Annotated in this window: 57 protein-coding genes and 1 riboswitch (2 of these 58 cut by a window edge); of the genes, 32 read left to right on the top strand and 25 right to left on the bottom strand. The window is 44.0% G+C overall.

Features of this window, described 5'->3' with window-relative positions; translation table 11 throughout:
• On the top strand, positions 1–755 hold the 3' portion of the coding sequence (locus tag FIU99_RS18650; protein ID WP_152472449.1) for a helix-turn-helix domain-containing protein. Its footprint begins 58 nt before the window's first position; 755 of the gene's 813 nt are visible here — the last part of the coding sequence; its start codon lies off the left edge, out of view; its stop codon occupies positions 753–755.
• Here FIU99_RS18650 and FIU99_RS18645 read toward each other — a convergent pair.
• Positions 745–2,352 carry a response regulator gene (locus FIU99_RS18645; protein WP_152472448.1) on the bottom strand — a complete coding sequence of 536 codons (1,608 nt, stop codon included), beginning with the start codon at positions 2,350–2,352 and terminating at the stop codon, positions 745–747. The genes FIU99_RS18650 and FIU99_RS18645 overlap by 11 nt on opposite strands.
• A complete protein-coding gene (locus FIU99_RS18640; protein ID WP_006960703.1) occupies positions 2,349–3,083 on the bottom strand; it encodes an EAL domain-containing protein in 735 nt (244 codons plus the stop codon). The genes FIU99_RS18645 and FIU99_RS18640 overlap by 4 nt, the downstream gene beginning before the upstream one ends.
• 315 nt (positions 3,084–3,398) lie before the next feature.
• On the opposite strand from FIU99_RS18640, the gene FIU99_RS18635 reads away from it, so the two are divergent.
• The 5 genes from FIU99_RS18635 (at position 3,399) to FIU99_RS18615 (ending at position 8,740) form a co-directional block, all read left to right on the top strand.
• Positions 3,399–4,595: a glycine C-acetyltransferase gene (locus FIU99_RS18635; RefSeq protein WP_006960704.1), complete on the top strand. Its 1,197-nt coding sequence runs from the start codon at positions 3,399–3,401 to the stop codon at positions 4,593–4,595.
• Positions 4,595–5,626 carry an L-threonine 3-dehydrogenase gene (tdh, locus tag FIU99_RS18630; RefSeq protein ID WP_006960706.1) on the top strand — a complete coding sequence of 344 codons (1,032 nt, stop codon included), beginning with the start codon at positions 4,595–4,597 and terminating at the stop codon, positions 5,624–5,626. The genes FIU99_RS18635 and tdh overlap by 1 nt, the downstream gene beginning before the upstream one ends.
• A gap of 338 nt (positions 5,627–5,964) precedes the next feature.
• Complete coding sequence (locus FIU99_RS18625; protein WP_039951967.1) at positions 5,965–6,396, top strand: BspA family leucine-rich repeat surface protein; 432 nt, start codon at positions 5,965–5,967, stop codon at positions 6,394–6,396.
• Positions 6,397–6,422: 26 nt separating this feature from the next.
• On the top strand, positions 6,423–7,763 hold the full coding sequence (locus FIU99_RS18620; protein WP_006960709.1) for a BspA family leucine-rich repeat surface protein: 1,341 nt from the start codon (positions 6,423–6,425) through the stop codon (positions 7,761–7,763).
• 254 nt (positions 7,764–8,017) lie between these two features.
• On the top strand, positions 8,018–8,740 hold the full coding sequence (locus FIU99_RS18615) for a carbonic anhydrase (protein ID WP_006960710.1): 723 nt from the start codon (positions 8,018–8,020) through the stop codon (positions 8,738–8,740).
• 28 nt (positions 8,741–8,768) lie between these two features.
• Here FIU99_RS18615 and FIU99_RS18610 read toward each other — a convergent pair whose 3' ends face one another.
• Together FIU99_RS18610 and FIU99_RS18605 are read right to left on the bottom strand one after the other, a co-directional pair.
• Positions 8,769–9,653, bottom strand: coding sequence for a hypothetical protein (locus FIU99_RS18610; protein WP_253899455.1), 885 nt, complete (start codon positions 9,651–9,653; stop codon positions 8,769–8,771).
• A 170-nt stretch (positions 9,654–9,823) separates the two neighbouring features.
• Positions 9,824–10,270 (bottom strand): hypothetical protein, encoded by a 447-nt coding sequence (locus FIU99_RS18605; protein WP_019274394.1) that lies wholly within the window; start codon positions 10,268–10,270, stop codon positions 9,824–9,826.
• Between the two features lie 582 nt (positions 10,271–10,852).
• On the opposite strand from FIU99_RS18605, the gene FIU99_RS18600 reads away from it, so the two are divergent.
• From FIU99_RS18600 to FIU99_RS18575, 6 genes are all read left to right on the top strand, one after another.
• Positions 10,853–12,061: a NupC/NupG family nucleoside CNT transporter gene (locus tag FIU99_RS18600; RefSeq protein ID WP_006960713.1), complete on the top strand. Its 1,209-nt coding sequence runs from the start codon at positions 10,853–10,855 to the stop codon at positions 12,059–12,061.
• An 89-nt stretch (positions 12,062–12,150) separates the two neighbouring features.
• Positions 12,151–12,606, top strand: a complete 456-nt coding sequence (locus tag FIU99_RS18595; protein ID WP_006960714.1) for a DUF3429 domain-containing protein — start codon at positions 12,151–12,153, stop codon at positions 12,604–12,606.
• Between the two features lie 87 nt (positions 12,607–12,693).
• Positions 12,694–13,923 carry a peptidase T gene (pepT, locus tag FIU99_RS18590; RefSeq protein WP_006960715.1) on the top strand — a complete coding sequence of 410 codons (1,230 nt, stop codon included), beginning with the start codon at positions 12,694–12,696 and terminating at the stop codon, positions 13,921–13,923.
• Between the two features lie 78 nt (positions 13,924–14,001).
• Positions 14,002–14,469: a DM13 domain-containing protein gene (locus FIU99_RS18585; protein ID WP_006960716.1), complete on the top strand. Its 468-nt coding sequence runs from the start codon at positions 14,002–14,004 to the stop codon at positions 14,467–14,469.
• Between the two features lie 142 nt (positions 14,470–14,611).
• Positions 14,612–15,472: a mechanosensitive ion channel family protein gene (locus FIU99_RS18580; protein WP_006960717.1), complete on the top strand. Its 861-nt coding sequence runs from the start codon at positions 14,612–14,614 to the stop codon at positions 15,470–15,472.
• A gap of 79 nt (positions 15,473–15,551) precedes the next feature.
• Positions 15,552–15,743: a DUF1289 domain-containing protein gene (locus FIU99_RS18575; RefSeq protein WP_152472447.1), complete on the top strand. Its 192-nt coding sequence runs from the start codon at positions 15,552–15,554 to the stop codon at positions 15,741–15,743.
• Between the two features lie 29 nt (positions 15,744–15,772).
• Here FIU99_RS18575 and arsB read toward each other — a convergent pair whose 3' ends face one another.
• Together arsB and FIU99_RS18565 are read right to left on the bottom strand one after the other, a co-directional pair.
• A complete protein-coding gene (gene arsB / locus FIU99_RS18570) occupies positions 15,773–16,846 on the bottom strand; it encodes an ACR3 family arsenite efflux transporter (RefSeq protein ID WP_006960719.1) in 1,074 nt (357 codons plus the stop codon).
• A gap of 88 nt (positions 16,847–16,934) precedes the next feature.
• A complete protein-coding gene (locus FIU99_RS18565) occupies positions 16,935–17,276 on the bottom strand; it encodes a helix-turn-helix transcriptional regulator (protein WP_006960720.1) in 342 nt (113 codons plus the stop codon).
• Between the two features lie 167 nt (positions 17,277–17,443).
• Between FIU99_RS18565 and FIU99_RS18560 the strand changes: the two genes are divergently transcribed.
• Positions 17,444–20,194 (top strand): pitrilysin family protein, encoded by a 2,751-nt coding sequence (locus FIU99_RS18560; protein WP_152472446.1) that lies wholly within the window; start codon positions 17,444–17,446, stop codon positions 20,192–20,194.
• Positions 20,195–20,224: 30 nt separating this feature from the next.
• On the opposite strand, the gene FIU99_RS18555 is transcribed toward FIU99_RS18560, so the two are convergent.
• From FIU99_RS18555 to FIU99_RS18535, 5 genes are all read right to left on the bottom strand, one after another.
• Positions 20,225–20,926 (bottom strand): response regulator, encoded by a 702-nt coding sequence (locus FIU99_RS18555; protein WP_006960722.1) that lies wholly within the window; start codon positions 20,924–20,926, stop codon positions 20,225–20,227.
• 231 nt (positions 20,927–21,157) lie between these two features.
• On the bottom strand, positions 21,158–21,865 hold the full coding sequence (locus tag FIU99_RS18550) for a response regulator (protein WP_006960723.1): 708 nt from the start codon (positions 21,863–21,865) through the stop codon (positions 21,158–21,160).
• Positions 21,858–25,169 carry an ATP-binding protein gene (locus FIU99_RS18545; RefSeq protein ID WP_006960724.1) on the bottom strand — a complete coding sequence of 1,104 codons (3,312 nt, stop codon included), beginning with the start codon at positions 25,167–25,169 and terminating at the stop codon, positions 21,858–21,860. The genes FIU99_RS18550 and FIU99_RS18545 overlap by 8 nt, the downstream gene beginning before the upstream one ends.
• Positions 25,170–25,336: 167 nt before the next feature.
• On the bottom strand, positions 25,337–26,230 hold the full coding sequence (locus FIU99_RS18540; RefSeq protein WP_006960725.1) for a cation diffusion facilitator family transporter: 894 nt from the start codon (positions 26,228–26,230) through the stop codon (positions 25,337–25,339).
• A gap of 229 nt (positions 26,231–26,459) precedes the next feature.
• On the bottom strand, positions 26,460–27,338 hold the full coding sequence (locus tag FIU99_RS18535; protein WP_006960726.1) for a LysR family transcriptional regulator: 879 nt from the start codon (positions 27,336–27,338) through the stop codon (positions 26,460–26,462).
• A 150-nt stretch (positions 27,339–27,488) separates the two neighbouring features.
• Here FIU99_RS18535 and FIU99_RS18530 point away from each other — a divergent pair, with 150 nt between their 5' ends.
• A complete protein-coding gene (locus FIU99_RS18530) occupies positions 27,489–28,067 on the top strand; it encodes a class I SAM-dependent methyltransferase (RefSeq protein ID WP_006960727.1) in 579 nt (192 codons plus the stop codon).
• Positions 28,068–28,120: 53 nt separating this feature from the next.
• Here FIU99_RS18530 and FIU99_RS18525 read toward each other — a convergent pair whose 3' ends face one another.
• Complete coding sequence (locus FIU99_RS18525) at positions 28,121–30,121, bottom strand: acetoacetate--CoA ligase (RefSeq protein WP_006960728.1); 2,001 nt, start codon at positions 30,119–30,121, stop codon at positions 28,121–28,123.
• 226 nt (positions 30,122–30,347) lie between these two features.
• Between FIU99_RS18525 and phhA the strand changes: the two genes are divergently transcribed.
• The 6 genes from phhA (at position 30,348) to FIU99_RS18490 (ending at position 35,395) form a co-directional block, all read left to right on the top strand.
• Positions 30,348–31,139, top strand: a complete 792-nt coding sequence (gene phhA, locus FIU99_RS18520) for a phenylalanine 4-monooxygenase (protein ID WP_006960729.1) — start codon at positions 30,348–30,350, stop codon at positions 31,137–31,139.
• Positions 31,132–31,464 (top strand): 4a-hydroxytetrahydrobiopterin dehydratase, encoded by a 333-nt coding sequence (locus FIU99_RS18515; protein ID WP_006960730.1) that lies wholly within the window; start codon positions 31,132–31,134, stop codon positions 31,462–31,464. Before phhA ends, FIU99_RS18515 begins: the two co-directional genes overlap by 8 nt.
• Positions 31,465–31,956: 492 nt before the next feature.
• Positions 31,957–32,415: a cupin domain-containing protein gene (locus FIU99_RS18510; RefSeq protein ID WP_039951973.1), complete on the top strand. Its 459-nt coding sequence runs from the start codon at positions 31,957–31,959 to the stop codon at positions 32,413–32,415.
• A gap of 129 nt (positions 32,416–32,544) precedes the next feature.
• A riboswitch (Fluoride riboswitch) is annotated at positions 32,545–32,609 on the top strand.
• A 112-nt stretch (positions 32,610–32,721) separates the two neighbouring features.
• Positions 32,722–33,414, top strand: a complete 693-nt coding sequence (locus FIU99_RS18505; RefSeq protein WP_006960732.1) for an iron-sulfur cluster assembly scaffold protein — start codon at positions 32,722–32,724, stop codon at positions 33,412–33,414.
• 15 nt (positions 33,415–33,429) lie between these two features.
• Positions 33,430–34,404: a GGGtGRT protein gene (locus tag FIU99_RS18500; RefSeq protein ID WP_006960733.1), complete on the top strand. Its 975-nt coding sequence runs from the start codon at positions 33,430–33,432 to the stop codon at positions 34,402–34,404.
• A gap of 571 nt (positions 34,405–34,975) precedes the next feature.
• Positions 34,976–35,395: a hypothetical protein gene (locus FIU99_RS18490; protein WP_144397600.1), complete on the top strand. Its 420-nt coding sequence runs from the start codon at positions 34,976–34,978 to the stop codon at positions 35,393–35,395.
• Between the two features lie 14 nt (positions 35,396–35,409).
• Here FIU99_RS18490 and FIU99_RS18485 read toward each other — a convergent pair whose 3' ends face one another.
• Complete coding sequence (locus FIU99_RS18485; RefSeq protein ID WP_251768448.1) at positions 35,410–35,982, bottom strand: hypothetical protein; 573 nt, start codon at positions 35,980–35,982, stop codon at positions 35,410–35,412.
• A gap of 38 nt (positions 35,983–36,020) precedes the next feature.
• Between FIU99_RS18485 and FIU99_RS18480 the strand changes: the two genes are divergently transcribed.
• From FIU99_RS18480 to FIU99_RS18460, 5 genes are all read left to right on the top strand, one after another.
• Positions 36,021–36,689, top strand: a complete 669-nt coding sequence (locus tag FIU99_RS18480) for a hypothetical protein (protein WP_171347296.1) — start codon at positions 36,021–36,023, stop codon at positions 36,687–36,689.
• Positions 36,690–36,832: 143 nt separating this feature from the next.
• Positions 36,833–37,309 carry a hypothetical protein gene (locus FIU99_RS18475; RefSeq protein WP_006960738.1) on the top strand — a complete coding sequence of 159 codons (477 nt, stop codon included), beginning with the start codon at positions 36,833–36,835 and terminating at the stop codon, positions 37,307–37,309.
• Between the two features lie 235 nt (positions 37,310–37,544).
• On the top strand, positions 37,545–39,383 hold the full coding sequence (gene secD / locus FIU99_RS18470) for a protein translocase subunit SecD (protein WP_006960739.1): 1,839 nt from the start codon (positions 37,545–37,547) through the stop codon (positions 39,381–39,383).
• 2 nt (positions 39,384–39,385) lie between these two features.
• Positions 39,386–40,288: a protein translocase subunit SecF gene (gene secF, locus FIU99_RS18465; RefSeq protein ID WP_006960740.1), complete on the top strand. Its 903-nt coding sequence runs from the start codon at positions 39,386–39,388 to the stop codon at positions 40,286–40,288.
• A 123-nt stretch (positions 40,289–40,411) separates the two neighbouring features.
• Complete coding sequence (locus tag FIU99_RS18460) at positions 40,412–41,197, top strand: phosphotransferase family protein (RefSeq protein ID WP_039951975.1); 786 nt, start codon at positions 40,412–40,414, stop codon at positions 41,195–41,197.
• A gap of 6 nt (positions 41,198–41,203) precedes the next feature.
• Here the strand turns inward: FIU99_RS18460 and FIU99_RS18455 are convergent, their stop codons facing one another.
• Entirely contained in the window at positions 41,204–41,935 is a 732-nt protein-coding gene (locus FIU99_RS18455) for a dienelactone hydrolase family protein (RefSeq protein ID WP_006960742.1), read from the bottom strand.
• A 539-nt stretch (positions 41,936–42,474) separates the two neighbouring features.
• Between FIU99_RS18455 and FIU99_RS18450 the strand changes: the two genes are divergently transcribed.
• Both FIU99_RS18450 and FIU99_RS18445 read left to right on the top strand, forming a co-directional pair.
• Positions 42,475–43,146, top strand: a complete 672-nt coding sequence (locus tag FIU99_RS18450) for a winged helix-turn-helix domain-containing protein (protein ID WP_006960743.1) — start codon at positions 42,475–42,477, stop codon at positions 43,144–43,146.
• Positions 43,139–43,597, top strand: coding sequence for a hypothetical protein (locus FIU99_RS18445; protein ID WP_019274412.1), 459 nt, complete (start codon positions 43,139–43,141; stop codon positions 43,595–43,597). The genes FIU99_RS18450 and FIU99_RS18445 overlap by 8 nt, the downstream gene beginning before the upstream one ends.
• 116 nt (positions 43,598–43,713) lie before the next feature.
• On the opposite strand, the gene FIU99_RS18440 is transcribed toward FIU99_RS18445, so the two are convergent.
• Positions 43,714–44,052, bottom strand: a complete 339-nt coding sequence (locus tag FIU99_RS18440; protein WP_006960744.1) for a hypothetical protein — start codon at positions 44,050–44,052, stop codon at positions 43,714–43,716.
• Between the two features lie 168 nt (positions 44,053–44,220).
• Between FIU99_RS18440 and FIU99_RS18435 the strand changes: the two genes are divergently transcribed.
• Positions 44,221–45,135, top strand: a complete 915-nt coding sequence (locus tag FIU99_RS18435; protein WP_006960745.1) for a substrate-binding domain-containing protein — start codon at positions 44,221–44,223, stop codon at positions 45,133–45,135.
• Between the two features lie 63 nt (positions 45,136–45,198).
• Here the strand turns inward: FIU99_RS18435 and FIU99_RS18430 are convergent, their stop codons facing one another.
• The gene (locus FIU99_RS18430) at positions 45,199–46,110 is read right to left on the bottom strand and encodes a ketopantoate reductase family protein (RefSeq protein ID WP_006960746.1); all 912 of its coding nucleotides are present in this window, start codon (positions 46,108–46,110) and stop codon (positions 45,199–45,201) included.
• A gap of 287 nt (positions 46,111–46,397) precedes the next feature.
• Here FIU99_RS18430 and FIU99_RS18425 point away from each other — a divergent pair, with 287 nt between their 5' ends.
• Positions 46,398–46,862: a hypothetical protein gene (locus FIU99_RS18425; protein ID WP_006960747.1), complete on the top strand. Its 465-nt coding sequence runs from the start codon at positions 46,398–46,400 to the stop codon at positions 46,860–46,862.
• A gap of 60 nt (positions 46,863–46,922) precedes the next feature.
• Here the strand turns inward: FIU99_RS18425 and yiaY are convergent, their stop codons facing one another.
• The 4 genes from yiaY to FIU99_RS18410 form a co-directional block, all read right to left on the bottom strand.
• Positions 46,923–48,071: an L-threonine dehydrogenase gene (gene yiaY, locus FIU99_RS18420; protein ID WP_006960748.1), complete on the bottom strand. Its 1,149-nt coding sequence runs from the start codon at positions 48,069–48,071 to the stop codon at positions 46,923–46,925.
• A 298-nt stretch (positions 48,072–48,369) separates the two neighbouring features.
• Complete coding sequence (gene elbB, locus FIU99_RS18415; RefSeq protein ID WP_006960749.1) at positions 48,370–49,020, bottom strand: isoprenoid biosynthesis glyoxalase ElbB; 651 nt, start codon at positions 49,018–49,020, stop codon at positions 48,370–48,372.
• A 70-nt stretch (positions 49,021–49,090) separates the two neighbouring features.
• A complete protein-coding gene (locus FIU99_RS27380) occupies positions 49,091–49,228 on the bottom strand; it encodes a hypothetical protein (RefSeq protein ID WP_006960750.1) in 138 nt (45 codons plus the stop codon).
• A gap of 147 nt (positions 49,229–49,375) precedes the next feature.
• The gene (locus FIU99_RS18410) at positions 49,376–50,302 is read right to left on the bottom strand and encodes a LysR family transcriptional regulator (protein WP_006960751.1); all 927 of its coding nucleotides are present in this window, start codon (positions 50,300–50,302) and stop codon (positions 49,376–49,378) included.
• 95 nt (positions 50,303–50,397) lie between these two features.
• Between FIU99_RS18410 and yjjG the strand changes: the two genes are divergently transcribed.
• Positions 50,398–51,072 (top strand): pyrimidine 5'-nucleotidase, encoded by a 675-nt coding sequence (gene yjjG / locus FIU99_RS18405; protein WP_006960752.1) that lies wholly within the window; start codon positions 50,398–50,400, stop codon positions 51,070–51,072.
• Between the two features lie 290 nt (positions 51,073–51,362).
• Here yjjG and FIU99_RS18395 read toward each other — a convergent pair whose 3' ends face one another.
• Together FIU99_RS18395 and FIU99_RS18390 are read right to left on the bottom strand one after the other, a co-directional pair.
• On the bottom strand, positions 51,363–52,049 hold the full coding sequence (locus tag FIU99_RS18395) for a YafY family protein (RefSeq protein WP_006960753.1): 687 nt from the start codon (positions 52,047–52,049) through the stop codon (positions 51,363–51,365).
• A 65-nt stretch (positions 52,050–52,114) separates the two neighbouring features.
• Entirely contained in the window at positions 52,115–52,435 is a 321-nt protein-coding gene (locus tag FIU99_RS18390; RefSeq protein WP_006960754.1) for an antibiotic biosynthesis monooxygenase, read from the bottom strand.
• 236 nt (positions 52,436–52,671) lie between these two features.
• Here FIU99_RS18390 and FIU99_RS18385 point away from each other — a divergent pair, with 236 nt between their 5' ends.
• Positions 52,672–53,274 (top strand): DUF1294 domain-containing protein, encoded by a 603-nt coding sequence (locus FIU99_RS18385; RefSeq protein WP_152472444.1) that lies wholly within the window; start codon positions 52,672–52,674, stop codon positions 53,272–53,274.
• Positions 53,275–53,331: 57 nt separating this feature from the next.
• Here FIU99_RS18385 and phnX read toward each other — a convergent pair whose 3' ends face one another.
• From phnX to phnW, 3 genes are read right to left on the bottom strand one after another with little or no spacing between them, the layout of a single operon-like run.
• Positions 53,332–54,153: a phosphonoacetaldehyde hydrolase gene (phnX, locus tag FIU99_RS18380; RefSeq protein WP_006960756.1), complete on the bottom strand. Its 822-nt coding sequence runs from the start codon at positions 54,151–54,153 to the stop codon at positions 53,332–53,334.
• A 16-nt stretch (positions 54,154–54,169) separates the two neighbouring features.
• Positions 54,170–55,552 (bottom strand): aspartate aminotransferase family protein, encoded by a 1,383-nt coding sequence (locus FIU99_RS18375; RefSeq protein ID WP_006960757.1) that lies wholly within the window; start codon positions 55,550–55,552, stop codon positions 54,170–54,172.
• A 2-nt stretch (positions 55,553–55,554) separates the two neighbouring features.
• The gene (gene phnW / locus FIU99_RS18370) at positions 55,555–56,670 is read right to left on the bottom strand and encodes a 2-aminoethylphosphonate--pyruvate transaminase (RefSeq protein WP_006960758.1); all 1,116 of its coding nucleotides are present in this window, start codon (positions 56,668–56,670) and stop codon (positions 55,555–55,557) included.
• A gap of 299 nt (positions 56,671–56,969) precedes the next feature.
• Between phnW and FIU99_RS18365 the strand changes: the two genes are divergently transcribed.
• A protein-coding gene (locus FIU99_RS18365) for a putative 2-aminoethylphosphonate ABC transporter substrate-binding protein (RefSeq protein WP_006960759.1) crosses the window boundary here: on the top strand, positions 56,970–57,114 show its beginning. 866 nt of this gene lie beyond the right edge of the window; the window shows 145 of its 1,011 coding nt (coding positions 1–145); its start codon is at positions 56,970–56,972; the stop codon falls past the right edge of the window.

The following is a 57,114-nucleotide window of genomic DNA, read 5'->3' as shown; positions in this document are numbered from 1 at the left end:
CTCAAGAAGAACTAGCAGATGTGCTTTCCAACTCACATCGCGCCTTTTCTGGTGTCAATCAGGTGATGATCAGTCAGTGGGAAAGAGGGAAAACCACGCCGAGCTTCGTCCGTCGCGTCGGTTTAGCGAGTTTCTTTCAAGTTGAGTACGATTTTTCCGTTGAAGAAATGTCTCAGGTAAAGTCGGCAACGAAACTGATGAATCGCCCCTTCAATTCAGACGTTGCCTATGACTACGAGATTACTCAGGTTGATACGTATAACTTTTCCTCTTTACCGGAAAAAGAACTGGCGTTGATACGCTCCATGCACGCAAAACTTTATGGTTTTGATTTTCTTGATACGACTCAGCGGTTTGGGTTTTCTCGGGAGGGTATCGTCGTGATTTGTTTCCGAAGTGAAGGGTTGTTGGTTGGGCACTTTGCTTACACGACAGAGGCCAATATGTTCCTCAGCTTGGGCGCTTCTAGCATTATTATTCGCCGGCAAATCTTCGATTACTTATCAAAGAATCTGGAAGATACGTTTGTCAGTTTCCCGACTATAGATCCTGCAATGAGCCAGTTTTTGTATGACTTGTATTTCGAACCTTGCTGCCATCAGCACGGTTTTATCTTTTATCGTGCTGACATTAAGAAAGTCATTGAGAATCCTTTCTCTCAAACGATACAAAACAGACACGATGTCTACTTTAAGTACATTCGCTACCATGACTTGAAGCAAAAGAAGAAAAGTGTTGAGTTCCTTATAGGTTGATCTTAATTAATTCATACTCTGATCTTAATCTCATCAGATCCGATGTAAGACCCAGCGATTCGTAGCTGTCTTTGAGAAAAGCAATACTCGACTCAATATGGGAAATGATCTCTTTGGTTCTTTTCACTTTCCGTCGTTTCACTATGTCGGAGAGCTGAGATATGAATCCTTCATGATACCGAGTATTTAAAGGCGATGAGTGAGTCATTGACACCAATGCCGAGAGGTCGTCATCTCGATTGGTATCGTAATACAATTCCCTTTTGTCACTCATTTGAACTAATTGGCCAAGAATTTTTGAGGTTAAAATGGCCAGATAATCTTTCTCTATGAAACTCATCCTTTGCTGATAAAGCTTTTGGAGCTTCGAATATAAGCCTAATTGATAACAAGCAAGAGCCAAAAGTATCAGCACTAGATTATCTTTTGCATATAGCGCCTTATCAAAAAAGGCATCAATCCGTTGACCAGTCAGAAATAAGCTCTTCCTGTCGTAGTGTTTGAGAATATATACAAACAAAAAATAGAGCTGATGTTGCGATTCTTTGCTTGGCGCTATTTTGTTTAGATCATTGACTTCCAAGACTTTGTTTTTATTTTCAAAAGTACTACTTAGAGAGACGAGCCCCTGTAGGAATACAAGCAGACGCTTATCTAACAACGGGTTGGTTTTGTTACTGCGTATTAAATGACCAAGTGAATCTAAAGTTGCATCGTAGTCTAGTGCTAGCAGGTGTACGAGAGCGGCTTTAACGGACTTCTCATGGTCGTCATTCACTTTAGAGTAATGTGATAACAGATACTGGTAATCGTCACCTTCAAGCTGACTTTCATTTAATACCCAATGGACTCTGGGGTGGTCTTTGAGCGTCGTTGTGGTGTAAAGAATATCACTGATTTTTTGACTATCGTTTTGCAGGCTATAAAGCTCAATTAAGAGGACTGAAGGCCACTCCTGTTGAGCTCCAATAAATGGTTGGCAAAGCTCAACAGCTTCTTCAAAGCGGTCCAATTTAATGAGTGATAGGCAACGAAGGCGAAGCATGTCGTTAGCGACATTCGAGGGTAGGCATTCGTCTTGTGTTAGTTCCAGCACATCATGATAACGCTTTTGAAAGTAGGCATTTTTAAGCGATTTTAGCCGCAATGCTTTCTCCGTAATCTGCCCAAACTTAGATAGAAATTGATTGTGGTTGAAGGGCTTAGCAATGAATCCGTCAGGCAAAAATGCATCGATTTGACGAACTGTATCAATGTCTGTCGCGTTGTCAGTAATGATCAATGCGGTCAAGTGAGCGCGAACCTGCTCTTTCTCAAGGTATCGAAAGAATTCACGGCCTTGAGGTTGGCTCTTAAAATTGAATGAACAAATAATGACGTCAAAGTATGAACCTGAATCTTTGCTCTCTCTTAGGTATTTCGCTGCAAGTTTGGTGTCGGAGGCATGAGTAATGCTTTTGTCATCGACCTTTAGTTGCATCAACATCTTTTTGATGCTTTGCGCAAATAGAGTGCTTTCATCAACCACTAAAACTCGAAACTGAGCGATAACATTTTGGTGCTGCAGTGGCACTGGGTTTGATGCTCGAATTATCATGCTGCAATCTGCCTTAGTTCGTGGATTCGTACCGGTTTTGAGAAATGAAAGCCCTGATAGGTATCAAACCCCAGATTGCGAATGTAAATTCGAGTGTCAGAATCTTCCACACCCTCCGCCACAGAGGTGATGCCAAAGTCACGGCAAAATTGAAGAATGTTTTTGATGAGTGCCGCACTGCGCATCTCATTATTGTTGATAATGGAACGGTCGAACTTTATTTCATCGATGTTCAGACTTAGCACTTTATTGAAGTTTGAATAGCCAGCGCCAAAGTCGTCGATAGAGATTTTAATCCCCATGTTCTGGAATGCTTTCACTTGTGGCGAAACTTGCTCATCCAACTCTTCACTCTCACTCAGTTCAAAGGTCAGGCGTGCAGCCGGGATTGAATACTCCCAAAGTAGCTCTCGGACGCGCTCGATGTTTTCTGGGTTGATGAGCACCTGATGGCTGATATTGATCGCTAAGCCAATATTGGCACCAATGCCTTTCACGTCTTTCAGAGATTGCTCCAAGACGATGAAAAATATCGCTTCTTCATAACCAAGCTCAAAAGCTCTCTCAATGAAGTGCGAAGGCAGATAGATGCCTTGGCCCGGAATGTCGAGCCTGAACAGTGCTTCCACGCCTTGGATCTTTTCGAAGCTCGGTTCCACTTTTGGTTGATAAACGCATGTATGCCAACCGTTCGAAAAAGCGTCACGGATTAGCTGATCAGATAAGGTCATGTGCAATGCTCGTTAGTTAAAAGTTAAGGGCGGGCATTGTGAGGGCTTGTGATTTAGGGCTCCATATCGTTTTCAGATAGAAATTTTCTATTTGATATGAAGCGCGAAATTTCATCACACAAAACATGGATTGTGATTGCTATCATAAAAATTCTTTATTTGTGCCTGGAATTCACTAATGTTTTTCCATCTGGTGGGATAATGAAAATAGCGTGCTTGAATTACACTTAGGGCAACTTTTGACGCCTTCGAATTTGAAAACGAAGGTGATGAATAAGCAATGTGCTTAACATAATAACTAGGAAGGAATTTGAAATGTCTTCTGCATTCTACGAACAGATCAAACAACAGATTGAAGAAGTAAAGGCTGAAGGTCTTTACAAGTCAGAGCGCGTTATCACTTCTCAACAGCAAGCGGCTGTGAAAATTTCTACAGGCGAAGAAGTGCTTAACTTCTGTGCTAACAACTACCTTGGTCTTGCTAACCACCCAGAGCTAATTGAAGCGGGTAAAGCAGGCATGGATAAGCACGGCTTTGGTATGGCGTCTGTTCGTTTCATTTGTGGTACTCAAGATATCCACAAAGAGCTGGAGCAAAAGCTTTCTACGTTCCTTGGTAAAGAAGACACAATCCTATACACCTCTTGTTTTGACGCTAACGCTGGTTTGTTCGAAACGATTCTGGGTAAAGAAGACGCGATCATCTCTGACGCGCTTAACCACGCTTCAATCATCGATGGTGTTCGCCTATGTAAAGCAATGCGCTTCCGTTACTCAAACAACAACATGGAAGAGCTTGAGCAGCAGCTAATCGCAGCTAAAGAAGCGGGCGCTCGTAACATCCTTATCGTTACAGACGGCGTATTCTCAATGGACGGCGTAGTAGCTAACCTGCCAGCTATCTGTGACCTTGCTGACAAGTACGGCGCACTGACTATGGTCGATGACTCTCACGCGGTGGGTTTCATGGGCAAAACAGGCGCAGGTACTCACGAGTACCACGATGTGGTTGACCGTATCGACATCATCACAGGCACGCTAGGTAAAGCTATGGGCGGCGCTTCAGGTGGCTATACTTCAGGTAAAGCAGAAGTGATTGACTGGCTACGTCAGCGTTCTCGTCCATATCTGTTCTCAAACTCGGTAGCACCAGCCATCGTTAATGCTTCTATCCGAGTTCTTGATCTTCTAGAGCAAAGTGGTGACCTACGTGACCGTCTATGGGAAAACGCAGCACATTTCCGCACTCGTATGGAAGCCGCTGGTTTCACTATGGGTGGCGCTGACCACGCGATCATTCCAATCATGCTTGGCGATGCGAAAGTTGCGGCTGAGTTCGCAGAGCGTGCCCTAGAAAAAGGCATTTACGTTATTGGCTTCTCTTTCCCAGTAGTACCAAAAGGCCAAGCACGTATTCGTACACAAATGTCTGCGGCACACTCGCGTGAGCAACTTGATCGCGCCATCGACGCCTTCATCGAAGTGGGTCGTGACATGGAGATCATTAAGTAATGAAAATTAAAGCGCTATCTAAGCTAAAGCCTGAAGAAGGCATCTGGATGACTGAGGTTGAAAAACCGAAAGTTGGCCATAACGACATTCTGATCAAAATTAAGAAAACTGCGATTTGTGGTACAGACGTTCATATCTACAACTGGGATGAGTGGTCTCAGAACACGATTCCTGTTCCTATGGTTGTTGGTCATGAATACGTGGGTGAAGTGGTTGCTATTGGTCAGGAAGTTCGCGGATTCGAAATCGGTGACCGTGTCTCTGGCGAAGGCCACATCACTTGTGGTCACTGTCGTAACTGTCGCGGCGGCCGCACTCACCTATGCCGTAATACCATTGGTGTGGGTGTAAACCGTGAAGGTGCATTCGCTGAATATCTAGTGATTCCAGCGTTCAATGCATTCAAAATCCCTGAAGGCATCTCAGACGATCTAGCGTCAATCTTTGACCCGTTCGGCAATGCTGTACATACGGCGCTGTCTTTCGACCTTGTGGGTGAAGACGTACTGATCACAGGCGCTGGCCCAATCGGTATCATGGCGGCGGCAGTTGCTAAGCACGTAGGTGCTCGTCATGTTGTGATTACAGACGTGAATGAATACCGTCTTGAACTTGCGCGTAAAATGGGTGTGACGCGCGCAGTCAACGTTGCGGAAGAAAAGCTTGAAGACGTAATGGAAGAGCTGGGCATGACGGAAGGCTTTGATGTGGGCCTTGAAATGTCAGGTGTTCAGGCGGCATTTAGCACCATGCTGAAGACAATGAACCACGGTGGCCGAATTGCACTGCTGGGTATTCCGCCATCAGACATGGGTATCGACTGGAACCAAGTGATCTTCAAAGGTCTGGTGATTAAAGGTATCTACGGCCGTGAGATGTTCGAAACTTGGTACAAGATGGCATCATTGATTCAATCGGGCTTGGATTTGACACCAATCATCACTCACCACTTCAAGGTTGACGATTTCCAAAAAGGCTTTGACGCAATGCGCAGCGGCCAATCAGGTAAAGTGATTCTTGACTGGGAATAATGGAATCTAGATTACTGAATAGTAAAAGGCGACAGGTTAACCTGTCGCCTTTTTTGTTATTTGAGTCACCTAATACTTCTTAGCCAATGTTCAAGCTATATCAGTGAACTGTCTGGTTAGATAATGAGCATATAGCGGGAAGGGTTTAAATTAAATAAATGATAATAAAAACAATAGCTGTCACTAATAATTATTTAAATCAATAATATCAAGGAATATTATATTGAATGTCTCAATTAAAATTATTGGTTTAAATAATAAAACAACCCTGACTTATATAATAATCAATTTATAAATATAATCTCACGCACTATTCATTGATAAGAAAAATATCTTAAATGCAATTAAAACTTATCGTGCTTGCGTGTGCGTTACTTGGCAGCGCCTGTTCCTTTGCTACAGAAAGTATCACCTGTGAATCGAACGCCCCGGGAACCGTGCTGATCGAAGAAGAAGAGTTGTTTGTGGTCGTGAATGACCAACTTATTCGCAACTCTGATTACTGGCAAAACTTCCTTGCTGGCAATATCCAACTCTGCACTAGCCATGTCACGGATATGAGCCATTTATTTGCTAAAGACGAGTTCTTTAACCAAGACATCAGCCGATGGGATACTCGCCGCGTCATCAATATGGACGGCATGTTTTTAGGTGCTAAGCGCTTTGACCAAGATTTAACCGTTTGGGATGTTAGTAAAGTCAAACGACATACGGACTTTTCTAAAGACAGCGGTCTGTCTGAAAACGACCTTCCACAGTTTCCTCAATAACGTCTATTCAATTCTAGGAAAATACAATGAAACGTACACTTACGTCACTTTTCGTCGGCGCGTTAGCGCTCGCTGGCAATTCCGCTTTTGCCGCTGATATCTCAGTAAAATGCCCAGACCAAGCTGTCAACTCTGTGATACTTGAGAACGGGCAGGTTTACGTTGTGGTCGACAACACACTTATCAGAGACAAGACCATGTTGGATTATCTTGAACGTGGCCAGATCCGCTTTTGTACCACGCAAGTTACAGATATGAATACGGTTTTTTATAATCGAAAATCCTTTAACGCCGATATCAGTGATTGGGATACTTCAAACGTAGTAAACATGAGAGGCACGTTCCTATGGGCCGAAAAATTTAACCAGGATATTGGCCATTGGGATGTGTCAAATGTAACTAACATGTCAGCCATGTTTAGTTATGCTAAAAATTTCAACCAAAATATTGGCGATTGGAATACTTCGAGCGTTACAGACATGGAGGACCTGTTTCGATTTGCCTTAGTATTTAATCAAGATATCAGCTATTGGGATGTGTCCAATGTAACAGACATGTCAGCCATGTTTTATAAGGCGGAAGAATTCAATCAAAATGTTGGCTATTGGGATGTATCAAATGTAACAGACATGTCAGAGGTGTTTGCTTTCGCAAAGTCTTTCGACCAAAATGTTGGCTATTGGGATGTGTCAAATGTAACAAGTATGTCGGGCATGTTTAGTTGTGCCTATGAATTTAACCAAGATATTGGCCGTTGGGATATGTCTAAAGTACGTAACATGGCATCCATGTTTCATACAGCAAAAGCTTTTGATCATGATATTTCTCAGTGGGATACCTCCCAAGTAACGAATATGTCCTGGATGTTTTCACAGGCATTCACGTTTAACCAAAGTATAGCTGATTGGAACACATCAAATGTAACAAATATGTCCTATATGTTTCGCGAAGCAAACGACTTTAATCAGGATATTGGCAATTGGGATACGTCCAAAGTGACCAATATGTCCCATATGTTTCGCGGTGCATCCAACTTTAATCAGGATATTGGCAATTGGGATACGTCCAAAGTGACCGATATGCAATGGATGTTTAACAAAGCATACGACTTTAATCAGGATATTGGCAATTGGGATACGTCCAAAGTAACCGGTATGAAATGGATGTTTCGCGAAGCATATGACTTTAACCAGGACATTAGTCACTGGGATACATCAAGCGTGAAAAACATGGAACTCATGTTTGGTTCGGCAAAGGCATTTTCACAAGACCTGACTAATTGGAATGTGAGCAGTGTGACGGAGCACGCTGTGTTTGCTGAGGGCAGTGCCTTAACAGAAGATCAACTGCCTTACTTCGTTGATTGATCTCTGATCTCTAGTGTTGCTCAAAAACCAGTGTTGGTGATTCAACACTGGTTTTTTGTTTTAGGGCAAGATCAAACTGGCAATGTTAGAAAGACAAAGGCAGCTTCCAGTGAAATTGATAAAACCATAATTTTCACTTCTTTTGTATCCGGTTCCAAAATTCGCAGGTAATCAAAGTTTTCCTACTACTCATGGATTTGTTCATGGACTTATGATGGTGGCCGATCAGTTGGTGACGATAATAAGGAAATAACATGAAAAAAACATTTATTGCCGCAAGTTTGATGATTGCGATGGCGGGTACGGTTCAGGCCGCTGAATGGGGATACAAAGGTGATAAGGGACCTGAACATTGGGGAGACGTTGCAAAAGAGTGTGCGACTGGCAAAAACCAAAGCCCGATTGATATCAAGGATGTGGTTGATGCGGAGCTGATGCCACTGAACATTGAGTATCAGGGCATGGTTACTGGGCTCACTAATAATGGACACACACTTCAAGCGGTTGTTGAGGGGAATAACGCCGTGACAGTAGATGGAGTTGAGTTTAATCTGGCGCAGTTCCACTTCCATACTCCTTCAGAAAACCACATTCGTGGTCAAAACTTTCCATTGGAAGCGCACTTTGTAAATGCGGATAAAGATGGCAACCTAGCGGTCGTCGCTGTGATGTATAACGCTGCACCAGGGGAAAATAACCAGATCACACAGTTGACAGCAACCATGCCTGAGCCAGGTGAAACGGTAAGGTTACAAACGCCTTTTGCTGTAAAAGATATGCTGCCTGCAACAGGGGAGTACTACCGCTTCAATGGTTCTCTGACGACGCCACCTTGCTCTGAAGGCGTACGCTGGTTTGTTCTTAAATCCGCTCAAACATTGACGACGGAACAGGCAAAACAAATGCAGATGGTGATGGGTAACAACAACCGACCAATTCAGAAACAGAACGCTCGTGTCGTTCTAACCAACGATTAAATAATGAGGCCGGGATATCCCGGCCTTTTCAGATGTTGTGGAACAACACTTCCAATCTCAACGTGGCTTTTGCTTCTCCTTCACGCTGAGTATCTTCTTCTCGATTCCAGTTGTACTCTGGTATCACTTCATAGAATAACCACGGCCGCCAGAAGCTCTGGCGATAAGTGATAGAAACATGGGTATTTGGGATGTAATGAAAGGGGCGATTGGTTCCGGTCGTGCTAATTTGATAACTCAGTGCCTGATGGTCTGAAATGTGCTGGTATAAGGTAAACCCAGTGCCTAATTCCCAACCTTTGATATCGTCTTCATAGCTTGCGAATGAACTCCAACGAAACAAAAAATCTGGACTAATGGAATAGTCTAAATCGACTTCTGTAGATTCACCTGTGACACGCTTTCTCTGATAAATCTTTTGTGTCGCTCTGAGGACTATGTCGTCGCTAATTGGGTAGGTGTAGCTAAAGCGACCTTCAATCCCCGGCTTAGCAGTAAGCTTTATATTGAAGCTGGTTCTGGCATTGCTTAGCCAGTCATATCTCATCGCAAGCGTGCTTTCCGCATCACTGGAGTTTTGTGGAAAGAGATCGCGCAGATCATCTTCATCATCGGACTCAAAAACTACCTTGAGGCGCTTTGTGACTTTAGGCAGGTGAAAGCGCGCCTTGAAACGTGTTTTGAACTCATAACCCTTCGCTTCAACATAGGCAAAGTCATTAGTCCAGCGAACGATACTACCCGCGTTAGCGTCTTCATCGGTACGGTCATCGACAAAGAAATTATCAAACCAAACAGCGGGCTCACAAAGACGGGCATTTACATAGCTGAATGCTGAGTCGAGTATGCCTGCGCTGTCTGGTTGACTGTGGCAGGACGAGTAATCAATTTCATCTTCGGCATATGCACTCAATGAAATGGTGCAAGCAAGTAGAAGGCAATAGCGCAATTAGGCTTAATTTATAGGTTAGTTAGTGTAACTTTGAGTATGTCTTGAATCGATAAATCTTGCCAATGTATCAGGCTCAAAAAATGAAAAATGCCAGACAACTCTGGCATTTAACTTAATCAATGATGAGCGCATTAGCTACTTTGGCTAATTTTCGCGTACTGGCGGAGTAAATCCGTTAAGGTTGTGACCCATTCTAGCGCATTAGTTGGTGCCTGTTTAAGGAGTACTTCTACATGTTGGCAATGGACCTCAAGTGGTATTGCCTGTTCGAGGTGAAAGGAAACCGAATAGAAATGCCAAAGGAGCAAGCGTTGCATGCGCAGCGTGTTTTGCTGTTGATTGTCTGATTCGCTGAAAAGGGCAGGCAGTTCACTCAGTGCGATAGCGCTCATCCTCAACATGGCATCAAACTGGGCTTCTTGCAGTTTGTCTTCGGATTCAGTCTCGTCTGCATCGAACGTAAACAGTTCAGTCATTGATTCTTCTGCGATCAGTCGATGGATCATTCGTAGACTCAGTTCTTCCAGCTCTTCTCTAGGGATACTTTGTAGGGAGGAGAGGGTGTAATCGCGTTGCATAGTGATCTCTGGCGTCTGTTTAAGGGCGGGTTATTTTATACCGCTAATGGCATAAATCTAGCTCAAAATAACGCAGATCTTGTTGTGTGCTTATGCGATGCGTCTTTTCAACAGGAGGATAAACAAAACAGCCCCACCAAATGGTGGGGCAATATGTAGTTGTGTTTGCGTTGTTAGCTGCTGACGTTGTTAGAGAATCTGTCTTTGTCACTAGTACGTTAGTTGACACTTTTATAAACCTAGATGCCAAATGGTAAGTTGCCAAACTTTTTGAGTAATTGAATTCGATTACATGTTTGAAAATGTGATCTTGGTTCATGGTTTTATAGCAATGAAGTGCATATATTGGGTTTCTGTACTCAATTTTCGTCTTCTCAATTTAGCCAGTTTCAGAAGAACCTGTTCATAGAGTGAACGTTTGAACGTTTGCGTTAAAATATGTGATGAATATCTCACTCTGTACGCTATACTCTCCGCCCGGTTAAGAGCACTCGCTCTGCCAATACAAGCCGTCACATGGAATGGTGAATGACCCCACGGACCGGACCAGCTATTTTCCAATGCTTGTAGAGGTTATCTTTAATGAATGTCCTATTCGGATTAATCGGTGTTGTGGCACTGTTATTGTGTGCTGTGTTGCTGTCAGAAAGTCGCAAAGCGATCAACTGGAAAACAGTATCTCGCGCGTTGTTACTTCAGGTTGGTTTTGCAGCCTTAGTGTTGTATTTCCCTTGGGGACAAACCGCACTAACCAGTTTAAGTAATGGTGTTTCCAGCCTGTTAGGCTTTGCTGATGAAGGCATTGGATTCTTGTTTGGTGATCTAGCCAATACAGGGTTTATCTTTGCGGTTCGTGTACTTCCTATCATCATTTTCTTTAGTGCGCTTATTTCTGCACTTTATTACCTTGGCATTATGCAAAAGGTTATCGAGTTTATCGGTGGTGGTATTCAAAAGTTCCTAGGAACCAGTAAAGCTGAGTCTCTGGTTGCCACAGGTAATATCTTCCTATCTCAAGGTGAGTCTCCACTTCTTGTTCGACCTTTCCTTTCGCGCATGACTCGCTCTGAACTGTTCGCTGTGATGGCTGGTGGTATGGCTTCTGTAGCCGGTAGTGTACTGGGTGGTTATGCTGGGTTGGGTGTTGAGCTGAAGTACTTGATTGCCGCAAGTTTTATGGCCGCACCAGGCAGCTTGATGATGGCTAAGATCATTGTGCCTGAGCGTGAAACGCCAATCGATCAGTCTGATATTGAAATGGACAAAGCGCAAGACAGCAACGTAATTGACGCCCTGGCAAGCGGTGCGATGAACGGTATGAAGGTCGCTGTCGCCGTCGGTACAATGCTGATCGCGTTCGTGAGTGTTATCGCCATGGTCAACACGGGTCTGGAGAGTTTGGGTGAAGTAGCAGGTTTTAGCGGAATTACTCTGCAAACCTTGTTTGGCTACCTATTTTCTCCTCTGGCATGGGTGATTGGTGTACCGGCAAATGAAATGCTGATGGCGGGTTCTTACATTGGCCAGAAAATTGTGATGAATGAGTTTGTTGCTTTCATCGACTTTGTTGAGCACAAAGCGCTGCTATCTGAACATACTCAAGTGATCGTCACGTTTGCACTGTGTGGCTTTGCTAACATCGGTTCAATTGCTATTCAGCTTGGCTCTATCGGCGTGATTGCGCCAGAGCGTCGCTCTGAAGTTGCCAATCTCGGTATCAAAGCGGTGCTTGCAGGTACGTTAGCGAACCTTATGAGTGCTTGTTTAGCTGGTATTTTTATCCTGCTGTAATGCTTGTTTAAGTTCCAAACTAAAAGCCCGAATAGGAAACTATTCGGGCTTTTTTGTCGTAGTAAACAAAAAACGCTTAAGGATGCATTATGAACAAAGCAACATCGTCAACTTCAATTATGTTTAGATTGGGTTACTTAGGGCTATTGCCGTTCGCGTTGAGCCTAATTTGTATCGTCACTGGTGCGAGTCTTTTCGGGCTCACAGGCGAAGAAATGTTTATCTCATACAGTGTGGTGATCTTGAGTTTCTTATCAGGGGTGCTCTGGGGTAATGGCATTGACCATTCTGTAGACAAAATCAGTCGCAACGCGCTTTTACTCAGTAACTTGTTTGCTGTTATGACATGGGGCGTCTTATTGCTTTCACGTCAGAATATCGCCTTGGCACTTATATTGTTGGCAATTGGCTATTTTCTGGTTTGGTTTTCAGAAAGAGCGGTCAGAATAGCGGAGAAAGAGCGCAAACCAGCAGGCTACAAGATTCTTAGAGCAAGGCTGACTACTAGTGTTGTTATTATGCACTGCATTGCTCTCATTGCTTAAAAACTGATTTACAGCAAAACCTCTTTGTTTGGAAGGCGTAGGATAAGCGCCAGTATTTTAAAAATCATAATACAAAGAGATACCGCTATGAATGAACTGGTTCAACGTTTTCTGCGCTACGTGACCTTTAACACGCAGTCCAACCCTTCCAACCCCGCATGCCCAAGTAGTGAAGGGCAGATCACTTTTGCCCAATTCCTGAAACAAGAATTGCTGGAACTGGGTTTGAGTGAGGTGTCACTTGATGATAACGGCTATTTGATGGCGAAACTGCCAAGCAATGTTGACTACGATGTCCCGGCTATTGGCTTTGTGGCTCATATGGACACTGCACCTGATGCGTCAGGAAAAAACGTCAAACCTCAGATTGTTGAGGATTATCAGGGTGGCGATATTGCATTAGGTAAGGGGGACGAAGTACTGTCCCCAGTTCAGTACCCTGATCTACGTAGGCTTCTTGGCCACAACCTGATCACGACGGATGGAACGACACTTCTCGGTGCGGATAACAAAGCCGGTATCGCGGAAATCATTTCCGCCATTGCTGAGTTGAAAACAAATCCAGACATTCCACATGGCGATATTTGTATCGGATTTACTCCGGATGAAGAAATTGGTCGCGGTGCAGATCTGTTTGATGTGGAGAAATTTGGTGCGAAATGGGCCTACACCATTGATGGCGGCCCTGTTGGCGAACTGGAATATGAGAACTTTAATGCAACCAGTGCTGATGTGATCTGCCATGGTGTGAATGTTCATCCTGGAACGGCTAAAAACAAAATGGTGAATGCGATGAATATCGCTGCCCAGTTCCAAATGATGATGCCTGCTGATGAAACACCGGAGGCGACGGAAGGCTATCAGGGTTTCTATCATTTGAAGTCTGCAGAAATGGCTGTAGCACGTTGTGAGCTAGGTTATATCATTCGAGATTTTGAGCGTGATGGGCTAGAGCAACGCAAGGCCTTCATGCAGAGCAAAGTGGACGAGCTTAATGATGCATTGACCAAAGGGCGTGTGGAACTGAAACTGTCAGACAGCTATTTCAATATGAAAGAAATGGTTGAGCCTCATCCACATATTATTGAGCTGGCAAAACAGGCGATGATTGCCTGCGATGTTGAGCCTAAAATTAAGCCAATCCGCGGTGGTACGGATGGAGCAAGATTGTCATTTATGGGCTTGCCTTGTCCGAATATCTTCACAGGCGGCTATAATTTTCATGGTATTCATGAGTTTATTAGCATTGAAGGTATGGAGCAGGCTGTGAAGGTTATTGTGACCTTGTCTGAGAAAACGGCACTTCACTACAGATAAAATTTCGATATGTCCCTGTTATCTCATTGATTATCGTGTACATTTACTATGTATGCTTGATAAACAGAGGTTTCGGGGATGAAAAGGATTTTTTTACTGTTTACACACCTTATTTGTGGTGCAATCGGCTTTGCTGTCGGGATATATGCATTGCCTATTCTTATCCAACCAGATTCTCCCTCAATGAGCTCTGTTGAGAGTGTGACCAATAACGCGGTTTACACTGCAACGTTCCAGCGTGACCGAAAAGACAGTGACTTCCTCCATTGGGGGGAGGGCTCTGTCTCTATTAGCAATGACCAGATTGCTTTTGTTGGTGAATTGGCACCAGGGCCTGATTATAAACTTTACCTATCGCCTCAGTTTATTGAAACTGAAGTCGATTTTAACCAGCAAAAACATACCATGGTAAAAGTAGGTGAGGTGAAAACGTTTGACCGCTTCGCCCTCAATTTGCCAACAGACGTTGATTTGGGTGAATACAATACCGTGATTGTCTGGTGTGAAACGTTTGGTGAGTTTATTACATCTGCTCGATTCAAGTAGTATATGAACGCTATCTAGTTTGCATTAATAGAAATGTAAACTAGATCCTTCTCAATAAGTATGGGAAGTTATTCTCGTTCAAAGCGAATTTCTTCAGAGGGGCGTTGGCCCCTTTTATTTATCATAACAACAGGAGCCGAGAATGGAGAAAGTACAAGCTGTAATCGATTTTCTTCTGACTCATAAGTTTATTTTTACGGCGTTGATTATCGTTCTGATAGCGATAATTCGCCGAATTGTTTTATCTAAAATTCGTGGTGATGTTGCTTTTGTATCAGAAGAACAGCGTAACTGGATGTCGCGCACTAAGAACGGTGCATTTGCTATTACCGTTCTGTTACTTTTCATTCTGTGGAAATCTGAGATCAATGAGTTTGCTCTGTCAGTGACAGCCATTGCTGTTGCGATTGTCGTTGCGTCGAAAGAGATCATCCTCTGTTTCACTGGCTCTATCCAAAGAGCGAGCTCACGTTCATTTCGAATTGGTGACTGGATTGAAGTCGGCAAATTGTGCGGTGAGGTAATTGAGCACAATATGATGGCAACCGTGATTCAGGAAATTGACCTTCATCACGGCCAATACCACTACACAGGAAAAACAGCGACGTTGCCAAACAGTATGTTTTTTACCTATCCGGTGAAAAACCTTAACTTTATGAAGCGCTACGTCTATCACAACTTCTCGATTGTCGTGAGCGAATTTGTCAATTTATACCCTCTGGTTCCTGTGATGATCGAAAAGATTGAAGGGCATTGTCACTACTTTAGTGATGTCGCAACTCGGTACAATGCAATGATCGAGAAGCACGCAGGCGTCGATTTACCTGGTGCAGAGCCTCACATCCACATTACCAGCGGTTCGACAGGTGAACAGGTCGTTCACTTTATGATTTTCTGTCCGACTGATAAGGCGACGCACCTTGAGCAGGAAATCAGGAAAGATTTTATGGAGCTATACGAAGATAGATTCCAGTCTGAGAAAGAAGAAACGAAAGAGAGCTGAGGCTCTCTTTTTTGTACCTTTTAAAGAGGTGTGTGAGTTCGACAGTTTGAGCCTCTACCGCTAGCTTTAAACTGAGAGGATGATGATGACAACAGATGTAGAAAAGGTGCCTGTTCCGTGTGTGAGAAACTGCTGTTTGGATGGTGAGGATGTTTGTTTAGGGTGCTTCCGTACCCTCAATGAGATTCTAGAATGGCGATCTTACACTGATGAGGAAAAACAAGCGGTATTGGTACGTTGTGAACGACGTAGAAAAGAGAAAGGGCAATAATGCCCGCCATTTTTGGCGGGCGAGAAACGCTATGCGTGTTGAGCTCTTAGCTTGTATTTTTGTTTCATTTTTAGGGCGACGTTAACCAAAGCGATAAGCACAGGCACTTCAATCAGTGGGCCAATTACTCCCGCGAACGCTTGGTCGGAATTAAGGCCAAATACTGCAATCGATACTGCAATCGCCAGCTCAAAGTTGTTGCCTGTAGCGGTGAAGGCAATCGAGGCATTTTTATCATATTCGATGCCCATTTTCTTACCAATAAAGAAACTGACAAAGAACATCAAGACAAAATAGATTGCCAGTGGAATGGCGACACGAACCACGTCCATCGGCAGTTCTAGAATCATCTCTCCCTTTAAACTGAACATCAGTACAATCGTCGCCAGTAGGGCAATCAGAGTGATAGGTGAAATGCGAGGAATAAACACTTCGTTGTACCATTGTTCGCCTTTAGCCGCGACTAACCATTTACGGCTGAGGTAACCTGCTAGAAATGGAATGCCAAGGTAAATCATTACGCTTTCTGCAATATCCAGCATTGAGATGTCGACTTCGAATCCCTGATAGCCGAATACTGGAGGCAGTACAGAGATAAATAGCCAAGCCATGAAGCTATAGGTCACGATCTGGAAAGCGCTGTTCAGTGCAACTAGAGCGGCACCATATTCTTTGTTACCACCACCGATATCATTCCAGACTAAAACCATGGCAATACAACGCGCTAAACCAATCAAAATGATGCCAACCATATAGCCTGGGTGATCACCAAGAAATGTCAGTGCCAGAATGAACATCAGAATAGGGCCAACAATCCAATTCATAACCAATGAGAGTGTGATGGCTTTCTTATCCTGACGAACTTTACCCAATAGACTGTAATTCACCTTCGCTAAAGGTGGATACATCATCAGTATCAAGCCAATGGCTAAAGGAATATTGGTACTGCCAACAGACATGGCTTCATTCCAATCAGCTACCTGAGGAAATAGGGCGCCTATGGCGACCCCAACGGCCATGGCAACAAAGATCCACACGGTAAGGTAGCGATCGAGGAAGCTCATGTTGTTTGCGGCGTTGTTTACTGCAGTTTCAGTTTTCATTGTTTGTCTCTCTTTCGTTTATCGTCGAAAGGCGATTGATGAAGGTATAAAAAATCTGAGTAGTAGCGTTACATACTCAGATGTCAGTTCAGTTAAAGATGGTATTAAATGCTTGGTTAAATTCGGAAATTGCTTCCCGGTTAACCTTGTAACAAACCTTAGGTGGGTTGGGTTCCGCGATGATGAACTCAGCCTGCTTTAGGATACGCAAGTGTTCAGACACTGTTGATTGAGCTAGACCTAACTGGGACACCAAATCACTGTTCAGACAGCCGCCAAGGTTATCCAATGTCACCAAAATCTTAAGGATTCTGACTCGGGCTGGATGTGAAAGCGCTTTTGCCTTTAAAGCAAAGGCCGTTTCTAATGCGATTTCAGCGTCTGTCGTCGAGAACGCCTGCTGGTTTGCGAGACTACATTGGTTTGTCATGAGATGTTTATTAATAGTTAATCGTCGAATTGCGATTAAATATACGCCTGCGATTTTAACGGTGCAACTAAAAAGTACCAATAAAAGAAAATGTGCTTGGTTTTATATATAAAACATAGCTTTGAAGTATAGTTTTATTAGGTTTCATACGAATAAGTAGCCTGATTATGCGAATCTTTCTGTTTTTCATTGCTGTTGTAATTTCTGGCTGTTCCTCATTTTCTAATGATCCACCGATTGAAGCGGATAAGGGATGGATTGAAGGAGCACTGGATAACGGGTTGAAATACCACATATATCCCGTTTCTGGCGCTCCTGTTTCTGTCCGATTATTCGTGCGAGTTGGATCATTACAAGAAACGGATCAGCAACGCGGCTATGCACATTTTCTTGAGCACATGGCGTTTAATGGCAGCCGCCATTTTTCTTCAAATGAAATGGTCAGCCTTTTTGAACAAGCGGGGCTCACTTTTGGTGCCGATATCAATGCCTATACGGCCTACTATGAGACAGTCTATCAACTCGATCTTCCCGACAATACACAGTTGAACAATGCGCTGTTGTGGATGCGAGATATTGGCGATGGCTTAACAATTGCGCCTGCAGAAGTTGAAAAAGAGAAAGGTGCCATACAGGGCGAAATACGCCGAACACGACCAGAGAATAAAAGTCTGGCCGACAAATATTATGATTATTTGCTAAAAGGTACCGCTTTAGAAGATTTGGACCCCGTAGGCGATTCGTTATCTGTTCAAAGCGCGACACCAGAGTCTATTATTGCCTTTTATCAAAAGTGGTATCACCCAGAAAATGCTGAGCTGATTGTCACAGGGAATATTGACACAACAACGATTGAAGCTTTGATTGAATCTCAGTTTGCTTCTTGGAAAGCTGGTGCTGGCATAAGTAAAACTCGCATTGACTATGTTCCTATTGAATTGAGTGATTTCGTCGATGAAGTTGGAGAGTATGAAGCGCCGAGTATCACTTTTATGGTTCAACGGGGCAAAACTGCGATTACAACGCAAGGCGAGCTGATGGAAAGCTGGTTGGATGAAGTCGCATTGCATCTGATCAATCAGCGCATGGAGCGTATGTACAGTGATGCGGCGATCCCACTTCATGATCTGTACATCTCAAATTACTACATTAACTTCAATCGCTATGGAATCTTGTCGGCTTCATTTCCTGCTACTGAACGCGACGATGCGCAAGGGATATTTCTTAGTACATTAGCGTCAATGCGAGACTACGGTGTCACTCAAGAAGAAGTGGATGTTTCACTTGCTTACTATCAGCAGTTGCTCAACGATGTGGACTATCACTGGCGACACAAAGAAGCACTAGATTTTGCTGAGTCTAAGGTAATGAGTTTATCTTTGCAGCAACCGATACAATCGCGTGAAGGCTATAGACAAAGCTTAGAACGCTTTTTGAATCTGGCGACGCTCGAAACGGTTAACGAACAGTTGCGTGATTTGCTTGCAGCGAAGTATTCGGTTGTTATTGGTGTTGAACCAGGTGACTCTATTGCAGCATGGCAGGCGAAGATACCAGAAATCAGAACACAATATGCGAAGCCGGGCACTCAACCGATGATATTGTCGGTGGCGGAAAACGAGCTGGCAGAGCCCAGTCAAAATGGTGCGATTTTGTCACAGGAAAAGAATGATCTGGGGTTTGAGGTCTGGACTCTGTCAAATGGCATTGAAGTCTGGTTTCAGCAAGACCCGAATGCAGGTGACTGGGTAAATGTAGTTTATGGTAGTCAGGGAGGAAAAGCGGCGCTTGATCCTTCACTTTACCCTGCCGTTGAGCTAACCATACCTGTCATAAGTCGCAGCGGGCTGGGGGACTTTAATGGGCCTCAATTGGACACCTTCTTACAGCGTAATAGCATTGAGGTTTACCCGTTTATCAGTTTCAGCCATCACGGTGTGGAAGTGGGTGTGCCCAAAAACAAACTCCAGCAAGGCTTTAAGGTATTGTTTAACTTTGCTAGCGATGTGAATGTCGAATCTCGCCACCTCAAAACAGTAAAACAAGAGTATCAACAAGAGCTGAAAACCTACCTATCTACGCCATTAGGTCAATGGAATCAGGCGATTAATCACAATAGTTATTTACCCTCTAGCCGACACTATATGTCGTCTGCTTCTGGTTATCAGTCTGTCTCTGAAGCCCAAATTCGCTCCGTACACGAACAGTTATTCGGTCAGTTTCGCGGTAATAAGGTTGTGATCATAGCGGACTTAGAGGCCAATGAGCTTAATGAGGTTTTGCGCCAATATTTAGCTTCGATCAACCTTGAAACGGCTGAGCCGATGGACTTCGAGGTCGGTTACAACCAGAACGTGGATAGTGTGATTGATCTTGATATATATAATGAACAGAACAGTTTCTACCTGATTCGGCTTACTAACCCTTCAGCCTCTCAATCAAGTGTTCGCAATGCCTACATTGACGATATGATTCAACGAATATTGTCGAAGCGTCTAACGGCGTATATTCGTGAAGAGTTGGGGCTGGACTATGCGCCAGAAGCATACTCTGCTCAGCAAGATCAGGAGCCGGTTACGGATTGGTTTGTTGAAGCACAAGTAGCGCCACAGGACATTGATCGCATCGAGCAGGCTATCGGTAAAGTATTAAATGACTTGCTGACGGATGTTAAGCAGTCAGATGTTGACGCAGCTGCTCGTCAGCTAGCCGTGGCTCTTCAAGCGTTGGAAAATCAACCAGTAGACCGCACTTGGTTTTATGCTCGTTACTTGGTGCATGGCTATGGTGTGGAATCGTTACTAGATGTAGATGCGATGACGAGTACCATCACACTTGATGATGTTCAGAAACGAATAGGTGAGTCGTTTGGCCACAAGGTCATAAGAAGCAAGTACACTCTGACACCGAAGCCTTAAGAGAGATAAATATCCTAGAAGCCTGAGCAATCAGGCTTCTTCCGCTTGGCTTTCTTCTAGGTGAACTTGTATCGGGTGATCGTCAATGATTGAACTGAGTTCTCTTAACCTTTTCACTAAGCGGTTATCGAGAAGAGTCCCTGCTTTTAACAGACAACCTCCATTATTCGCGAAGATATCACCGACCAGAGTCATACCTGCTTGTAGCTCATACAAGTTTTGCAGAGTGGTGATTTGACTGGCGTCTGGGATCGGTTTCGCCAGTGTGTCTGTTTCATTGCCACTGTTCAGTTCAGTATCGACGTCATTGTATAAGTGTTGCTGATACAACTCAGTGTGACCAGTGACGGCTTGCTCTATTTGCTCGCGAGCGTCTTTCACAGTGATTGGTTTAGGCAAAAAGGCGTCAATCTCAAAGCGCATACAAGTAGAAATAGTTTCTGTATCTGATAGGGCGGTAACCGCGATGACACTTGTTTCGGGTACTGCTTTGGTTTGGCCCATGCGCACGGACTTGATCAGCTCCAGACCATTAATGTGAGGCATATTGATATCTGTAATAATTAAATCGATATGATTATGTTCAATCTTCTCTATCGCGCTTCGACCATCTGGTGCACTCAGGATGTTCTCATAGCCACTTTTGAACAGCATGCCTATTAACGCTTTGCGAGACAAGTTGTTGTCTTCTACAACCAGAATCGTAAATTTGCTAGGTTCGAATGTTGCCATAAAGCTCTCCTTCACAACGAGATTAAGCTGAGAATAGTGTTGTCTAACAATAAAATAGCAAATATCGAACCAATTATTTATTTCGGATGGTACTTGAGTTATTTTTGTGTTAAATCAATATTTTATTGTCTTTTTGCAAAGCGCTTTCGTTACTAGAGAGTTATCATTTTTCTCTCAGAGTCGGAAATGTTTGCGAGTTCTCATTTTGATTCTCAATTTTAGAAAACAAGCTTAAACAGCCATTTGGGTCTTATCTTCTCGCACGACAATACTATTTGTATCGACAATCTTACTCAGTTCAAACAAACGTAAAATGAGCTTTTTGTTGAGTATTGTTCCTGCTCTTAGTAAGCAGCCTCCAGAAACCGCATTGATATCGTAGACCAGTGTCATTCCTTCTTTGAGTTCAGAAAGTTGTGACAACTCATGAACTCGACTATCAATGGAGCGAATACGTTTGGTTGTATCGGGCTCGTTTGGCTGAGGCGCTAAATTAATACTTGTACTGACATCACTATAAAAGTGCTGTTGGTACAAACATTTTGGTTCGGTGATCGCGCTCTGGATTTTTTCTTTGGCGGATTTGATATTAATAGGCTTCACGAGAAATGCATCGACTTCTAATGTCATGCAAGCGGAAATCGTCGCAGTATCTGATAGTGTTGTCACCGCGATTATCCTAGTGTCACAGGCGATTTGAGCCTCATTTGTTCGAATGGCCTTAATGAGCTCTAGCCCGTTGATGTTAGGCATGTTGATGTCGGTGATGATCAAATCTATCTTGTTTTCAGCGCATTTTGTCATGGCTTCCATACCATCTTTCGCGCAAAGCAAATTTTCGTAACCACCTCTCACTAGCATTCCAACGAGTGCTTGGCGAGAGAACTTGTGATCTTCTACGACTAAAATCGTAAAATTGGTCGGGTCATAGTTACTCATATATTACTTCCGTGTCTTCGATAATTGAGTGCTCAACTAGGTAACTCTGTAAGCGTTTCAGTTCTACCTTAGCGCTGCTTAGTGTGTCAGACAGTTCTGGCCAGTTTTTCAGGTGTGCCGTGTTTTGCAGCACTTCAAATTTGTCCGCGAGCTCTTCTGCTCCCGCAGAACGAGCGGCACCTTTGGCGGCGTGGGCGATCTGTTGGAGATCACCATCGTTCTTATCGGTGAGCGCAATCTCCGCTTTTTCAATGTCTTCGTTAACAGACTCCCAATACCCTTCGAGCAAAGGTCCCACGATAGACAGTTCTTTTGTGCCCAATATCTGCTCTAGAGTGGACATGCAGATTGGATCATGTGGAGGTTTTGCTGTCGGCACTTCAACGTCTTCAGGCTCTAAAGATGGATCTTCAGACGGTTTTTCTTCTAAGGGGATAGGGGAGAGCTGCATCCATTTCTCGATCGATTGATCAAGAGTTTTGAGTTCGACTGGCTTGGTTAAATAGTCGTCCATACCTGAAGCAATGCATTGCTCAGAGGCTTCAACCATTGCATTGGCGGTAATTGCGACGATTGGTGTATGGCCTAAGGTTTTGTCCTTCCTTTCGGATTCTCTGATTTGTTTTGTAAGTTCATACCCATCCATTACTGGCATGTGGCAGTCGGTGAGGACTAAATCAAACGAACCATTTCTCCATTTGTGTAATGCCTCCTGACCATGAACTGCCATTTCACATTGGTAGCCTAAGTGATTCAACTGCCTCTGTATTACATCACGGTTGGTGGGTTGATCATCGACAACTAAGATTAGCCCAGTTTTGTTTTCACGAATGTCTTGATTTGGTTCATTTACGATAGGCTTTATGTTCCTCTCACAACTAATGAGTTCTCGCATGACGCCTATCGCAGTGGTGAGCTCACTGGGTTTGAAAGGGCTGCATGGCATGACGTAATAGTTAGATTTTGTTAGGCCGGACTCAATGCTAGGGTCGCGAGAGAGAAAAATGAATTTTTGCTCTTCAAGTAGTGCTGAGTTGAACTGGGAGAGCGGCTTTTCCTCATAATAGTGATATAAGTCAGGGCCAACGATAATCAGGTCGATGGTTGCGCCGGCCTTCTTCGCGTAATCAAGTACCGCAATAGCTCTTTGCATATTAGCTACACAGTTGGTTTTGCAGCGGAAGTTAGCTAAGTTGATATCACAGAAAGTGGCTATGTTCTGATCATTGGTGACGAATAAAATTCTAGAACCGTTCACATAGTTTGGGGTTGGATCTTGAGGTGGCTCTTCCACCTCAATGAAAGGAAGTTCAACGGAGAAGCGGCTTCCAACACCAAAGCGACTATCAACATGGATATCACCTCCCATCATTTCTAGCAGAGAGCGGGTTATGGATAGACCTAAACCTGTCCCGCCATAAAGTCTGGTTGTACTGGTATCCGCTTGACTGAATGCTTTGAACAGCTTTTCGATCTGCTCTTCTGTCATACCGATACCATTATCCTCAATGATAATCTCGACGTAGGGGGCAATGTCGTGCTGGTTTAATGTGGCTGAGACCCACACCTTGCCTTTCATCTCATCGGTGCTGTCTGTGAACTTGACAGCATTGCCAACGAGGTTCAACAACACTTGGCTGAGCCTGACACTGTCACTCATTATGACTTTCGGCAGGCTAGCATCGTAAGTTAAATAGAGCTCTATACCTTTGTTGTTTGCTTGTAAACAGAGGACATCCAATGTTCTTTCTATAAGTTTTTGCAGTTCCACAGGGACACTTTCCAGTGACATTTGGCCGGCTTCGATTTTCGAAAAGTCTAAGATGTCGTTGATAATGTGCAGTAGAGTTAGAGCAGAATCTTTGATGGTTGTGACCATACTTTTCTGTTCACCATTGAGCTCTGATTCACTAAGGAGGCTTAGCATACCTACTACGCCGTTCATCGGTGTTCTTATCTCATGACTCATGTTGGCCAAAAACATGGATTTTGCTTCACTAGCCGCTAAGGCGATTTCACTTTCATGCCTTAGATTTGCCTGTGCATTTTTCTCTTTTGTTACGTCAATATTGATGCCGCCCATACCAATAGGGGTGGTTCCATCTTGATCAAATAAAACGTTTGCCGCGGCCTTTATCCAACGTATCTCCTTGTCGGGTAGTTGTATTCTGAATTCAGAGTTGAACTGAGTGAGGTTTTCTCTGGCTTTGTTGAGGGCTTCTTCAGCAGTAAATATATCTTCTTCCAATACTCTCTCTTGCCACATGGTGTAGTTGTTCTTGCAGTTGTCTGGGTCAACGCCATATATCTCGTACATGCGGTCATCCCAAGAAAGCTCATTGGTTGTAAAATCCCAACTCCATATACCGATGCCACCAGCTTGCGTAGCCAGATTCAAACTTCTGACGACTTCTTCTAGCTCACTCTGGCTTCTTCTCAGTTCGTTCTGAGCCATTTGTTCTTTGCTGATGTCTCGCAAAGTTAGAACAATATACTTCTGCGTTTTCATTGTGATGTATCGGACGGAACCTAGTAGGCTTAGCACATCGCTGGTTCGACTGACTTTAATCACTTCGTCCAGTGGTACTTCTTGATACATTTCGACACTTGAGAGCTTGTCTTCAATGTTGTTCTCTGTGAACTCATAGAGGAGTGACGTCAGTTCTAATCCAAGTAAGTCAGACTTGCTGTGCTCAAAAAGGGAAAGTGCCGAGTCATTAACGTCGAGAACTTTCAACTCAGCATTGAGAAGCAGCATATTATCGACTGCCTGTTCAAACATAACCCCCATTTGTACTTCTTGTTCATTAATTCGCTGGTTCTGATTGGATACTAACTGCTGAAGTTTTTGGTTGGATGTTTTCAGTTCTTGACGAACCTGCTTCATTTGGCTGATGTCGGCCTGATTGAGAATTAGGTAATGGTTGCCCCCTCCTTGTTTCCTCATTGCTTCTAAGTTGATACGCAGCCAGCCTTTCTTTGTTTCTTGATTGACACAAATTTCAGTGGTGTGAGACGTCGCCTCGTGAACGGCACTATGAAGCTCAGCAATATGATCATCATTCAGGTAGTGCGAATAGAACTCAATGATATTGCGACCAATAACTTGGTTGGACGGAAGACCGTAGTATTTGAGAAAGGCTGGGTTGGCGTAGAAAATAGCGTTGGAGCCGACTTGCCCATCGAAGATCACCATACCGTCAGACAGTAAATCTAACACACTGGTTTTTATACTGTCGTCTTGCTGAGGTGCTGTTTTCTTTGATTGTTTATCTGCCAGTAATGCTGTAAATGGGTTCTTCATAGGCGCCAACCTTGATGTATCTCGTGGTACTGCCTCTCCATCTTGGCGTGGAGATGTTCAATATGAAATCATATACATAATAATAGAACTAACTGGCGCTTTTTGTAGGGTTATAAATAAAAACGCCCTCTAAAGAGGGCGTTTAAGGTATATAAACAACAGCTTGATTAGCTGGCAATATTCAAATTAAGCCTTAGATCGAGTGGTAGCTTAGCCAGTTTATTTTTCAAAATACGGCGAGTTCGTTCGAGATCGGCCACAGCCACCTGTTTTTCTGTGGAGTGGACATCTAGGTTAACTCTAAGCTCACGGCCTACCTTAGTAACGGCGGTGAGCTCGATGTGCTGCTTAACTTCTTTATCTAGCGCTAACACTTCTTGATCAACGACATCGCAAATTTCATCACTTGGCGACATCATTAATAACTCTCTAATGGCTTCTTTCAGCATGTCGAAGGGTACTTTAATAAAGTAAAACGACATAAGAATCATCATCATAGGGTCGGCATAGACGGAGTACTCTGCTAGGGGGGATAGAGCGACACCCCATGCGACAATAAAGCCCAATGTGACTGCTACGCTGAGCAGGGTATCCATCTGCCATTGTTTGGCTTCCGCCTCGATCAGGCCTGACGAAAAGCGCTTTGACTTACGAGCAATGTGCCACCATGCATAGCCACAACCTAATATATTGACCACACCAAACAAAGTTGCGATTGAAGCATCAACCTCACGTCCTCCATTGAAAACGGCGATAAGTGCAGAGTAGAGTGAGTAACTGACGACTGCGAGGATGACACTGCCTTTAATGGCAATGACCACAGGTTCAAGTACGGCCTTACCAAACGGGAAGTGGCTTCGAGAAGGGCTCTGAATGTATTTAGAAGCGGCGAGCGACAATAAAGTTAGCAGCAGACTGACAGATGAATAAACACCATCAAATACAATAACCAGTGAACCAACAAGCATCCCGAGTACTAATCCACCACCTGCAAAGCCTGAAGCTAAAAGGGCTGAGAAAATCAGTATTCGTTTTTCATTTAAGCTTGTCCTGTCACACATAGAGTATTCTCTTCGCTATACATACTCTTATTCTTCTCGCACTGAACGTATTTGACAAACTTGATCTGTGCTAAAAATAGACGGAAATAGACGCGTTACATACCTTGTTCTTTAAATTCAATGAGATAGTGTTAAATTTCGGTGCCATTAAAATTGACACTGACTGTCGTATTGTAAAGCTGGAAGGAGTATAGTGCCACCGTAGCCGCAGAAAACGATGGCGAAACAGTTAGAAATCAAACAAGTATTCGTTAAGCTTATCCGCCAGCCACGACATGCCTGGGTGCTCTGCCATGCCAGCTGCAGTGAACATACAATAGTCTTCCTGTGTTAAGCCGTAAGTATGCTTGATGACGGCAAGTTCTTGTTTACGTAAATGATGACGGATCAGCGGTTCAGGCAATACGCCCCAAGCGTCTTCTGTGAGAATAGTACTTAGCATGTAATCAAAGCTGGAGAAACCAATATGGCGCAGGGAGAACGGCTGTAGTTCAGGGTTGTCTTTTTCGTTGAGATAGACCATAACCGCTTGCATCGCATTACGTAATTCATCATCCGAAACGCGTCGAAGCTGGCTGAGACGATGATCAGCCTTACATACCGACATGAGGCGGATTTTGCCTAAAGGGTGATAACTAATATGCGGGTCATCGATGCGTTCATAGTCAACGCCAAAAGCAAAGTCGACTTGTTGAGTGGCAACTAGGTTTGCTAGATCTCCACTAGACGCAAGGACGATGTTAAACGAAGTAGCAGGAAACTTATTATTGAGCCGGTGTGAAAGGTCCTGCCACATGTCATCTGGCAGTGAATCATCGCGAGCTATCCAGACTTCTGCGTTGAATTCACCGGAAACTTGAGCACAGGTCTGACGAATGCGTGAAACCGTGACTAACATATTCTGGCAGTCTTTATAGATGGCTTTACCCGCTTCAGAGAGAGAGACATGGTTGCCTGTTCGGACAAACAGTTCGATATTTAGGTCCTTTTCCAGGGCTTTAATCGACATGCTTAACTTTGTGCGGTTGCATTCGAGTTGTCTGGCAGCTTCAGATACTGACCCAGTGTCAGCAATGGTACAGAAGGCTTCAATCTGCGATAGGTTCATCTGGGGTATTCGCGTATTTGGTGCTTATATAAGCTAATGTTATAAGAATACACTACGCTTGTCTGTTTTCTGGCGCCAAAAGCTATGAATTTCATGTAGTTTTGATACTCTTGTTTGACGCCAAATGAATGAGGTAACAGGGAGATCATGATGGCTACTAATTGGGATGATTACGCAGCAGAGTGGGAAAACGAGCCTTCAGCAGTATTGTATGCACAGAAAGCGTTTGACTCTCTACAAGAAATTGTCGGTGTCCAAGGGAAGCGCATTCTCGATTTTGGTTGTGGTACAGGACTACTTAGCCAGAAGCTTTCTCCTTTCGCGAAAGATATCGTAGCATTAGATAGCTCAGAGGCTATGATCGAGCAATTAGATAAGAAAGAGCTCGACAACGTAGAGCCAGTCGTTGACCTTCTGTCACGGGGCTTAGTAGCAATGCACCCCGCATTCCGGAATCAATTTGACTTGGTGGTTGCATCGTCAGTATGTAGCTTTCTGCCCAACTATTCTGATGTCGTTGATATTGTCTATAGCCTGCTCAATAAAGGAAATCACTTTGTTCATTGGGACTGGCTATCGGATAAAGACGAAGAGGGTGGAATGACACCAACCCATGTATTGCAAGTACTCAGCAGTGTTGGGTTTGATGAAGTTGAAGTGACGACACCATTCAGTATCGATTCGCCTCAAGGGAAATTGACCGTATTGATGGCAGTGGCCAAAAAGTAATACTGGTTTAGCAGATTTGGAAAGCCCGAACTTAATCGTTCGGGCTTTTTATTTTAGGAAACCGTTTGTGTTGCATACTGAGCGATTTCGTCAAGAACCTGAGGGTTCGCGATAGCACCTTTATTCTGTACATCTTTACCATGCAACACTTGTTTTACGGCCAGCTCAACGAGCTTACCAGACTTGGTTTTCGGGACTTCACTGATGGCGTAAACTTCTGCAGGTACATGCCTTGGGGAGCATTGGGTTTTCAGTTGCAGCTTGATGGTTGAAATCAATTCATCACTCAGCGTCTTATCGCTATCGAGTTGAACAAAAAGTACGACTTTTTCATCCCCATCAAGCACACGGCCAACTGCAATAGAATCTTTAATCTCAGAGAGTTGATTTACTTGCTGATAAATCTCTGCAGTTCCGATTCTTACTCCGCCAGGGTTGAGTGTGGCATCGCTCCGCCCATAGAAAACCATGCCGCCGTTGTCGGTCATTTCTACGTCGTCGCCATGATGCCAGGTGTTGTCAAACTTGTCCCAATAGGCGTTGTGATAACGCTCGCCATCATCGTGCCAAAAACCGACTGGTTGATTCGGAAAGCTATTTAAACAGACCAATTCGCCCCGTTGATTAACAACGGATTGTCCTTTCTCGTCAAAAACGCGTACATCCAATCCAAGGCCGGGTGCCTGGCACTCGCCACGATAGACAGGAGAGATCGGGTTACCAATCACAAAGCAGCCACAGATATCTGTGCCGCCCGAGATAGAAGCCAGATGCAGATCTGCCTTGATGCGGCTGTAGACATAATCAAATTGCTGAGGGTACAGAACTGAACCAGTGGAGCAGAGGGTCTTAAGATTATCCAGATTGTAGTAATGACTCGGATTAAATTCGGCTTTTTGTAGAGCTTCAAGGTATTTGGCTGATGTCCCGAACAAACTGACTTGAGCTTCTTCCGCTAGCTCCCAAAGCACGCTTGGCATTGGATACATCGGACTGCCGTCGAAAATAACCAGTGTTGCACCGCTGGCAAGGGTTGAGACGTGCCAGTTCCACATCATCCAGCCGCAGGTGGTGTAGTAAAACACGCGATCACGTGGTTGGATATCGCAGTGGAGTTGATGTTCTTTTAAGTGGTTAAGTGTGGTGCCACCAACCGAGTGTACGATGCACTTCGGCTTGCCTGTTGTTCCTGACGAGTAAAGAACGAACAGCGGATCGTTGAAACCGATTCGCTGATATCGGAGGCCGCGAGGGATGTAACTAGCGAGAATGGATTCCCAGTCTGAAAATTGTTCATTGCCAAATGGGCTCTCTTGACCAATTTGCAGATAATCAATATGGCATGTGTTCTGGATGCTGGATATCGATTGCACAATCTGATTGTTTTTTTCATCCATTTTGAACGTTTTGCCATTGAAACTATAACCGTTACAGCAGAACAAAATCTTAGGCTGAACCTGACCAAAGCGCTCCTTCACGCTCTCAACACCAAAGTCTGGTGACGTCGATGTCCATATCGCACCTAAGCTGGTCGTCGCCAGCATCGCGACCACTGTCTCGGGCATGTGTGGAAGATAGCCAGCGACAACATCGCCTTTTTCGACACCATTTTGTTTTAGCCATTGCTGTAGTATGGAGACTTGATCGCACAGCTGTTGCCAGGTGAGCTTACGGCTCTGGCCTCTCTCGTTTTTGAACCAGATAGCGATACCTTCTGGCTCCTGAAACGCATAAGAGAGCAAGTTTTCAGCGTAATTGAGTTGAGATTGAGGAAACCATATTGTGTCGCGGCTAGATGAAAATTGCCCCCAACGTGCGACACCTTCGCCGTGAATGCAGTCGCCTTTAAAGCCGATAACATCACAAAATTGCCAGATTTCCAGCCAGAAATGCTTTTTGTTTTCTACAGACCATTGATGCAAATCGCTGTAGCTCTCAATGGCCTCACCCTGCATGTTGATATGCTGAATAAACTGGTACAGATTAGATGACGCCATTCTTTCTTCGCTGGGATCCCAAAGAGGGGACAGCTCAACTGACTCTTGAGTGGACATGACTTCCTCGTCTTACACACTTTTCCTTAACTATGGCTAAGTTTTGTTGCAAATACAGCCAAAGTCAAACAATCAGGGAAGAAACATATCGCTGATAAATAAGCAAAAAACAGTTAAATGTAAAAAATATGTTACAGGTGTTTGGCCGAGGATGTCCGTAGGTGAATTGTCACCAATTTCGTGAGGCGATAGGCTTAATGTAAAGGAGTTGTTAAAAGGAAAAGTGATGACTCAGTACGTATCTAAACCTATTAATAAACAAGGATTTGTCGACTGGAGTAGCGAGGAAGATCAGATCTGGCACGATTTGGTTTCTCGTCAGTTGGACTTAGTGAATGAACGTGCCTGTAAGGAATATTTGCGCGGTTTGGAGTTGCTTGATTTACCAATAGATCGAGTTCCACAACTGCCTGAAATCAATAAAGTTTTGTTAAAAGAAACTGGCTGGCAAGTTGAGCCTGTCCCAGCGTTAATCAATTTTGACCGTTTCTTTGCCCTATTAGCGGATAAAAAATTCCCGGTAGCGACCTTTTTGCGTTCTCGTGAGGAGTTTAATTATCTGCAAGAGCCGGACTTTTTCCACGAAATTTTTGGTCATTGCGCCATGCTTACCAACCCAGAGTTTGCCGAGTTCACTCACACTTATGGGCAACTCGGACAAAAGGCCAGCAGTAAAGAACGTGTTTATCTAGCAAGACTTTATTGGTTCACGGTTGAGTTTGGTTTGGTTAAAGAAGGCTCTGAAAGCAAAATTTACGGTGGTGGTATCCTGTCTTCTCCTGGCGAAACACTGTATGCATTGGACGATGAACGTCCATTGAGAGAAGGATTCGATATCCTGACGGTGCTACGTACCCCTTATCGCATCGATATAATGCAGCCCGCCTATTTTATTCTCAAAGATATCAAGCAGCTGTACAAACTGAGCAAGACAGATTTAATGTTTCATGTACACCAAGCGATGAAAGAGGGGTTGTTGCCTCCATTGTTTGAACCTAAGGAAATAACACATGCTTAATGAACTACGTTGTGAAGCTTGCAGCAGTGACGCTGTAGCACTAAATAAAGAAGAACAAAGACTCCTGCTTACTGAGCTTAACGACTGGCAGCTTATAGAACGTGATGGTATTCCTCAGTTGGAAAAAGAATACAGGTTTAAAAACTTTAAACTCGCGTGGGCGTTCGCTGACAAAATCGCTGAGTTGGCCGAGGATGAGTTCCACCATCCATCCATTTTATTGGAGTGGGGGAAAGTGACCGTAACGTGGTGGAGCCATTCTATAAAAGGCTTGCACCGCAATGATTTCATTTGCGCCGCTAAATGTGACAAATTGACGGACTAATTCTGAATAGGCCTGAAGCTCTCCCTCCCTATTTGGGGTTTCAGGCCGCTTTTGTTGTAATGAAAAGGTGTCATAGATTCTCACTATGGTTATCCTACTCAATAAAGCCTCTCCACACAGAGTAATCTTTGCTCAAATTATAATTAATATTAAGTAAGAGCGGAGTTTATTTTAATAAATTACATCGTCAATGTTGGTTCATAATACTGTCATATTTGCTTTTGATGCCGATTTTAACTATCCATTTGGCTATTTTTTGTATGATTGTGCTGATTTTGGTTTTATTTTTGGAGACCTTGTTTTGTGAATATTTGTAATTTAAAGTTATGATTTCAAATGTAAAAGTAAATTTTTGAGTTTAACGAATATTTGTTTGACAGGTTTTTGTTCTGAAATATATTCTGTCGCCGTTGCGAATAAATGGTATTTAATACGGCTGGTCGCAATCAATAGAATGCTAAATAACAAACAACTAATTCTCAGGATGAAATGATGAAAAAACTACTTGTAGCAGCGTGTCTTGTAGCCACTTTTTCTGGTCAGGCTTTGGCGAGCGAAGAGCCAAGCCTAAGTGATAAACTAGCGCCTAAAGTTGAACAGCTAGCAAAATCTACGTTGAGTTGGGAGGGCACGGAACTGCCTGCGTATGGCAAGGGAACACCTGAAATTACTGTCCTGAAGATTACTATCCCAGCCAAAGCACAGCTTCCATTACATGAGCACCCAGCAATCAACGCTGGTGTTTTAACCAAAGGTCAATTGACGGTTATTACTCAAGATAAGGTTGCAGGCAAGAAAGAACTGAAAATGAAAGCGGGTGATTCACTTATTGAAGTGGTGAACACCTGTCACTACGGTCGCAATGAAGGCGATGAGCCAGCTGAAATCATCGTATTTTATGCAGGTACCAAAGATCAGGTTGTCACCACGCCTAGTAAGCGATGTGTGTGATAAGAAAGGCTGCTTTTAAAGCAGCCTTTCTTTTTGTGTTAATTCTCGGGAAAATCTAAGGCGGCCTTTTTTAATATATAATTGTTCTAAGCGAGCGCTTGTCATCAAATGTGATAGAGATCTATTCTAATTACGCAAGGTGATGGGGTTCCACCTACTTAACCGCCACTCTGGCTGATGACTCCTACAGAATACGAAAACAAGTGATTCGTCGATAGACAGTCTGCTTATACGCAGGTCGTCGGTTCTGTAGCAGTTAAATACACAGCCAAATCTCGCTTGTTTTCCGAAATAAAGGAAAACGCCATGCAATACTCTTCTGAAATTCAATCCATGTGCCCGATTCAACGCGGGGAATTACATCCATCAGCTCCTATTCCCGTGGAAGGCAAGATGATTCGTCCGAAAGAAGTCATTGCTATCTCAGGCCTGAGTCATGGGGTTGGTACTTGCGCCCCGCAACAAGGGGCCGCAAAGCTAACGCTCAATGTGAAGCAAGGGATTATTGAAGAAGCGTTAATCGAAACTATTGGCTGCTCAGGCATGACGCATTCTGCTTCTATGGCAGCGGAAATTCTCACAGGCAAAACCATTCTGGAAGCACTGAATACTGACTTGGTGTGCGATGCCATTAACGTTGCAATGCGAGAAATTTTTCTTCAGTTTGTCTATGGACGGACACAGTCGGCTTTTTCTGAAGGCGGATTAGAAGTCGGAGCGGCACTTGAAGACTTAGGCAAATCACAGCGTAGCCAAGTAGGTACTAGCTACTCAACGATCGCTAAAGGGGTCCGCTATATGGAACTGGCTGAAGGTTATGTTACTAAACTTGCACTAGATGAAGGAAATGAGGTTATTGGGTACCAGTATCTGAACTTGGGCAAGATGATGGCAGACATTGAGCAGGGTCTGGATGCGCAAGAAGCCATGATACTGGCGATGGGCAGTTATGGCCGGTTTGAAGAGGCCAGTAAAGTCATCAACCCACGTACTGCTTAATAGGAGCTTGCCGTTATGAATGTTTCAATGACTCAATTACTTCAAGAGATGAACTTATCTTCCATCGAGCAAGCTCACGACTACTGCATGAGCTTTGGTATTGACCCTAAAAAAATCGTGTTGGAGACTCAGCCCATAGCCTTCGATAATGCTTGTGACGCCTATACTTTGGGGTCCGCACTTGCTATTAGCCGAAAAGCTCAGACAGCGGTAGAAGCAGCAAATATCATAGGAGAGGGTTTGCAGGCATATTGCAAACCAGGCAGTGTTGCAGCGCAGCGAGAAGTTGGGCTTGGGCATGGAGCGTTAGCTGCTCGCTTGCTCAGTGAAGAAACCCAGTGTTTTGCATTTTTGGCGGGGCATGAATCATTTGCCGCTGCAGAAGGGGCGATTAAAATAGCGCTCAATGCCAATAAATCTCGACAAACACCGCTGAAAGTTATCCTGAATGGCCTAGGTAAAGATGCAGCTTATCTTATTTCTCGTATCAACGGTTTTACCTATGTTCGAACAGAGTTTGATTACCAAACCAATCAACTGATCGAAGTTGAGCGTAAGCGTTTTTCTGAAGGCGCACGAGGCGATATCTTGTGCTTCGGTGCCGACGAAGTACGTGAAGGTGTTGCCATCATGCATCGAGAATTGGTAGATGTCAGTATCACGGGCAATTCAACCAACCCGACACGCTTCCAGCATCCTGTCGCTGGTATCTATAAATCGGAATGCAATGCTCTGGGTCGCCACTACTTTTCAGTCGCCTCGGGTGGTGGTACAGGTCGAACTCTTCACCCAGACAACGTTGCAGCAGGTCCTGCGTCGTATGGTATGACGGATACAATGGGAAGAATGCACGCAGACGCCCAGTTCGCTGGCAGTTCTTCAGTACCTGCCCACGTCGCAATGATGGGTTTTATCGGAATGGGTAATAACCCTATGGTGGGAGCAACCGTTGCATTAGCTGTGGCAGTGGAACACCAACTTCATCGTTAGGTTGAGCTCATGGTTGATCTGTTCTGAGGCTTTAGTGTTGATGCTGAGCTTACTTGTTTATATCCCAAGAGGTGTTCAACATTGAAGAATGTTTGTATTGGTTAAGCCAATCCGTGAGTTGTTCATAGGGCATAGGTTTAGCAAATAGAAACCCCTGTTGTTGATGTACATCTCTTGACAGTAGATACGCCGATTGCTCAGCAGTTTCTACTCCTTCAGCAGACTGGTGAGGTGATGTTTGTTGAACGGTGTCTAAGTCTTTGACGCATTTGATACCTGAACAAAAAATTGTGGTGAAAGGATTGAAGTCGGCAGTGGCGGCGAACCATTATTCACCAAACAGGTGTGATTTTCCTTAAAAGTGGTGTTCAGAAAACTTCATAATGTTCAGGGGTTATCATTGTTGGTTTTACTAAGGTACTGATATTAAGTGGAATTGTCTCTCATTGGTTCATTGTTGAGGTTTAATGTTAATTAATCATTTGTAATCTGATTGAAGTTTGTGGAATCTCGTCGCCCTTGTCACGTTTACGGTGGCAGCTTAATTGGTAGGAAATAGGGGCGATGAGCGTTGGATGTATTAATCATCAGTGAATATCCGCTGATATGTACGACAATACGAAATACGATAGTATCGATTTGCGAAGATCCAAAGATCTTGGCGTGTTCCCACCCTCAAGCCTCTAAACTTTACAGGCGCCATCAAGTAAAACATTTTTGGAGCCAAGGCGCGCCAGACTTAATCTTGTTGGATACTGATAGCAAACTTAGTTCAGAACGTGATATCGAAGTACTATGTTCTCAACTTTATACGGGTTCTTTGTTCGAAAAGGGTGGTCGGCTGGTACTGTTGGGTAACGACAGAAAACTAGGAGACGTCTTTGGCTTAGAGTGTTTGGATAAGCCTTTCTCTATCAATCAGCTTAGGGAATTTGTGAAGCCTCAACTTAAATATGTCCGTGAAGTTGACCTGCGTAAATTGGCGAGCTGATCATCCAGAATGTTTCATAGTTTGAGTTCTTCTATAACCTCGATTTCTCTTTGGTAAGTTTTAATCATCACATCAATTTTCTTTTGGAGGCTTTCGGTCTCTTTTTTCAGAGTAACATTTACGTTCATATAATGCTGACTGGAAGAGCTGTTTATCTTGAGTTCAGCTTGGTTGCAGTGAGTGTATATGTTTTTCCATTTGTCGTAAGCTCGATCTATGATCGAAGACTGTTTGTGAATGGCAACACTCTCTTCTCGAAGGCGTGCTACAACAATAGTGGCAGCCTGTGAATGATTGAGGATTCTCTTTTGATGTAGCTCGTTTTTGGAGTCCCACAAAGCAGACAGTTCCTCTGTGCTAAATTCTTGATACAGAAAAGCTTGTTGTTTGTGGAAAGCTAGGAATTTATTGAATTTACTGGCTTTTTTGTTGTACCAGGACTCTACCTGCTTTTGAAAGTTGAGGGCTTGATTCCACGTATCTTCACGACAATGCTCACTTACACCTTTAATTGGTAAAGTGATCAGCATAAATGCCGCTACAGTGAGATATAGCCCGTGCCATTTCATATTAGCTATATTGTTCATGAAAGATGGCTTAAGTATAGATAAGACACTAACACGATATGAAAAAGATACTCATGGTTGTTCTTCTGCTGCTTGGCATTGCGTGTGCGGGTGGTGGTTATTACATCTTCTACTTAAAGCCGCAACAAGATGCGGCTGCTGCGGCTGCAATGATGGAAGAAAATAAAGAGCCACCACCAGAACCGGTAAAAGAGGAAGCGCCACCACCACCGAAACCCGAAGTGACGGACTTTTACGTCAGCCCTCCTAAACTCGGAATTAGAGAATATCCGAGGTATGACGCATTCGTCGAAAGTGTGGCCTATCGCGGAGATAAACTGCATATTCTTGAGAAAAAAGACGGCTGGGGAAGAATTTCTCCTTACTATGTCTATGAAGAGGGTGGTGAAGAAGTGGCTGAATGGGTGCCAATGGAAGCCCTGCTGGAAGTGGCCCCAACCATTACCAAAGAGGAGCGGGTTGAAACCGTCAGCAGCTATATAGAAAAATCAGACGATTTCAAACAGCACTTTGAAATGTTTGTGAAAAAGACAGATCAATTGCTCAAAGAAAAAACGTGTGAACCAGAGGACTTTGAAGAAACCAGTGGTTGGATTCGTTCTTTGACGTTTGAGCAAAGAGATGTCTACTTTGTATACTGCGGTGGGTTAAAGCAAGCAAACAAGATCTATCTGGACGCACAAACCGGAGAGATATTCTATCGCTAGCGACAGATAACTCAGGTGTTTTACTGATTTTAATCAGTTTGGTTTAGCGGTTAAATGTGCAATATTAGGTTTTAGAACATTTTAGTTGTTTGTAGACAGACTTGGACTTACCATCCAGTCGTCCTCTAGTATTGGTGTCGTGAATGGCTCAACGTTTAATCAAATTTTTCTGGCTTACTTTGCTTACGATGGTGTTACCAACGCAAGCATTGGCGTATTTTGCGCAAGCTGAAAATGAAGCCAGCGCACGCTTAAATCGCCATACAGCTCATGCTTTACCTCAATCCCAAGCGGATTATCAGACTCTGTTTGAAGAGTCACAACAAGAAGAAACATCTGAAAGTCCGGTGTCACAGTCTGAAATTGACACCGATGTTTTGGCCATTGTTCAGTTTAATCGCTGGAGCTTATCTGATCGTAATTCAGAGGAAGGAGAAGCTCCGGGAACCAGCGATGGCCATTATTCCAGTCAGGCGTCTCTGCCTCTAAATAGTCTTTACTCTTACCCACTGGGCCAGAATGGCTGCTGGGTCGAAAACTCTTTCACTTCAAATCATCGCATCTCGGGTTGGAAAGAATCCAACGCGCTGTATGTGGCCCTGAACGCTCAATTCGTCTAACGACTTCTATCAAATCTGTAAGACAGGTGTGGTTAGTTTTATCGGCTAGCTTTAAGCCCTTTGGCACCTCACTTATCACCTCTGCTGTTTAGCCATCTTACGCATTGGCACAAAGTAGTCACCTTCTTACAGATTCGATCCATTGTTTTACGACTGACCAAACTTAAGAGTCAGATGACTTTCTGTACCTATTCAGCTAAGACTTTGATTGGGTACTGCATGTAAAGATATAACTATGAAGAAAAATACGCCTAAAACGAAACATGCGAGAGTGATGAACCGCTACTCCGCATGGAAATACGCAGTTCTGATCGTGACAGTTATTGTGCTTGCACTCAGTGCGATCCCCACATGGTACGGTGAGCAACCTTCCATTCAGGTGACAACGTCACAAAAAAATAAAGTTATCGACAATCCAGTCGAACTAAACCGCTACTTGGAACAACGAAACATTCACGCTAACGAGATTACTCAGCAAGAGAACTCAACCACATTGGTGTTCGATAACGAAACCGATCAAACCCATGCACGCGAAGCACTGAATGGTTTATTGGGTAAGCAAGACGCCATTAGCTTCTCTTACGTGTCTGTCGCACCAAAATGGCTAAGTGATATGGGTTTCAGCCCAATCAAGCTCGGTTTGGATTTACGTGGTGGTGTGCAATTCTTATTGAATGTAGATGTAGACAAAGCCTTCGAAGAGCAGCGCAACACTATCGTTGATGAAATGCGAGACATGCTACGCCAAGAGCATATTCGAGGCGTTAAGTTTGCCCAAGTCGGCGTGGATGGGTTCGACCTGAAAAGTAATTCAGGTGAGGCTTTAACTAAGTCTGCGAACTATATTCGTCAAAACTATCCAGGTTGGGACATTAAGCGTCATTCAGACTACCTAGCAGTTAAGCCGACAGTGCAGAACAAATCTGAGTTTCAAACTGTCACTATCAAGCAAAACCTGAAAATCATGCGTGATCGTATTGAAGAGCTTGGGATCACGGAAGCTTTGGTACAGCGTCAGGGTGAGCACAGCATCCGCATTGAACTGCCGGGTGTGCAAGATCCCTCTCAGGCGAAGAACGTCATTGGCGCGACGGCGACATTAGCCTTCCATGAAGCGAAATCGCCATCCGAAGGTGTGTCCTATGGCGACATTGTGCTTAAGGACAACGATGGTCGTGATGTTGTGCTGTCAAAACGCCCTGTGTTAACCGGTGAACACATCGTTAATGCGCGTGCTGGCGTGGACAAAATGGGTTTCTCAGAAGTTAATATTTCGCTGGATCACTCGGGTGGTAAAACCATGAGCGACTTCTCCGGCAAGCATATTGGTAAGCCAATGGCGACCGTGTATCGAGAGTACACCACCAATGCTAATGGCGAGACAGAACGTAGCGAGAAGGTCATCAGTGTTGCAACCATTCAATCCCAGCTAGGTAGTCAGTTCCGAATCACAGGAGCGGGTTCTTTAGATGAGGCACAGAACTTAGCATTACTGCTGCGTGCAGGTTCATTAACTGCTCCTGTCACGATTGTTGAAGAGCGTACCATCGGTGCATCGCTAGGTGCAGAAAACATTGAAAATGGTTTTGCCGCGTTAGCCTTGGGCATGGCGATGACACTGACGTTCATGGCATTGTGGTACAGACGTTTGGGCTGGGTGGCCAATGTTGCACTTGTGGTCAACATGATTAGCCTGCTGGGCTTAATTGCTTTACTACCGGGCGCTGTATTAACACTACCGGGTATCGCTGGTTTGGTATTAACCGTGGGTATGGCGGTTGATACCAACGTCCTGATATTTGAAAGGATAAAAGATAAATTGGCGGAAGGGCGAACTTTTGCTCAATCCATCGATTTGGGCTTTGGGAGTGCGCTGAGCACCATTCTTGATGCCAATATCACAACGATGATCACCGCGGTGGTTCTGTATTCAATCGGTAACGGCCCAATTCAAGGCTTCGCTCTGACGTTAGGGCTTGGACTGCTAACCAGTATGTTCAGTGGCGTGTTTGCCTCTCGTGCAATTATCAATTTAGTTTGGGGACGCGATAGCCGTCGTGATGTAAGGGTTTAATTATGGTTGAATATCTAAAACAAAATATCCGTCGTATCCGTTACATCACCAGCTTTGTTTCGGTTGCACTCATGGTTATCTCTCTGGGGGCGTTCGCAGTAAAAGGCCTCAATATGGGGTTGGACTTCACCGGAGGCATGGTGACAGAAGTTCAGGTGGACAAGAACCTGAATAACAACGACTTACTTGAAGTTCTTCAGCCTTCATTAGGTGAATTTACTTCAGTGACGCATTCTGATCAGGATGGTCGTTGGATCATCCGTTACCCAATTCCAGAAGATGAGGCGACGGCACCAGACATCACATCTGTACTGTCTGGGGTCTCTCATCAGGTTGATGTAGTCAGCAATAGCATGGTGGGTTCGCAAGTCGGACAGGACTTGGTAGACCAAGGTGGACTGGCTTTGCTGATTTCGATGCTGTGTATTCTGGGCTATTTGTGTTTCCGATTTGAATGGAGGCTTGCGAGTGGCTCATTGCTTGCTCTACTGCATGATGTCGTATTGGTATTAGGTTTCTTTGCTGCGACACAAATGGAATTCAATTTGACCGTGTTTGCCGCGATTTTGGCGATACTGGGCTACTCATTGAATGACTCCATCATTATCGCAGACCGAATTCGAGAGTTATTGGTAGCAAAACAGAAGACGCCTACAGACGAAATTAACGACCAAGCGGTAATCGCGACGTTCTCTCGAACCATGGTGACTTCAGGCACAACCTTGCTAACGGTGTCCGCTTTATGGATTATGGGCGGCAATGCACTTGAAGGGTTTGCAATCGCGATGTTTATCGGCATTCTATCGGGCACTTGGTCTTCTATCTCTATTGGTACTGTGCTGCCAGAGTGGCTTAAACTTGAGCCTAAACACTACCTTCCAGTCGAAGTGGATTCAGCGCCTTAACACTCATTGAAAGTGAAACTTACACGCCCTGTAACAAAGTTATGGGGCGTTTTTGTTTTGGTCACTACTGAAAGTCAGGTAGTGTATGAATATAGATTAATAACGTTCTCGGCGATTGAGAGTATGGGTACAGACAACGAACTGTCACAAATGGGCAGCGCGAAAGTCCGTTTGATAGAAAGGCAAGGGCAGAGATACATTCAGAAACAAGGCGTTAACGAAATAGAGCGAGGTTTCTATTTTACTGCTGCTAAAGTGTTGAGTGAACGAGGAGTGCATTCACCTTCTCTTGTCCAAGCCGAAGGTGATTCCATCGTCATAGAGTACATTCCTCATGCTGTAACATTGGAAGAACTAACCCGTTCAAGCCAAGTGTTTAGTCAGATCGCGGCTATACACCAAACTCCAATTGATTCAGACTGGACGCTTAAACAGCATAGCTGGAGTGACGCGGCTCTACGTACAGCGTTTCGGCTCCTATCTCTCAACTCTCAAGAACAGAGCGTGCTGAAAAAGTTGCAGTCCCAAAGTGACATCATTTTTGATTACCCAACGCTCTTATCTGGCGATACCAACGATGGTAACTGGGGGCGCAGAGAGAATGGGGAATTGGTGTTGTTTGACTGGGAACGCTTCAGCACGGGTAGCCCAGCGATAGATCTCGTTCCTTTAATTAAAGGGTTAGGGGATGAAGAAGCCATGCTGCGTATTGTAGATAGGTATATGGATGTACATAAAGCGATGCCAATAGAGGAATTGTTCCGGCATGTGATCATTGCTAAAGCTTGGATAGTGGTAGAAGTCACGAATCTGCTGTATGAACGCCAAAAGCCTCAACTTCAAAAATATCTAGATTGGTTCAATGCGAATCTACCCAGATGGATTCGAGGCGTTGAGGCTCTGGTCTAATTGAGATTAGTTTGTTGAAGAGGCAAGGAACTCTGTAAAGCGCTGCCAAGATTTTTCATCTGCTTCTTTTCGATAACGTTCACTGCCAAATACAGTAAAGGCATGAGGAGCACCGCTGTAGGTGATCATCTCATGGGCTACGTTCTGGGCTTCTAACTCGCTTGCCAATGCTGCGAACTGTTCCATTGGGATCGCACTGTCAGCAGTACCATGCAAAACCAGTATCGGAGCGGTTGTCTCTTGGTAAGATTGACCTTGAGGTGTCTTTAACCCGCCATGAAAAGTTACAAAACCTTTGGCATTCATCCCAGCTCGTGCAGATTCCAATACTGCAGCGCCACCAAAGCAATAACCCATAACAACGGTATTATTGGCATTGCCGCCAAGAGTGGTAGCATAATCTAAACTACCTTGCATCAAAGCTCTTAGTTTGTCTCTATCTTTATACAGCTCACCTGTGTGCTGCTTTTTATCCTTTACTTCGGTTGGTCGAACGCCTTTCCCAAATAAGTCTGCAGCGAAAACGTTGTAGCCTAAATCATTGAGCATCTTAGCTCTCTTCATCTCGTAGTCGGTTAAACCGTCCCAGTCGTGAACGAGTAAGACTAATGGTGCATCGTCACTGACTTTTGCCCAGTAACCTTCATAATCATTACCATTTACATTGTAAATTTTATTTTCGCCCGCAGTAGCAAATACGCTGACAAGCGCGAGAATAACCGTTAACTGTATCTTCATAACTACCTCCGTTAGTTTAGGTAGTGTAGTCACAAAACGATGCATTGGTGTTTTTAATAAGTTTATTTTGTGATGATGTGTCAGCGCTTGTTTTGAAGCAGCTTAAAGTTAACTGACACTGCTTTATTGACTTGATGGCTTATAGAGTGTTTTACAATTAATATTAATTCTATTGCTTTTATCTCGATAGTTTATTTTTATAATATTTAATTTCCTATATTTATTATGTATGTTTGGTGGTTTTTTATACGGATATAATGCTTTTTTACGAATATTAAAGATATATAAACCTTAATTAGATTATTAACCATCGGTTTTTGCTCACGCTTTTAGTATTCTGTACAGTTGCTGTACTCATTGTTGTTATTGCCATGCTGTCGGCATCAATAAATGTTTAAAGTGAAGAAAAGGTCATAAAAACTCCGTTTTTATCCCTAACTTATGTGTAGAAAGAGGCATAAATATAAAGTGCCCATTATCGAAATTCTAAACTGATTTCGAAATTATAAATAAATACAGAAATAAAATTGGCAAGGATAATGATTACAATTAATGGATCTTTCGAGGTTGATCTTGAAAAAGGAATCGTAAAAAACACAGAAACAAATTACATCGTTAGCTTAGGAGTAAATGAAATTGAATTACTAAACTACTTTATAGATAACTCTAATACTTTACTGTCCAAGAAGGACTTGTTGGACCATGTATGGACGCGTAAAGGTGTGTTTGTCGAAGAAAGTAGTTTAATGAATGCGCTGTCTTATTGTAGGAAAGCGTTTGACGATAAATATGGTAAGGTCATTAAAACTGAGCGTGGTAAAGGCTATCGATTTGTTGGCGAAATTGATAGTGCCGAGCCTCAGCAAGTCATTGAGCATGAATGCTTGAAACCTATAGAGAAAGATACGAGCAGCTTTGTAGGAAAACTGAACGTTCGGTGGACCATATTTTATATCGCTCTCTCAGGTGTATGCTTCTCAGCGGGTATGTACGCCAGTGCAGCTTTCAAAGGGTTCAAAGGGCCAGATACCGCAAAAGATTACTCGTATCGGATATATGATTCGTGTGCGTACATCTCTAAATCTAGCGGCAACAGGAAAGACTTTGGTCGTTCTGCGGTGATAACAAATGATGGTATCTCTATCATCATAAATGAAGAGCTGGAATCACTGAGTTTTCCATCGAATATTGCTGAGGTGATCTGTGAATAAGGCGGTGCTCGCGTTGGTTTCAGCGCTGCCATTCATCACAGGCTGGTATTATCACTCAGAAAGTTACGGGCGTTTATCTGGTGTTTACTATTCAGATACTGAGTCTCATGTAGCGACCAAGAGTAAAACAGAAGATTTGATGCTGAGGCTGCGAACTGAGTTAGAGTTAAACTCGAATAGTATGTATGAGCTCAATCTGTATACAAGAAAGAAAAGTGGCTCTTTTACAAAAGGAGTCTACGTATATGACAATTATCGTTTATCGCTTTATGAACAAGAGCATGTTTCGTTTCAGCCGTCGGATCGAGACATTCCATTTAGTGAAAAAGTGGTCATTGGTCCAGGTACAATGGGCAGAGAAAATATGACTGTTGTTCCAATAGAACGAGCCAACAATGGTTTTATATTGTTCACAGAAAGAGCAGCGTATCTATACCACAAAGTCGACTAAAGGCTCAGGCTCTGGGTAATATGCCCAGAGCAGGCTGCTCACAATAAAAATCCCTTCTTCTGTAAACCTAATCTCACGAACAAATCACAACCTTTAATGACGTGTTGGGTTCGCTGCTAGAACTCTTGAGTTCTTTTCATGTATTTGTTTTTTAGACCGATGATGATCCTGTCGACAAAGAACGCAATCGGCATAACGAATGCTAAGAAGGCGATCCCACGAGTTGACGGCGATAAATGATGCTGGGCGAGGATTAGAGCCAGTAAAACGATAGAGCCCAAAAAGGATATGACTACCATAAAGCGATATTCGTTTTCTCTGCTAAACAGTAGAAGCAAGCCCAAGCACAGTGGGCTGAAAAGGATAGCTGCGGTTATCACTAGCTCTCGAATCTCGGGAACAAATAAAGACACTCCTGCGTAAATTGCCACCAAGTACAACACCCAAAAAATCATGACTACTCCTTATCTTAGATTGGGTGGATATTGTTTTAGTTTTAGACAGCTAAGACAATTTACATAAGATTAATTAAGTTTAAATGTCTTGATTAAACTTGAGTTTGTTGAACAGGTTGAAGAGCTTGATATGTTCTTGATATAAGTCATTAAATTAAATGGAAGAAAATGAAGCTACTCAAGTTATCTGCCTTGCTTGCACCTATGTTGCAACTGAGTAATATCGCCTATGCAAGTGATACAAAAGACATCCTTCTTTATACCCCTTGGATCGAAGAGCCCGGAACCAGAATTATGGTCGACAAGCTTAAGGAGGTGTCATGGGATAATCACTGGAACGTCAATCTTGTCTCGGACCCTGTTGAACTTGGTGAAAGTCTTTATGCTAAGTCCAAACCATCGGCCATTGTCGTTAACGCAGACCCAAGCTCAATCGAAGAATATTTAATGATAGCGAAAGAGCAAGGCGTTCCTGTCGTCGGTATGGACTCTGCTCAATCAAGGTATTTTGTCGCTAACATTACCAGTGACAATACCGCTATGGCACGTGAAACGGCGGCCTACCTAGCGAAAGATATGAACTTTCAAGGAGAGGTAGTGATGGTGAGTTATCGAGCCTACCCACCTGTTTACGAGCGCGAATTAGCGGCAAAGCAAGAGTTTGAAAACCATCATCAAATTCGAGTACACAGCACTATAGAGCCAGATGTTGCTAAATCTGATTACCAAGCTTTTAAACAAAAACTGGCAAAAGTTCTAACCGCTGATAGTGAAGGAAAAATCCGAGGAGTTTGGTCGGCGTGGGACAGACCGGCATTGGTTGCTGCCAAGGCGATAGACGAACTAGGCTACTCTGGCCGCATCAAAGTGGTGGGAATAGACGGAACAGCCCCTGCATTGGAAGCGCTACAATCGTCTAACTCGTTTATTGCAACATCTTCTCAAGACCTAGAAGGTATTGCTCAGCAAGTGGCTCAGACTGTTTTTCAGGCAATGGATGGAGAGATTATCGAGCAACAACGTATAGAACTGCCAGCGCAGTTGCGTACTAAGTCGGATTTGCTTGAAGATCTCAGCATCTAGAGACCTTTTCAAAATGATCGATGTAAGCGCTACGCACCTATTGCGATAGCGCTTCAGGTCATTCTACTTCCTCAGCAAGTTCTCCAGCGTGTGACAAACTTGATTACCACGAGTGAACGACACGTGGTGAAGGGCGGCTAAGCTTCGCGTAGCTTGGAAAATGGTTTCAAACTCGACTTGTTTTCCACTGTCGAAATCTTCTTTCATGCTGAAATAGGCATCCTTGTAGCTGGGAGAATCCAGCAAAGAGATCAGCTCAGAAATAGTGAGCTTGGGATGCGGAATAGACAACGCATCAAACAGTGCCAAGAACTCTTGTTCAATTTCTAGCATTAATTCGCGACACTTGGCGTTATTGGCTAGGCCATACATGTCTGCATCAAAGATAAACGACGCAGCGTTAGCAGCGAAGCTGATCATAAGTTTTGGCAGCCTCGCATGGTAAGTGCTTGTTTCTCGTTTTACCTCATCAAAGGCGTGACTCAATATTGAGTCTAGATACGGGTTAGCTTGGCCTTGATGAACGGCGTAAACACAGTCCAGTAACTGATTGTGCAAAGTGACCTGATAAGGGGCGGTGGTGTAACTGGCTTTTAAATGAGTGATTGCGCTGATGATAGCGTTACTTGAATCGAGTGCTTGAGCGAGTTTTTCATCTTCCCCAATACCATTTTGGAGTAAAACGATCGTTTTGTTTGTCCAGCCTTTGGCTTGCTCGAATAGGGCTCTGTTATCGTGCGCCTTGGTTGTGATAAACACGACATCACCTGTCACCTGTTCTAACCCGTAGCTGGTGGCGTGTGCTTGACCGATTAGTGGCTCATCGGTTTCCGGATAGGTGAGTAACACCTGTTCGTCCTGCCTGATGGAACTCTTTCTATAAACCCATTGGATTTGAATATCGGGAAAAGAAGACAGTCGAGCGGCGAGAAATCCTCCAAGACTGCCTAAACCAACAATACTCACTTTCATCATTCCACACTCCTTGCTTGAATCGATAGCAGCATTCTACATTGCTTAAGAGTCTTTGCTAACCGCTTGGTTTTAATAAAGTAAGTATCAATAACCACATGAAATGATTACGTTCTTGGATGTTTTGTTCTCTTATATATTTGGCGTATTTTTCGATCAAATATTTTGGGTTGCTTTTATGAGATCTTAACTCGTTAATGAAGGCAAATTAACGTCTGATTGACAAATGTTAATAGGTGTTTCTTAAACTTGTGCGCCGCTGAATTTTAACAACACAATTAGGATACGTAATGCTAGCTCGCTATTTACTCATGGTAATCGCCTCAATAGGCTCTTTTTCTGTTTACGCTGCGGATAATGGTGATGACATTGGCCTGGGAGATATTAAAAACAGCATCGAAAAGTCTCAAGATACGATGCACTATGTTCGAACAATGGATGGCTCGGTTTATGTTCCAGAACCAAAGCAAAATCGCGATAAACCTGCACACAGCTATTTCAGTTTAGAATCTTACGACATTTATAGCAGTCAAGGTGGCAAGCGCATGGTACAAGCGATGGTGACGAACAACTCTGGTGGCGGGATCACTTTAAAGCCTAAGCAAATCAAAGCTTATTTTGGTAATGAGCACTATGTGTCACCAACGCGTATTGATCAAGATGCTAGTTTTGCACAAGGCGAGACCAAGTCGGTGACCTTGTATTTTGGTGAAACTGATGCCTCAATACTGGGTCTTTTAACCCGCGCATATTGAACTTTTCTCTGAATAAAAAAGCCTCCCGAGGGAGGCTTGAGTTAGGAAAAGAAAATGGTATTACATGGCGGCTTCGAAGATTGAAGAGATTTCTTCGTGAGTCGCCTGTTTCGGGTTAGTAAAGCCACACGCGTCTTTTAGCGCGTTATCAGCAAGTGTTGGGATGTCTTCAGATTTCGCCCCCAGTTCTTTGATACCTGCTGGAATGCCCACATCTTTCGCAAGCGCTACGATCGCATCGATTGCGGCTTCAGCGCCTTGTTCTGCCGTCATGCCCTCAACGTCAACACCCATTGCTTTAGCCACATCACGTAGGCGCTCAGGACACACTTGTGCGTTGTAGCGCTGTACATGTGGTAGAAGAATCGCATTACATACACCGTGTGGTAGATCGTAAAAGCCTCCTAATTGGTGAGCCATCGCGTGAACGTAGCCTAGAGAAGCGTTATTGAACGCCATGCCTGCCATAAATTGCGCGTAAGCCATTTGTTCGCGAGCTTCGATATCTTCACCGTTTTCGACAGCGGTGCGCAGATGAGCCTGAATAAGCTCAATAGCTTTGATGGCGACGGCGTCAGTGATTGGTGTTGCAGCGATAGAAACATACGCCTCAATAGCATGTGTTAGAGCATCCATACCTGTTGCTGCTGTCAATGAAGCGGGTTTTGCCAGCATCAGCTTTGGATCATTCACTGAAATCAGTGGAGTGGTGTGCTTGTCCACAATGGCCATCTTAATGTGACGCTCTTCGTCAGTAATGATACAGAAGCGAGTCATTTCAGACGCAGTACCGGCAGTTGTGTTGATGGCAATGAGTGGCAGCATTGGTTTTGCAGATTGATCAACACCTTCATAGTCACCGATCTTGCCACCGTTTGAAGCCACTAATGCAATACCTTTAGCGCAATCATGCGGTGAACCACCACCTAGAGAGATAACGAAATCGCAGTCATTATCTGTCAGTAAAGCCAGGCCGTCGTTTACATTGCTGATGGTTGGATTAGGCTGAGTCCCGTCAAAAACTACAGTTTGGACGTCACGTTCTGTCAGTAGATCTTGAACCTGTTTTACTACACCGATTTGGTTAAGAATCTTGTCTGTAACGATCAGACCTTTTTTGAAGCCCTGAGACTGCACGCTGTCTGCTGCGTCCTTTAAACAGCCAGCACCCATTAAGTTTACAGTAGGGATAAAAAATGCACTTGTCATCGACTTGCTCCGAATATATTTAGAATAAAAACTACAAATAGATTGGCATATCCAAGGTCGTAGCAATTTTGATCTCAAACAATTTGCCTACCCAAAAGTGGTAGGTGTGCACTGGATTTGTGAGCTTGGTCAGATGAGTATTCGGGTAGTGATAAAAATGTTAAATATTAGTGGGTTATCGCAACCGTTTGTTCAACAGGAATCGTGATTGTCGTAATATTCTTCAGCGATGGCTTTGTGTGGAAAATTAAAAAAAGCCCTCTGATTGAGCAGAGGGCTGTAGTGTTGAATGGAGAAATTAAGCAATTTCTACAAGTTTGCTTACTAGCTTTTCGATGCCACTGGCTGCCTGAGAAATATTGCCCGCTAACATATATGCAGGTGTTGAAAGCACTTTGTGTTCTTCATCGAAGACGATATCGTCCACCTCGCAAGTGATATGTTCGCCTCCCAATGCATTGAATGCAGAAGCAGTGGCGTCATCATTGCCGATTGTCCCTTTGACGCCATTGTCGTAAATCATCGGAATGATAGCTGGTGCAATGCACAGATAGCCGGCTGGCTTTCTGGCTTGGGCGAAAGCTCGACAAGCAGAAGCGACGTGAGTATTGATGCTGCATTCTGCTCCGTTGACTGCAAAATCAGTCAGGTTTTTTGCCGCACCAAACCCGCCGGGCAGGAGGATGGCGTCAAATTCTTCAGCATTGAGTTTCGCCACATCTTCAATGTTGCCCCTTGCTATACGAGCGGCTTCAGTCAAGACATTGCGTGTCTCCGCCATTTCTTCCCCAGTAATATGGTTTATCACATGAAGCTGCTCAATGTTTGGCGCGAAGCAATGCCAGCTTGCTCCTTGTTTTTCGATGGCATGTAGCGCAAGTACGGATTCATGAATTTCAGCACCATCAAATACGCCTGAGCCGCTGAGGATAACTGCAACTTTTTTCATTATTTGTTTCCTTATCGAACTGACGCCAATAGGTTAGATGAAAATATGCTACTTGGACCGGAAGTGGGTCTCATTCTTTCTCTTCCGATTCGCTGCAATCGTCAAAGTCATCACTGGGTTCAATATCTGTATCGTCTTGTTCTGGCTGAGAATAATGTTTTACCACGAAGGGGGTGAGCATCACACTGGAAGGAAAAAATCGTTTCATAAAGACCTCGGATACAACGGAACAATGAGTCGCTCGATTGTGTGCCTGTATGGTGTTCTCGCCTTTGTTTTAGGTCATGAAATCGAGTTAGAGTCGAGTAATTCACAGCTATATGAGGACAGAGTCACATCTTGATTGACTCATTGTTCAAGGTTTATGTGCTGGTGGAGTCAAATCCCAATAGGGGACATCTGACCCAAATTTCTCGGCGATAAAATCCACAAACACGCGGACTTTTAGTGGTAGGTGCTTTCTTTCTGGAAAAACAGCATAAACCGAGTGAGGAGGGAGTGTGTATGCCGTCATAATGGGTTTGAGCTTACCAGCGGCAATATCTTTTGCCACGATGAATGTGGGCAATTGACCAATCCCTAAGCCTTCCAACAGAGCTCTGCGGATTGCTTCACTGTTGTTTACGACCAGTTTACCTTTAGGCACCACACTAACTGGTCCTGTAGGGCTTTCAAAGGTCCATTCGCTACCGCCACGAAAATAGGCGTAACGTAGACAATTGTGAAGGCTCAGATCGCTGGGTTTTTCTGGCTCTCCATGTTCGTCTAAGTAAGATTGAGAGGCGCACAGAATACTACGACAAGTGGCTAGCCTTTTAGCAACTAGGTTAGAAAGTGGTAGATGACCAATGCGAATGCCTAAATCAAATCCGTCTTGAACCAAATCGACCATTTGATCTTCCAGTTGCAGGTCGATTTCTAAGTCTGGGTATAAAGCCAGAAATTCGGCAACTAAAGGAGCGACATGTAAAACACCAAATGACATTGGTGCCGTAATCTTGAGCTTACCCGTTGGCTTTCCTTGCAATTCGGTAACCGCATCAATGCCTTGTTGCGCAAGGCTAAGAGATTGAGCGACGTAATCGTAGTAGCGTTGCCCGGCTTCGGTAAGGCTTAATTTGCGAGTGGTACGATTAAGCAGGCGAATACCCAGCTCATCTTCCAGTTGGTTAATGCGCTTACTGACAGCGGATTTGGTGATATGAAGCTTCTCAGCTGCAGTGGAGAAGCTGCCACTTTCTACCACGGCGACAAAAACAGGTATCGATGAATAGGCTTGCATTGGTTGAGTAATAGTAAACAATCAGTTTCTTGATTAGTAGATTATCATCTTGAGGAAAACAATCTACACTAGCGACGAAAATTGAGGAGAGAAAAATGAAATACGATTGGATCTTATTCGATGCTGACGAAACCCTGTTCCATTTTGATGCCTTTAAAGGGATGCAGCTGATGTTCTCTCGCAAAGGGATTGAGTTTACCCAAGAAGACTATAGTCATTACCAAACAGTAAACAAACCACTTTGGGTGGATTACCAGAATGGCACCATCACTGCACATGAATTAAAGCACACCCGATTTAAAGGCTGGGCTGAGAAGCTTGAGACAACGACCTCAGAGTTGAACAGTGCCTTTCTCGAGGCAATGGCCGACATTTGTACTTTGCTACCCGGAGCAAAAGATCTCATGGAGGCTTTGCAAGGCAAAGCCAAGCTAGGGATCATTACCAATGGCTTTACTGAACTTCAGGCGATTCGATTAGAACGAACAGGAATGACAGATTACTTCGAGCATGTGATTATTTCTGAAGAAGTCGGTATTGCTAAGCCAGATGTGGGGATCTTTTCTCACGCACTAGAAAAGATGGGTAACCCTTGTAAGAGTAAAGTGTTGATGGTTGGAGATAACCCTCATTCTGACATCTTAGGTGGAATTAACTTTGGGATTGAGACGTGCTGGTTAAATACAACCCAAGAAGATGAAGTGGAAGGGATTGAACCAAACTACACGGTTGAATCACTACTTGAACTGAAGAGTATTCTACGCGCTTAATTACTGTGTGATCCATTATTCCCTGCAATGAGTATCTATTATCAATATAGGCGGCAGATATGTGGCACGAATATGCAGGGAATAATCGTAAAGTATGATGCCAAACGTGGCTACGGTTTAATCTCTTTCAAGAGAAACTCACATCAGACAGTCTTCTTTCACGTCAGAGATATGAGTAGAGAGAACGGGCCCCCGTACATAATGGAATACGTTGAGTTTGACGTGGTTAATGACTTTAACGGGTGTATGATGGCGGTAAATATATCTCCTGTTATATTTAAGCTTGCTGGTTAATCTTTTGGTGAGTAAAGCGTAATAAAGTGCTCTAGAGACTTAGTTTTATTGGTCTCAAACTGCTGGTCTAGGATGCTCAGCTTTTTAATTCGATCCAACCTGAAATGACGATAATCGTCTCTTAGTTCGCACCATGCGACTAGCGTCCAGACTTTTCCCCAGAACATTTGTCCGAGAGGTTGCAGAGTACGCTGCGTTCTAGACTCACTTTCTGCGACGTAATCAATGTCTATCTTCAACTTTGCATCAATTGCATGCCTGAGCATTTGTCCGTGGCGAGAGGATTCTGTCTGCGTGTAAAAGTCAGGCACCAATATCGGAAAGCTCTCAACCTGCTGTTTGAGTTTGTCTGGCAAGACGGAGAGGATTTTGTTTGATGCGCTGATGGAAGCATCTGCTAGATCACTGTCTGACCAAGCTCGAACCATCCTCATTCCGAGTTCCAGTGCCATCATTTCTCGTTCTGAGAACATCAATGGTGGCAAATGCGCGCCCGCCTGTAAGATGTAACCAACGCCTGCTTCGCCCTGAATTGGAACCCCGGAATTCATGAGTGATTGAATATCCCGGTAGATAGTTCGTTCGCTCACTTCCATAGTTTGGGCTAGCTCAGAAGCTGTGACTGCATAACGTTTTGAGCGTAGCAAAGTCAGCAGCTCAAACAGTCGTTCAGATTTACTCATCTTGTTCCTTTCTCCTTACAGGAGGGCACATTATGCACCCTCCTTAAGCTAGCGTTAAGTCAATCCTACTGGTACTTAGCGGCCAGATCACTCATACGTAGAACTTGATGTTGCATGTTGACCGATTCAGAATCAATTAATGCCATTAACGGCTGACACTCTGCACAGTTTACAAACTGTTCGCCCGCCGACTTAGCGTCTTCCATTGAGTCCCAGTAAACCACATCGGTCCATGTATCGTTATCTGCATTATGGCTTAAAGAACGATATTGGAAGCCTTTTAATGTCGCAACGAATTTTTGGCTTTGATTAGCCGCTTCGATAAAGTCTTCAGATGTTGTTCCTGCCAGTAGCTTAAAGCTAACCATTTCAATAACGTTTTCCATTGTATTACTCCTTTTCTATTGGTGTTGAGTTCGAAACTGAGTTTATGGCAGGAGAGTGTCAGAACCTGTCAGTATTGATTTTTGATCTGAATATTAAGTGGAGGATGCATTATCGAGTGTTTTATTAGGCGACTTGTTGATTATGCAACTAAACTGGAACTAAAAAGTAAAACGAGAATACGTTGTGTTTGGCTAAGGAATCTTAGGCAGGGAGCCTGAGAGAGTGAGGGACCATAATGGCGATTCAAGGAACCATTAGTGAGTGGCACGATACTAAGGGCTACGGGTATATTTCGGTTGATGATCAGGAAGCACAAATCAAGTTTCATCTTTGTGACCTAGAAGCATACGGTCATCCTCCAAGAATCAGTGAGCGAGTTCAGTTTCGATTGGCGAAAGATGCCCAAGGTGGTATCCGTGCTGTCAATGTCGAAAGGCAAGTTGTGTTTAATTTCTCTTTGTCTATTGCGATTTGGTTTTTTACCACGCTAGTAGCAAGTGTGTTTCTTCTTGATTATCCACCGCTGTCGTTTGTCCTTTATATTGCGTTAAGCACGATTGCTTATATGGTTTATGCACTGGATAAACATGCACTTCACACTGGCGGGTGGCGTGTTCCTTCGTTGACTTTTCACGTTTTGAATATTGTCGGAGGCTGGCCGGGAGCTTTGCTTGCTCAATCTGTGTTGCACCATAAGTACAATGACATTGGCTATAAGAGTTTATTCTGGCTAACGCTGCTTGCCAACTTTGGCCTGTTTTGCTGGACACTCACTAAGGAAGGCACTGTGGTAATGGTTGAGTTCCTTGCTGAAATGCAACGCTTGTTGTCTTTTTAAAAACAAAAGCCAGTAGCAAAGGGCTACTGGCTTTTCTACTATGAACGAACTGCTGGGTTAAGGACGCTCACCCGCTTCCAGACGGCGTTCAATATCTTTAACCACGTCAGGTAGCTCAGAGATTGTGTCAATCAAGTAATGTGGCGCGCTCTTCATCAGTTTTACTTTCGCTTTTTCTCGAGCAGCATTTAATGTTGCTTCATCAGCTTTCTGATATTCTTCATACGTTAAACCTGCTTCATTGCCAGACAGCAGCAAACCTACCGTCCACATACCTGCATTGTGTCCTTCGTCGATGCCCGGTGCCGCGTCATCCACTTTAATGCATGCCTTTACATCCGTTACGTTCAGCTCGATGACGTTTTTTAGCGCCATATAAGGTGCAGGGCGACCGCCTTGAGGGAGGTCGTCAGTAGCAACAACATAATCAGGTTTATAACCATAGTCAGCAGCAACAGGGATTAACACATCCATGACTTCACGAGGGTAACCAGAGCAAGAACCAATCTTGATGCCTTGAGCTTTTAAATCATCGACGACTTGAATCGCGTTCAGGATGGGTTCTGCGTGGTCAGCGACTTTTGCTTTTTGCAGAGGCATAAAGGCTGCGTAAATGCGGTCAATGTCATCGCTATTCATGGAACGACCAAACTGCTCATTCCAACGTTTATCTACAGCAGGAAGGCGACCTACCGCCTGAATATGGTCCCATTTGCCAAGCCCCATTGGCTCGCGCGCTTCTGCTAAGTTGATATCAAAGTCAAAACCTTGTTTGAATGCTTCAACAAAGATGCTGGTTGGTGCGAATGAACCAAAATCTACAATGGTGCCAGCCCAGTCAAAGATGACAGCCTGAATCGGTGAGTGAGAGTGAGTCATAATTGATATCCTGTTATCAGTAGTTGTGTTCATTACATACATTGGCAATCGCTTCTTCAAAGATAGCCAGCGCTTCGGTAAGTTGTTGACGTGAAATAATTAATGGTGGGCTGAGCTGAATAACATTGCCTTGAGAAACTTTAAAGCTCAGGCCATTATTCAGACATTGATAAAGCACGGCTTCCGCTTCATCAAACGCTCTTTGTTTGGTTTGCCTATTTGTCACGAGTTCTACGCCCCAAAGTAAACCGATGCCGCGAACGTCTCCGATTACTGGGTATTTCTCTTTCATTTCCAGCAACTTTTCACGTACAAATTCGCTATCGTCTTTTACTTTTTCCAGTAAACCTTCTTGCTCTATAGCTTCCATAGTTGCGAGTGCAGCGGCGCAGCCTATTGGACTCTTCTCGTGGGTGTAATGACCCATAGAAATTTGCTCTGCAGTGTTATATTTGTCTTTGGTTACCATCGCGGCAATGGGAACCAATCCACCACCAAAACCTTTACCAATACACAATATGTCAGGTTCGATGTCATAGGCTTGATACGTGAACCATTCTCCGCTGCGCCCCATGCCGTTAGGAATGTCGTCAATAATGAGCATGACATTGTGCTTATCGCATATCTCACGAATACGTTTCCAGTAGGCTTTGCTTGGCACCTGAACATCGGTATTTCGCACAGCTTCGGCAATAAAAGCGCCAATGCCACCTTCTTTTTCAATCACATATTCCAGATAGTCGGCATAGTGAACATCGCTACCATCAGAAGAGACATTTTGGAAAGCACCGCGGTAGGATACAGCTGGCGGAATACGTTCTACTCCTGCCATTAAAGGGCCCATACCTTCACGGAAACAGGCTTCACCGCCAACAGAGATTGCGTCCAGAGAGGCACCGTGAAAAGAGTCCCACAAAGAGACCACTTTAAAGTTGCCAGTGACATGACGAGCTAACTTGAGTGCCATGCCTATTGCCGATGTGCCGCCCGGGGCGAATAAGACCCTGTTGAGCTCTCCACCACAGATCTGCGTGAGTTTTTCAGCACATTGAATCGCGGTATCGTTGGTGAAACGGCGAGGCGAAAATGGCAGATTCGCAATCTGTTCGGTGACACGCTTAATCACATGTGAATGACCGTAGCCGAGCTGGTGAACGTTGTTGCCATGAAAATCCATGTACTTTTTGCCTGTGGCATCTTGAAGATAGATTCCTTCGGCTGCTTCAAGTGCGTCCAGACACGGTGTAGACATGGCCTGATGCAGAAAGACGTCGCTATCGCGCTGTAGCAGTTCTTGCGTACGTTCGTCGTTTAGGGATGCGTTCCAAGCCTGTCGAGCAGGCGTGGTATTTACGTCTCCTTCACTGCGGAAGTGGGTTAGTTTTATCGACTGAGTCATGATTAAGCTACCGTTTGCGCTTCTTTCCAGTACATGGCGTTCTTGATTGCATCGATCAAACGCTCAATATCCTGCGGGTATACTTCGCCAATATTGCCAATTCGGAAACAATCTGCGTTAGATACCTTGCCCGGATAGATGACAAACCCTTGCTCTTTCAGGCGGTCATAAAACGCCTTAAATTGATAGTCCGGATGAGTCGGGGAGTAGAAAGAAGTAATAATTGGCGAGTGAAGATCATCGCTTAACAATGGTTCAAAGCCTAATGAACGCATGCCTGAGACTAAAGTTGTCTGGTTGGTATTATAACGAGAGTGACGTGCCTGAACCCCGCCTTCCTGTTCAAGTTCTAACAGAGCTTGGTAGAAAGCGCGTACGGTGTGCGTTGGAGACGTGAAACGCCATTTGCCATGGTTCACTTCCATACACTTCCACTGATCATACAGATCTAGGCTCAATGAACGGGCTTGTCCTTGGCATCTTTCCAGTTCGCTTTGCTTTGCTATGACAAAACCAAACCCTGGTACACCTTGAATACACTTGTTGGCAGAGCTGATCATAAAGTCGACGCCCATTTCGCCAATGTCCATCGGAATACCGCCAAAGCTAGACATCGCGTCTAGGATGACAACTTTACCGTGTTGTTTTGCCAATTGAGTAATAGCCTCAATTGGATTCAGCATGCCAGTGGTAGTTTCGCAATGAACAATGGCAACGTGAGTAATACTTGGATCCGTTGCCAATGCAGTTTCCACCTCGTTCAAGTGTGGCTGTGATGTTTCGCCTGGGGAAACTACATGGCAAGGGATATTCAGGTATTGCGCGATTTGTGCAATTCGAGCGCCGTAGGCACCGTTGTCAACAACAAGCAGTTTGCCTTCTTTTGCTATCGCACTGCCAATGGTTGCTTCAACTGACGCTGTTCCACTGCCTTGCATAAGTACACTCGTATAGCCCTGGTGTTGAGTCGCCAGCTTTGTCAATTTAATACGAATCACTTCTACGATGTCTTTGTTGTATTCATCATCCCAAGTACACCAGTCTTTTAACATAGCTTCACGGACCGTTTCTGATGTCGAAAGTGGTCCAGGAGTTAGCAGTAAGTATTCGTTTTTCATCCTAATATCCATGATTGTTGTTCTTGGTATACACCAGAATTTGAGCTCACTCTAACAGGGCAGAAAACGATGAGTAAATAGACAAAAACTCAAATTCATAAAACTTTAACATCACATTGTTGTGGGATTTTAACTTGGTCAAATTTTTGGATAGGTTTCTAAAAAGTGCCATTTTTTATTCATAGAATCGTCACAAAGCCATTTTAGGGTGTATATCGTCAACTGGTACAGACCAATCGATTTTTGCAAAGAGGATGCAATGTCAATCGGTCTCAAACAAATAGTCTTAATTGGAGAAAATGATGAAAAACCGTTTGATGAAAGGATCGCTGGCTGCGCTTGTCTCTCTGCTAGCAACGAATGCAATGGCGTCTCAGGAAGTAACGGTTTACACCGCTTTCGAAACAGACATTCTTGCAAAGTACAAGTCTGCGTTTGAGAAAG

It is taken from the genome of Vibrio sp. THAF64 (genome assembly GCF_009363455.1).
GTDB classification, from domain to species: Bacteria; Pseudomonadota; Gammaproteobacteria; order Enterobacterales; family Vibrionaceae; genus Vibrio; species Vibrio coralliilyticus.
This window is presented reverse-complemented; position numbering and strand designations above follow the sequence as displayed.

Excerpts from the sequence above, each read along its gene's own strand:
- FIU99_RS18645 (WP_152472448.1), bottom strand. The coding sequence starts at position 2,352 with ATGATAATTCGAGCATCAAACCCAGTGCCACTGCAGCACCAAAATGTT.
- FIU99_RS18640 (WP_006960703.1), bottom strand. The coding sequence starts at position 3,083 with ATGACCTTATCTGATCAGCTAATCCGTGACGCTTTTTCGAACGGTTGG.
- FIU99_RS18635 (WP_006960704.1), top strand. The coding sequence starts at position 3,399 with ATGTCTTCTGCATTCTACGAACAGATCAAACAACAGATTGAAGAAGTA.
- tdh (WP_006960706.1), top strand. The coding sequence starts at position 4,595 with ATGAAAATTAAAGCGCTATCTAAGCTAAAGCCTGAAGAAGGCATCTGG.
- FIU99_RS18625 (WP_039951967.1), top strand. The coding sequence starts at position 5,965 with ATGCAATTAAAACTTATCGTGCTTGCGTGTGCGTTACTTGGCAGCGCC.
- FIU99_RS18620 (WP_006960709.1), top strand. The coding sequence starts at position 6,423 with ATGAAACGTACACTTACGTCACTTTTCGTCGGCGCGTTAGCGCTCGCT.
- FIU99_RS18615 (WP_006960710.1), top strand. The coding sequence starts at position 8,018 with ATGAAAAAAACATTTATTGCCGCAAGTTTGATGATTGCGATGGCGGGT.
- FIU99_RS18605 (WP_019274394.1), bottom strand. The coding sequence starts at position 10,270 with ATGCAACGCGATTACACCCTCTCCTCCCTACAAAGTATCCCTAGAGAA.
- FIU99_RS18600 (WP_006960713.1), top strand. The coding sequence starts at position 10,853 with ATGAATGTCCTATTCGGATTAATCGGTGTTGTGGCACTGTTATTGTGT.
- FIU99_RS18595 (WP_006960714.1), top strand. The coding sequence starts at position 12,151 with ATGAACAAAGCAACATCGTCAACTTCAATTATGTTTAGATTGGGTTAC.
- pepT (WP_006960715.1), top strand. The coding sequence starts at position 12,694 with ATGAATGAACTGGTTCAACGTTTTCTGCGCTACGTGACCTTTAACACG.
- FIU99_RS18585 (WP_006960716.1), top strand. The coding sequence starts at position 14,002 with ATGAAAAGGATTTTTTTACTGTTTACACACCTTATTTGTGGTGCAATC.
- FIU99_RS18580 (WP_006960717.1), top strand. The coding sequence starts at position 14,612 with ATGGAGAAAGTACAAGCTGTAATCGATTTTCTTCTGACTCATAAGTTT.
- FIU99_RS18575 (WP_152472447.1), top strand. The coding sequence starts at position 15,552 with ATGATGATGACAACAGATGTAGAAAAGGTGCCTGTTCCGTGTGTGAGA.
- arsB (WP_006960719.1), bottom strand. The coding sequence starts at position 16,846 with ATGAAAACTGAAACTGCAGTAAACAACGCCGCAAACAACATGAGCTTC.
- FIU99_RS18565 (WP_006960720.1), bottom strand. The coding sequence starts at position 17,276 with ATGACAAACCAATGTAGTCTCGCAAACCAGCAGGCGTTCTCGACGACA.
- FIU99_RS18560 (WP_152472446.1), top strand. The coding sequence starts at position 17,444 with ATGCGAATCTTTCTGTTTTTCATTGCTGTTGTAATTTCTGGCTGTTCC.
- FIU99_RS18555 (WP_006960722.1), bottom strand. The coding sequence starts at position 20,926 with ATGGCAACATTCGAACCTAGCAAATTTACGATTCTGGTTGTAGAAGAC.
- FIU99_RS18550 (WP_006960723.1), bottom strand. The coding sequence starts at position 21,865 with ATGAGTAACTATGACCCGACCAATTTTACGATTTTAGTCGTAGAAGAT.
- FIU99_RS18545 (WP_006960724.1), bottom strand. The coding sequence starts at position 25,169 with ATGAAGAACCCATTTACAGCATTACTGGCAGATAAACAATCAAAGAAA.
- FIU99_RS18540 (WP_006960725.1), bottom strand. The coding sequence starts at position 26,230 with ATGTGTGACAGGACAAGCTTAAATGAAAAACGAATACTGATTTTCTCA.
- FIU99_RS18535 (WP_006960726.1), bottom strand. The coding sequence starts at position 27,338 with ATGAACCTATCGCAGATTGAAGCCTTCTGTACCATTGCTGACACTGGG.
- FIU99_RS18530 (WP_006960727.1), top strand. The coding sequence starts at position 27,489 with ATGGCTACTAATTGGGATGATTACGCAGCAGAGTGGGAAAACGAGCCT.
- FIU99_RS18525 (WP_006960728.1), bottom strand. The coding sequence starts at position 30,121 with ATGTCCACTCAAGAGTCAGTTGAGCTGTCCCCTCTTTGGGATCCCAGC.
- phhA (WP_006960729.1), top strand. The coding sequence starts at position 30,348 with ATGACTCAGTACGTATCTAAACCTATTAATAAACAAGGATTTGTCGAC.
- FIU99_RS18515 (WP_006960730.1), top strand. The coding sequence starts at position 31,132 with ATGCTTAATGAACTACGTTGTGAAGCTTGCAGCAGTGACGCTGTAGCA.
- FIU99_RS18510 (WP_039951973.1), top strand. The coding sequence starts at position 31,957 with ATGAAAAAACTACTTGTAGCAGCGTGTCTTGTAGCCACTTTTTCTGGT.
- FIU99_RS18505 (WP_006960732.1), top strand. The coding sequence starts at position 32,722 with ATGCAATACTCTTCTGAAATTCAATCCATGTGCCCGATTCAACGCGGG.
- FIU99_RS18500 (WP_006960733.1), top strand. The coding sequence starts at position 33,430 with ATGAATGTTTCAATGACTCAATTACTTCAAGAGATGAACTTATCTTCC.
- FIU99_RS18485 (WP_251768448.1), bottom strand. The coding sequence starts at position 35,982 with ATGAACAATATAGCTAATATGAAATGGCACGGGCTATATCTCACTGTA.
- FIU99_RS18480 (WP_171347296.1), top strand. The coding sequence starts at position 36,021 with ATGAAAAAGATACTCATGGTTGTTCTTCTGCTGCTTGGCATTGCGTGT.
- FIU99_RS18475 (WP_006960738.1), top strand. The coding sequence starts at position 36,833 with ATGGCTCAACGTTTAATCAAATTTTTCTGGCTTACTTTGCTTACGATG.
- secD (WP_006960739.1), top strand. The coding sequence starts at position 37,545 with ATGAAGAAAAATACGCCTAAAACGAAACATGCGAGAGTGATGAACCGC.
- secF (WP_006960740.1), top strand. The coding sequence starts at position 39,386 with ATGGTTGAATATCTAAAACAAAATATCCGTCGTATCCGTTACATCACC.
- FIU99_RS18460 (WP_039951975.1), top strand. The coding sequence starts at position 40,412 with ATGGGTACAGACAACGAACTGTCACAAATGGGCAGCGCGAAAGTCCGT.
- FIU99_RS18455 (WP_006960742.1), bottom strand. The coding sequence starts at position 41,935 with ATGAAGATACAGTTAACGGTTATTCTCGCGCTTGTCAGCGTATTTGCT.
- FIU99_RS18450 (WP_006960743.1), top strand. The coding sequence starts at position 42,475 with ATGATTACAATTAATGGATCTTTCGAGGTTGATCTTGAAAAAGGAATC.
- FIU99_RS18440 (WP_006960744.1), bottom strand. The coding sequence starts at position 44,052 with ATGATTTTTTGGGTGTTGTACTTGGTGGCAATTTACGCAGGAGTGTCT.
- FIU99_RS18435 (WP_006960745.1), top strand. The coding sequence starts at position 44,221 with ATGAAGCTACTCAAGTTATCTGCCTTGCTTGCACCTATGTTGCAACTG.
- FIU99_RS18430 (WP_006960746.1), bottom strand. The coding sequence starts at position 46,110 with ATGATGAAAGTGAGTATTGTTGGTTTAGGCAGTCTTGGAGGATTTCTC.
- FIU99_RS18425 (WP_006960747.1), top strand. The coding sequence starts at position 46,398 with ATGCTAGCTCGCTATTTACTCATGGTAATCGCCTCAATAGGCTCTTTT.
- yiaY (WP_006960748.1), bottom strand. The coding sequence starts at position 48,071 with ATGACAAGTGCATTTTTTATCCCTACTGTAAACTTAATGGGTGCTGGC.
- elbB (WP_006960749.1), bottom strand. The coding sequence starts at position 49,020 with ATGAAAAAAGTTGCAGTTATCCTCAGCGGCTCAGGCGTATTTGATGGT.
- FIU99_RS27380 (WP_006960750.1), bottom strand. The coding sequence starts at position 49,228 with ATGAAACGATTTTTTCCTTCCAGTGTGATGCTCACCCCCTTCGTGGTA.
- FIU99_RS18410 (WP_006960751.1), bottom strand. The coding sequence starts at position 50,302 with ATGCAAGCCTATTCATCGATACCTGTTTTTGTCGCCGTGGTAGAAAGT.
- yjjG (WP_006960752.1), top strand. The coding sequence starts at position 50,398 with ATGAAATACGATTGGATCTTATTCGATGCTGACGAAACCCTGTTCCAT.
- FIU99_RS18395 (WP_006960753.1), bottom strand. The coding sequence starts at position 52,049 with ATGAGTAAATCTGAACGACTGTTTGAGCTGCTGACTTTGCTACGCTCA.
- FIU99_RS18390 (WP_006960754.1), bottom strand. The coding sequence starts at position 52,435 with ATGGAAAACGTTATTGAAATGGTTAGCTTTAAGCTACTGGCAGGAACA.
- FIU99_RS18385 (WP_152472444.1), top strand. The coding sequence starts at position 52,672 with ATGGCGATTCAAGGAACCATTAGTGAGTGGCACGATACTAAGGGCTAC.
- phnX (WP_006960756.1), bottom strand. The coding sequence starts at position 54,153 with ATGACTCACTCTCACTCACCGATTCAGGCTGTCATCTTTGACTGGGCT.
- FIU99_RS18375 (WP_006960757.1), bottom strand. The coding sequence starts at position 55,552 with ATGACTCAGTCGATAAAACTAACCCACTTCCGCAGTGAAGGAGACGTA.
- phnW (WP_006960758.1), bottom strand. The coding sequence starts at position 56,670 with ATGAAAAACGAATACTTACTGCTAACTCCTGGACCACTTTCGACATCA.